This window comes from Streptomyces sp. CT34, from assembly GCF_000805335.1.
In the GTDB taxonomy this organism is placed as follows: Bacteria; Actinomycetota; Actinomycetes; order Streptomycetales; family Streptomycetaceae; genus Streptomyces.
Map to the genome: position 1 here is coordinate 1,858,109 of NZ_KN708638.1, position 43,199 is coordinate 1,901,307.

Consider the following 43,199-nt stretch of genomic DNA (forward strand, 5'->3'; position numbering starts at 1 on the left):
CTGACCGGACAGAGTGTCAGCAACCGACCAGGAGGTCCGAGGTGTCCGAGCTGAAGCGACGGCCGCTCCCGCACGATTTCCACCCGCCGGTGGCGGAGTTCACGGTGGTGAGCGAGGAGGTGGAGCCGGGCGGGAGGCTGGGTTCGGAGCAGGTCTACTCCGGCGGCAACCGCTCGCCGCAGCTGCGGTGGGAGGGCGCCCCCGCGGGGACGAAGAGCTACGCCGTCACCTGCTACGACCCGGATGCGCCGACCGGCAGCGGGTTCTGGCACTGGGTGCTGTTCGATATCCCGGCGTCGGTGACGGAGCTGCCGGCGGGGGCCGGCAGCGGTGACATGAAGGGGCTTCCCAAGGGGGCCGTGCACGTCCGCAACGACTACGGGACGCGGGACTTCGGGGGCGCGGCGCCGCCGCCCGGCGACGGGCCGCACCGCTATGTGTTCACCGTCTACGCGGTGGACCAGGAGAAGCTGGGCCCGGACGAGGACGCCTCGCCCGCGGTGGTGGGCTTCAATCTGCGGTTCCACGCGATCGGGCGGGCTCAGCTGATCGGTGAGTACGAGGTGCCCGCGTAGGGCTCGTCGGGCCGGCGGACCGCGGCCCGTAATTACGTTGCGCCCCGGCGCTTCCGGCACGCACAGTGGTACGCGTACCGCCGCCTGTTCCAGGCGTCGGGCAGCTGGTACCGCAGTGGCGGGAGCGGCGGGGCGCAGGTGTGTCGCCCACCGTTCGCCGGAGTCCGCATTCGTGTCGGGCGTCCGCGCCGGCTGTCGTACGCTCCGGGTTCCGTGCACATCACGGGGGCGGAACCCGGAGCGCACCTTTCGCGCCGGGCGTCCGGCGCTGTGCCCGGGGTGCCCGGCGCCGTTCCGGCCGGGCTGCGCAACACCTCTTCTTCATCGTGCGATCACCTTCCATTTCCCTTGTGGCATGCGGAAATTGCGTTGTCCGGGAAATACCTGCCACTGCACAGTGGAGCCACTTCGCCGCGGGGGCGAACCGGGTCCGGGAGGTGGACGGGATGCGCGAGACGCTGGTGCTGAATGCGAGCTTCGAGCCGCTGGCGACGGTGTCGCTGCGGCGTGCGGTGGTGCTGGTGATGCAGGACAAGGCGGTTGTCGAGCACGCCCACCCGGGGCTGCGGATCCGGGCCGCTTCGGTCGATGTGCCGGTGCCGCGGGTGATCAGGCTCAGCAGGTACGTACGGGTGCCGTTCCGAAGACGGGCGTCGTGGTCGCGGCGGGGGGTGCTGGTACGGGACCGGCATCGGTGCGCGTACTGCGGGAAGCGGGCGACCACCGTGGACCACGTCGTGCCGCGGTCGCACGGCGGTGGGGACACCTGGCTGAATACCGTCGCTTCGTGCGCGGAGGACAACCACCGCAAGGCGGACCGTACGCCCGAGCAGGCCGGGATGCGGCTGCTGCGCCGGCCCTTCGAGCCGACGCCGGCGGATGCGCTGGTGTCGGCTCTCGGAGTGTCCGTACGGGACATGCTGCCGATGGGGGCACCTCCTGTTGCCCTTTAGGCCATGGGGGAGGCTGCGGGCCCTGCCGGCGTAGCCCGGGGCCGGGACCGGTTCGGCCATCTGTCCGCCTCTCGCCCAACTCCCCTTATTTGACGAGGAGTTGAACGATGGCCAGCAGTCCCACGACGACGATGGCGGCGCGCAGGGCGACCGGCGGCAGCCGTCGGCCGACCTTGGCTCCTATCTGGCCGCCGAGTGCGGAGCCGACCGCGATGAGGGCGACGGCGGTCCAGTCGAAGTCGGCGACGAAGAGGAAGAAGACCGCCGCGACGCCGTTGACGACGGCGGCGAGGACGTTCTTGATGGCGTTGATGCGCTGGAGGTCGTCGCTGAGCAGCACGCCCATCAGGGAGAGGTATATGACGCCCTGGGCGGCGCCGAAGTAGCCGCCGTAGACGCTGGCCAGCAGCAGTCCGGCGAAGAGCACCGGCCCGCCGTCGTGCCGGGCGGTGGTGCCGTTGCGGGCGCGGCGGGCGCGCAGTGCGGCGGCGAGCCGGGGCTGGACGACGACCAGGACGAGGGCGACGGCGATCAGTGCGGGGACGATCATCCGGAACGCGGTGGAGGGCAGCGCGAGCAGCAGGACCGCGCCGGCCAGGCCACCGACGAGGGCGACGGACGCGAAGCGCAGCAGCCGCCGGGACTGGCCGGCCAGTTCGTGGCGGTAGCCGATGGCGCCGCTGATCGAACCGGGCACCAGGCCAAGGGTGTTGGAGACATTGGCCGTCACGGGCGGCAGGCCGATGGCGAGGAGTACGGGGAAGGTGATCAGGGTGCCGGAGCCGACGATGGTGTTGATCGTGCCGGCCCCGAGGCCGGCGACGAATACTGCGACTGCTTCCCAGATGGACACGCCGTCTCCTCACACGGTCAGGGTGCCTCCCCGCCATTGGAGGTCGAGGGGCACCCCGATCATGCACGAGTGGGTGGGCGCGTCAGTCGATGGGGGGTGACTGGCGGTTCGGGTTGCTGGGCTTGGGGATGCTGCCGCCACCGCCCCCGGGAGTGAAGTTGCCGATGGCGCCGCCGAGGCCCTTGAGGGCGTCGCCGATCTCGCTGGGCACGATCCAGAGCTTGTTGGCGTCGCCCTCGGCGATCTTCGGGAGCATCTGGAGGTACTGGTACGACAGCAGCTTCTGGTCCGGGTCTCCGGCGTGGATGGACTCGAAGACCACCCGGATCGCCTGGGCCTCGCCCTCGGCGCGCAGCGCGGCGGCCTTGGCCTCACCTTCGGCGCGGAGGATCGCGGACTGCTTCTGGCCCTCGGCGGTGAGGATCTCGGACTGCCGGACACCTTCGGCCTGGAGGATGGCGGCGCGCTTGTCACGGTCGGCGCGCATCTGCTTCTCCATCGAGTCCTGGATGGAGGTCGGCGGCTCGATGGCCTTGAGCTCGACGCGGTTGACGCGGATGCCCCACTTGCCGGTGGCCTCGTCGAGGACGCCTCGCAGCGCCGCGTTGATCTCCTCACGGGAGGTCAGGGTCCGCTCCAGGTCCATGCCGCCGATGATGTTGCGGAGGGTGGTGACGGTGAGCTGCTCGATGGCCTGGATGTAGCTGGCGACTTCGTAGGTGGCGGCGCGGGCGTCGGTGACCTGGTAATAGATCACGGTGTCGATGTTGACGACGAGGTTGTCCTGCGTGATCACCGGCTGCGGAGGGAACGGCACGACCTGCTCGCGGAGGTCGATGCGGTTGCGGATGGAGTCGATGAACGGGACGACGATGTTCAGGCCGGCGTTGAGCGTGCGGGTGTAGCGGCCGAAGCGCTCGACGATCGCGGCGCTGGCCTGCGGGATGACCTGGATCGTCTTGATGAGTGCGATGAACACGAGCACCACCAGGATGATCAGGACGATGATGATCGGTTCCACAGCGGCTCCCGTGCCCTTCGTTGCTGGTCCGTACCGGCCGGCGGCCGGCTTGACGTTGATCAGTCTTCCAGAGTCCCGGCGTGTCGCGCACCGGGTTCGGGTCAGATGACGACGGCGGTGGCGCCTTCGATCTCCACCACGTCGACCTGCTGGCCCGGTTCGTAGACCCGGTCGCTGTCGAGGGCACGTGCGGACCAGATTTCCCCGGCGAGCTTGATGCGGCCCCCCTCGCCGGAGTCGACCCGCTCCAGGACCGTGGCGCTTCTGCCCTTGAGCGCGTCGATGCCGGAGGCGAGCCGGGGGCTCTGGCCGCGGTGGCGGTTGGCGATGGGGCGCACGACGGCGACCAGCGCGACCGATACGGCGACGAACACGAGGAATTGCAGAACGGTGCCGCCACCGAGCGCTGCGGTGACGGCACCGGCGACGGCACCGACCGCGAACATCCCGAATTCGGGCAACGCGGTCACGACGAGGGGAATGCCCAGTCCTACGGCGGCGAGGAGCCACCACACCCATGGATCCACGGCTTCATGGTAGATCCGGGGCACGGTGCGGGACAGGGCGCGATCGGTCAGCGGCCCGACCGGCCGGGCCCGGCGGCTACTTGAGGGGCAGGCCCTGCGCCGTCCAGCGGTCGCTGCCGTTGCGCTCGACGATCAGCGGAAGGCCGAAGCAGTGCGAGAGGTTGCTGGAGGTCAGTTCGAGGTCGAGGGGGCCGGCGGCCAGCACCTTGCCCTGACGGATCATCAGGACGTGGGTGAAGCCCGGCGGGATCTCCTCGACGTGATGGGTGACCATGATCATCGACGGGGCGTACGGGTCGCGGGCGAGCCGGCCGAGGCGGCGCACCAGGTCCTCGCGACCGCCGAGGTCGAGGCCCGCGGCGGGCTCGTCCAGGAGCAGCAGCTCGGGGTCGGTCATCATCGCGCGGGCGATGAGGGTGCGCTTGCGCTCGCCCTCGGAGAGGGTGCCGAACTTCCGGTCGAGGTACTCGTTCATCCCGAGCCGGTCGAGGAAGGCGCGGGCGCGCTGCTCGTCGATGTCGTCGTAGTCCTCGCGCCAGCTCGCGGTCATGCCGTACGCGGCGGTGAGCACGGTCTGCAGGACGGTCTGGCCGCGCGGCAGCTTGTCGGCGAGCGCGACGCCGGCGATGCCGATGCGCGGGCGCAGGTCGAAGACGTCGACCCGGCCGAGCTGCTCGCCGAGGATGCTGGCGGTACCGGTGCTCGGGAAGAGGTAGCTGGAGGCGACGTTCAGCAGGGTGGTCTTGCCGGCGCCGTTGGGACCGAGGATCACCCAGCGCTCCCCCTCCTTGACCGACCAGGAGACCTGGTCCACCAGAGCCCGTCCTTCGCGGACCACGGATACGTCCACCAGCTCCAGCACATCGCTCATGAGCGCACTGTCTCCCATTGCTTCTCGGTCGTCGTGTGCGCCTGTAGGCGCAGCCCCCCTGCAAACCTACGCCACTCGCTGTCAGTGCTGTTCCCTAGGCTGGGGGCCATGCTCGATGAACCTCGTTCGGGACGGCTGGCCGCATGGGGAAATGCCCTTTTGGCCGGACTTGTCTCGCCTGATGACGCCGCGCACCGGATCGCGGACGACGACGCGGTGCACCGCGTGACGGACCTGCCCGGGGAGGACGCCCCGGTCGGGCTGACCCTCGCGCTCGGGCGGCTGCGGACGCTGGGCGCCGTCGGCCTGCGGGTGGCACTGCCGGTGCCCGGGCATCCGCTGGGGCTGAGCGGGCCGCCGGAGTTCAACGCACGGGCACTGGAAGCCGGGGAGGCGGTGCTGGCCCCCGGTACGGGGCTGGGCCTGGTCCCGGAGACATACGAGGCCGGTCCCGAGGGCGGCGTTGGGCCCGATGTGCATGTGGAGGTGGTCTGGCACTGCCTTCCGGCGCGGGAGGCTCCGCCGGCCGACGTACCGTCGCTGGGCGAGGCCGAGCGGGAGCTGGCGGAGGCGCTGCGGGAGGCGACGGAGGTGCTCTCGACGCTGGACGTGGCCGGGTCCGGTCCGGTCGCCGAGGCGGCGCTGGAGGCGTACCGGGCGCGGGCGGAGGCCGGCCGGCGGGTGCTGGCGCCGGGCTATCCGCCGCGGGCCGTACGGGTACTGGAGCTGGCGCAGCGGGTCGGTGCGCTGATCGACATCGCCCGGCAGGCGGGCGGGGACGGCCGGGAGCACGGCGCGGCGGTGAGCTCGTCGGAGATCGCGGCCCGCGCCGCGGCGCTGCGTCCGGTGGAGCGGACGGCCCGGCGGGCGCAGGTGGCGGCGTACAACTCCGCGGTCGAGGAGCGGGAGCGGCGCCGGGGGTGAACAGGGAAGGCCCCGCCGGCCGTGGACTGACCGGCGGGGCCTCGGGAGAACCGGGCGGAACTGCCCGGAGCGGTCCGGGGGATGCAGGCCCCGGGCCGACGGCCTCAGTTGTTGGTGCTCCCGTTGCCGAAGGCCGGGTTGAGCACGCCGCCGCCGTTGACGCTGTTGCCGGTGAGGTTCACGGGGACGTGAACCGGCGCCTGGACGACGTTGCCGGAGCCGGCGCCGGGGGAGCCGACGGCCTCGCCCTTGGCGTGCCCGCAATCGTGTGCAAACGCCGAACTGGCGGCAGCGCCGACAGCGAGACCGGTGGTGGCAAGGACAAGGGCGGCCTTTTTGGCGGTGTTCATGGTGGCGTGTTCCTCACGTGGTGGCACAGGGCCGTAACGACGATGACTGTGGAGTGCCGGACCGGCCGCTCGGCCAGGGCTTGGCGGGGCCGGTCCGGTGTGCCTCTTGCGCGCCAGGGCGCGGCGCGGTCAGGCGATCGGAGCGAATGCTCCGGCGATCAGCGGTTTGCGCAGTGGTTGCCGAAGGCCGGGTTGAGCACGCCGACGACGGAGATGGTGTTGCCGCAAACGTTCACGGGGGCGGCCACCGGGTCCTGGACGACGTTGCCCGACAGGACACCCGGGGACGCCACCGCGACACCGTCGGCCTGCGAGGCGTCGTGCGCGGAGGCGACACCGGCGCCCGCCAGGACGAGACCGGCCCCCGCCATCGTGATGGCCGCTACCCGCTTGATGTTCTTCACTTCTCTTGCTCCTCGTTGCCGATGCCGTGGCCAACCGCCACGACTGCACTGGGAAACGGCCCGGCCCGGAGCAGGGATACGCCAAACGGGCTACGTATACACGACAGTATGAATCCGGGATCTCCAGGGCGACGTTCGGTTAATAGGTTTGACGCCCCGTCCGGTCCCCGCCTCCCCCGCGTTTCAGGCCCCGATGCCGTGCCGGACGGCCCACAGCGCGGCCTGCGTGCGGTCGGCGAGGTCGAGTTTCATGAGGATGTTGGAGACGTGCGTCTTGACGGTCTTCTCGGACAGCACCAGCGTGCGGGCGATCTCGCGGTTGGAGCGGCCGTCGGCGATCAGGCCGAGCACCTCGCGCTCCCGGTCGGTGAGCGAAGTCCCGCGCCCCTGGCCGCCGTTGTTGTCCTCCTGGGAGAGCAGCGCGCCGGCCACCTCGGGCTGGAGCAGGACGTGCCCTGCGTGGATGGAGCGGATGGCACCGGCCAGCGCGTCCGGGTCGATGTCCTTGTAGACATAGCCGGCAGCGCCGGCGCGCAACGCCGGGACGACGGTGCGCTGTTCGGTGAAGCTGGTGACCACCAGCACCCTGGCCCGGTTGTCGAGTTCGCGCAGCCGGCGGAGCGCCTCGATGCCGTCCGTGCCGGGCATCTTGATGTCCATCAGGACGACGTCCGGGCGCAGTTGCTCGGTGGCGGCGACGCCCTCGTCACCGTCGGACGCCTCCCCCACCACCTCGATGTCGTCCTGGATCTCCAGGAACGTGCGCAGACCGCGGCGGACGACCTGGTGGTCGTCGACGAGCAGGACGCGGATCGGGCGGCGCTCGCCCTTGTCGCCCTCAGCCACCGGGCACCTCCATCTCGACAGCGGTGCCCCTGCCGGGCTCCGAATCCACGCTGAGCCTGCCCCCGACACCGCCGGCCCGATCATGCATCGAGACCAGGCCGAGGTGCCGGCCGGCCCGGCGGACCGCGCGGGTGTCGAAGCCGCGGCCGTCGTCGGCGACGCGCAGCAGGGCGCCCTGGCCGAAGCGGTTCAGGGTCACCTCGACGCGCCCGGCCCCCGAGTGCCGCAGGGCGTTGTGCAGCGCCTCCTGGGCGACCCGCAGCATGGCCTCCTCCTGGGCGGAGGGCAGCGCCCGTACGCCGTGGGCGGCGAAGGTGACGCGGGCGGAGTGGGCGCGGTCGAGGACCTGGACCTGGGAGCGCAGGGTGGCGACCAGGCCGTCCTCGTCCAGGGCCGCGGGGCGCAACTCGACCACGGCGGCGCGGAGTTCGTCGGCGGCCTCCGCGGCCAGCGCGGCGACCTGGTGCAGCTCGTCCTTGGCGCGGGCCGGGTCGCGGTCGACCAGCGCGGTCGCGGCCTGGGCGGTGAGCCGGAGGGAGAAGAGCTTCTGGGAGACCGCGTCGTGCAGCTCGTGGGCGAGCCGGGCGCGCTCGCCGGCGATGGTGAGCTCGCGGCTGCGCTCGTAGAGGCGGGCGTTGGTCAGGGCGATGGCGGCGTGCTGGGCGAGTATGCCGAGCAGTCGCTCGTCCTCCTCGGTGAAGCCGCAGGTGTGCTCCGGTTTGGGGCAGCGCTTGTTGGCCAGGAAGAGGGCGCCGAGGATCTCGTCGCCGTCGGCGACCGGGAGGCCGAGGAAGTCGGACATGTCCGGGTGGGCGTCGGGCCAGCCGCCGAACCGGGGGTCCTCACGGACGTCGGCGAGCCGCTCCGGGGTGGCGTTGTGCAGCATCGCGGCGAGGATGCCGTGCTGGCGGGGCAGCGGGCCGATGGCCTTCCACTGCTCGGCGCTGACGCCGTCCACCACGAACTGGGCGAAGCCTCCGTGGTCGTCGGGCACCCCGAGGGCGGCGTACTCGGCGTCCAGCAGCTCACGGGCCGAGGCGACGATCGTCTTGAGGACGTCGCGCACCTCCAGATGCCTGCTCATCGCCAGGATCGCGGTACTCACCGCGGGGATCCCGGCACCCGCTCCGTTGCTCATGGCCTCAACCGTACCGGCGGGCTGACCGGCCCGTATCGGTCCACCGGCGCCCCGCGCCTCCGACCGCGGGCCTAGGCCGAAGGCCCTGGGAGGGCCGGTTCGGCGGCCGACGCCCCGGGCGGCCGGATTCACGGTGAGGACGGGGGCGCGGGGCAGCGGGCCCGGCCCGCGGACGCGGGGACGCGATCACGCCGGTGACGATCATCACGGGAGCCTCGAAGGGGCTGGGCCGGGAGCCGCCGCGGCGCCGGCCGGGCGCGGCTGGGACCTGGTGGTGGACGCCAGGTCGGCCGGACCGCTGGAGGCGGCGGCGCGGGAGCTGCGGCGTACGGGGCGCGGGTGGTGGTGCCGCCCGGGGATGTGGCGGACGGCGGGCACCGGCGCCGCCGGTGGCCGCGGCGCGGGAGCCGGGCGGGCTGGACCTGCTGGTGAACAACGCGAGCGTGCTGGGTGTGGAGCCGCTGGTGCGGCCGGCGGAGCAGCCGCCGGACGGGCTGCGGACGGCGCTGGAGGGGAACGTGCTGGCGCCGCTGGGGCTCGTGCAGGAGGCGCTGCCGCTGTTGCGGTCCGCCACCCCTTCCCGATCGGTCGATCATTCCCTTTCGTCCCGTTCAGAACTTTCATCCCGTTCGGCAGCTCGTGAGTTGTTGTCCCCTTATACAGGGGAATGGAGCGGAGAGGTGCTGGATGGGCTTGATAGGCCGGATTGGCCGAATGATCTAGATAGGCCGGATTCCGCTGCGGAGACCTCGGGTGCCGAGGTGCCGGACGCCCATGAACCCGGTGAATCCGGCAGTCACGACTCATCCGCCAAAGAGAATGTGTCCCCTTATATAGGGACAGGTGGGGCGATCCTGGCCATCAGCTCGGATGCGGACGGATCTGTAGGCGGTGGCGGTCCCGCTCGACGACGGCTCCGGGCGCCCGCTGCCGGCCGCGGTCGTCCCGGCACTGCTGCGGCTGCGCCTGGCCGCCTTCCCGCGTTGTCGACTGCGGCGCCGTGCGCGTTTCTCACCGTTGCGGCGCTGTGCGGCCCGCGCAAGATTTCGGCTTTCCCGCCATGGCGCCCGCGGCGGGCGGTGCCGCTGCGCGGGGCCGTTCGGCTGCCGGACCGGTCCTCCGGACTCCGTCCTGCGCGGCCCGTCCCCTCCCTGGGGAGTGGAGAAGGCCGGTGAGACCGCACCTGACCCCTCTACGCGCGCGCAGCGGACGGAGCACGCACGGCCCCCACCGAGCCTTGCCATCCACCCACGGGAGAGGCCGCTCCGCAGGACGAAGTCCGGAGGAGCGGCAGCGCACCCGGCAACCCACGCCCGCCGCAGGCGCAAAGGCGAACGGCCACCACGACGGGAAAGCCGACGACCCGGGAAGGCGGCCACGCGCACCGGAACGGCTGCCGGGCGGGGCGCGGCTGGCCCTGGAGGCGCCGGTGGATCCGGCGAGCGCGCGGCTGTGGTGGGCGGAGCTGGTGCCGCGGCTGGTGAGTGCGGGGGGTGCAGTTCGCGCCGATCTCGCTGCACCCCGGCGTCGCGTCGGCGGAGGCGTTCGAGCCGCCGTGTCCGGAGCGGTTCGTGGTGCCGTCGGTCACCGCGTGGCTGGTGGACGCGGCGCGGGCGCGGCGCCGGGCGGCTCCCCGGGCGGCGGGCGGGTGGATCGTGGCGGTGGGGACCACGGCCGTACCGGCGCTGGAGCCGGCGACCGGGGCGGAGGGGCGGGTGCGGGCGGCGGCCGGCCGGCCGGATCTGGCGGTGACCCCGGAGCGCCCGCTGCGGGTGGTGGACGGCCTGCTCACCGGGCTGCACGAGCCCACCGCCGCGCATCCGCTGATGCCGGAGGCGGTGGCGAACCGGGAGGTGCTACGGCGCGCGTACGCGGCGGCGGTGGCGCGGCGCTGTCCGTGGCACGAATTCGGCGATCTGCGTCTGGTGCTGCCGGGCCGAGTTCCAGACTCGGTGCATGTCGCCTTCAACGGAATCCCCCCGGAGCTGGACGCCGATCCACGGAGAGCCCTACCGGCCGGTGCCGTACCGGCCCGCGCGGATGCCGGCGGCCGAGTCGCTGGCCCGGGCCGCCGAACTGCGGGAGCGGATGGACCGGCGGCGGACGGTGCGGCAGTTCGCCACCGACCCGGTGCCGGAGCAGGTGGTGCGGGACGCGATCGCCTGTGCGGCCACCGCGCCGTCCGGGGCGCATCAGCAGCCGTGGACGTTCGTACTGGTCAAGGACCCCGAGGTGCGCCGCCGGATCCGGGCGGCGGCGGAGGCCGAGGAGCGCCGCTCGTACGAGGGGCGGCTGGGCGAGGAGTGGCTGGCGGCGCTGCGGCCCCTGGGCACCGACGAGGTGAAGCCGCATCTGACGGACGCGCCGCAGCTGATCGTGGTCTTCCAGCAGCGGCACTGGCTGGGCCCGGACGGCAGCCGGCGCAAGCACTACTACGTGGACGAGTCGGTGGGTATCGCGGTCGGCATGCTGCTGTCCGCCCTGCATCTGTCGGGGCTGGCGGCGCTGGTGCACACGCCGAGCCCGATGCGGTTCCTCCAGGAGGTCCTGGGGCGGCCGGCGAACGAGAAGGCATTCGCGGTGATTCCCGTGGGGTACCCGGCGGCGCATTGCGAGGTGCCCGATTTGGTACGAAAGTCCCTTGACCAGGTGATGGTCGAGATCTGACACCCGAAAAATGCGCACAGGGTGTGCGTTTGCAATTACTGCTGGCGAGATAAACCCCTTCCCGGTGTGACCCCGCGCATAGGGCGCACATCACTTACGACCCCGATTAGTGGACATATAAAGACCGTGTGAACTGCGGAAATGGTATCCCGGACGCATTCCGGGCACCCCCGGTTCCACTAACCCGGATCGTACGTCACACCGTTGCCCGGGGAATTTCCGGCCGCTAAGAATGGCTCCCGTCGCTCGGCGCCGTGATCAGAACTCGGAATTCTGCGCCGCTCAAGGCCCGCGCGATGTCCCCCATTGGAAGAGGTCGTCCCGCCATGCCCAAGCACACTGTTTCCGGTCTGAATCCGACCCGCACCCACAAGCTCTCCGCCGCCGGCGTCGCCGCCGTCGGTGCCGCCGCGCTGGTCTTCGCCGTCGTTCCGGGTGCTGATGCCGGCCAGGGCAAGAGCGAGGCCGTCGCCCAGAACGTGAACGTGAAGCCGGTCGCCTTCAGCGCGGTCGACACCGCGGCTCAGGCCCAGCAGGCCACGATCGCCAAGCAGGCCGACGCGTCCGCGGCGCAGGGCAAGGCCGAGGCGGCGGCGGCCAAGGAGAAGGCCGAGGCGTCCGCCAAGGCGAAGGCCGAGCAGGACCGCAAGGACACGGAGACGGCGAGCCGTTCCGCGATACGCACCGCCATCCCGGCCGCCGCCCCGACCGCCGCCCCGAAGTCGATCAAGACCTACGGCAACACCGTGGACAGCTGGATCCGGCAGTCGCTGAACGTCATGGCCCAGCACGGCATCCCGGGCAGCTACAACGGCATCTACCGCAATCTGATGCGGGAGTCGTCCGGCAACCCGATGGCGATCAACCTCTGGGACTCCAACGCCGCGAAGGGCATCCCCTCCAAGGGCCTGCTCCAGGTCATCGACCCGACCTTCCGCCAGTACCACGTGCCCGGCACTTCCTGGAACATCTACGACCCGGTCGCCAACATCACCGCCGCCTGCAAGTACGCCGCCGCGATGTACGGCTCCATGGACAACGTCAACTCGGCCTACTGAGCCGGACGTTCCACCGGCCGCGGCCACCGCGCACACCGCCGAGGGGCGGCACCCACGACCGGGTGCCGCCCCTCGGCGCTGCAATGCGGTGACCGCGCGCGCTACTTGCGCATGACCTCCGGCTCGTGGCGGCGCAGCAGCCGCGCGACGACGAACGCGAGCCCGACACCCAGCGCGAGCAGGATGATCACGTCCATCACGTAGACGCCGGTCTGGTGCTTCCACAGCGGGTCGGGGTGGCCCACCTCCCACGGCAGCAGGGTGTTCATGTCGGCGGTCGCGCCCAGCGCGGCGACGGCCCAGCGGGACGGCATCAGCCAGGAGAACTGGGAGACGCCGGCGGTGTCGAACAGCTGGAAGAGCACGCCGGTGAAGACGACCTGGACGATGGCGAACATGACCAGCAGCGGCATGGTCTTCTCGGCGGTCTTGACCAGCGAGGAGATGATCAGGCCGACCATCATCGAGGTGAAGCCGAGGGCGATGATCGCCAGCGCCATCTCGATCGCCGGGGCCTTGGGGAAGATCAGGCCCTCGGCCGGCAGCTTGCGGGTGGAGAAGCCGATCGCCGAGATGATCACGCCCTGGACGGCGGTGACCACCCCGAGCACGATGACCTTGGACATCAGATACGCCGACCGCGACAGGCCGGTGGCCCGTTCGCGCTCGTAGATGACCCGTTCCTTGATCAGCTCACGGACCGAGTTGGCCGCGCCGGAGAAGCACATGCCGACCGCGAGGATCAGCGCGATGGTGCTCGCGTCGCGGTTGGTCTGGTGTCTGCTCGCCGGGCCGTATCCGAGGCCGTAATCGCTGGGGATCAGCAGCGAGACCACGCCGAGCACGGCCGGCAGCACCACCATCAGGGCGAGGAAGCCGCGGTCCGAGGCGAGCACCGAGACATAGCGCCGCATCAGTGTCCACAGCTGCGAGCCCCAGCTCTGCGACTTCTGGATACGGGCCGGCGGCGCCTGGACGTTGACCGACTGCGGGGCGGCCGAGTCGACGTCCGCGGCGTACATCTGGAAGTGCGGGGATCCGCGCCAGCGGCCCGCCCAGTCGTAGTCGCGGTAGTTCTCGAACGCGGAGAAGACGTCGGCCCAGGTCTCGTACTGGAAGAAGTTCAGCGCCTCCTCGGGCGGGCCGAAGTAGGCCACCGAACCGCCCGGAGCCATCACCAGCAGCCTGTCGCACAGGGCGAGTTCGGCCACCGAGTGCGTCACGACCAGGACCGTGCGGCCGTCGTCGGCCAGGCCGCGCAGCAGCTGCATGACGTCGCGGTCCATGCCCGGGTCCAGGCCCGAGGTCGGCTCGTCCAGGAAGATCAGCGAGGGCTTGGTCAGCAGCTCCAGGGCGACCGAGACGCGCTTGCGCTGGCCGCCGGAGAGCGAGGTGACCTTCTTGTCCTTGTGGATGTCGAGCTTGAGCTCGCGCAGCACCTCGTTGATCCGGGCCTCGCGCTCCGACTGCGCGGTGTCGCCGGGGAAGCGGAGCTTGGCGGCGTAGCGCAGCGCCTTCTGGACGGTCAGCTCCTTGTGGAGGATGTCGTCCTGCGGGACCAGGCCGATGCGCTGGCGCAGCTCGGCGAAGTGCTTGTAGAGGTTCCGGTGGTCGTAGAGGACGTCGCCCTGGTTGGCGGGGCGGTAGCCGGTCAGCGCCTTGAGGAGCGTCGACTTGCCCGAGCCGGAGGGGCCGATGACGGCGATCAGCGACTTCTCGGGGACGCCGAAGGAGACGTCCTTGAGGATCTGCTTGCCGCCGTCGACGGTGACGGTCAGATGGCGGGCCGAGAAGGAGACCTCGCCGGTGTCGACGAACTCCTCCAGGCGGTCGCCGACCAGCCGGAAGGTGGAGTGGCCGACGCCGACGGTGTCGTTCGGGCCGATCAGCGCGGTGCCGGACTTGGGGACCGGTTGGCCGTTGACGTAGGTGCCGTTGTGGCTGCCCAGGTCGCGGATCTCGAACCGGCCGTCGGGGGTGGCCCGGAATTCGGCGTGGTGGCGGGAGACCTGGAGGTCGGAGACGACCAGTTCGTTCTCCAGCGCACGGCCGATCCGCATCACCCGGCTCATGTCCAGGCGGTGGAAGGTGGTCGGGCTGCGGTCGCCCTGGGCCTGCGGGGCCGGACTCTCCTGGGCCCCGTCGGGCCGCTGCGGGGGAACGGCCTGCCGGGGCCCGCCCTGCGGCGGCTGCTGCGCCTGCTGGGGCGGGACGTACGGCGGCTGCCGGCCCTGCGGCGGAGCCTGCCAGCCCTGCTGGGCGGGCGGCTGCGGGGCCTGCTGCTGCGCGGGCGGCGCCTGCCAGCCCTGCTGCTGCGGCGCCATCGCGGGCTGCGCGCGGTAGGCGTCGGCGGGCGCCGCGGCGGCGGACAGGGTCAGCCGGGGGCCGTCGGTGGCGTTGCCGAGATGCACGGCGGTGCCGGGGCCGATCTCCAGCTGCTGGATGCGTCGGCCCTGGACGTAGGTGCCGTTGGTACTGCCGTGGTCTTCGACGATCCAGCTCTGTCCGGACCAGCGGACGGTGGCGTGCCGCCAGGAGACTCTGGCGTCGTCGAGCACCATATCGCCCTGCGGATCACGGCCCACGCTGTAGGACCGGGACGGATCGAGCGTCCAGGTCCTTCCGTTCAATTCGAGTACGAGTTCAGGCACTCCATGCCCCATTACATAGTCCCCCGAGTGACGCCCTGTATGGGAAGTCTAGGGATGGCGAACATCGTGAGGAACTATTTCAGGCTCGGCCCGCGGACCGGAAACCGGGACGCGACGGGGGTGCGCGGGGCTCCAGTTGGCGCCCGGCGAACCCTCCCGGAGGGCCGGAAGGGCCCGAAATGCCCGGCGATCAAGGGATTACCGGTGGTGCGTCCCGCTCCGTATGGCCCGGCGCGGCCGAAATCGCCCTATCAAAAACCGAGTTGGGACGCCGGCCCGCTCCCCCGCACCGGTACGACGCAGCGGCCCGGACACGAGTCCATAACGATCGACGGCGGACGGCGGCGGCCGGCCGCTCCGGGGGCGCTCCGGCGGGGGGCGCCCGGCGGGCGGACCCGCGGTCCGAACCCCGGACACCCGTACGGGCGCGGCCCCCCGCCGGTTACCGTAAGGGCACCATGAGCGCATCGCAGACCCCGCCTGCCACCGCCGCACCAGGCGAAGACGTACCGACCCTCCTCGTGAAGATCTTCGGGAAGGACCGGCCCGGCATCACCGCGGGCCTCTTCGACACCCTCGCCGCCTACTCCGTCGATGTCGTGGACATCGAGCAGGTGGTGACCCGGGGGCGCATCACGCTGTGCGCGCTGGTCACCGCCCCCTCCCCCGCCGAGGGCTCCTACGGTTCGACGGAGGGCGACCTCCGGGCGACCGTGCACAGCTGGGCCGAGTCGCTGAACCTCCAGGCGGAGATCATCTCCGGCCGTGGCGACAACCGTCCGCGCGGCACCGGACGGTCCCACGTCACCGTGCTGGGGCATCCGCTCACCGCCGAGTCGACGGCCGCGATTGCCGCCGCCATAACGGCCACCGGCGGCAACATCGACCGGATCTTCCGGCTTGCCAAGTATCCGGTGACGGCGGTCGAGTTCGCGGTCTCCGGTGCGGAGACCGAGGCGCTGCGCAGTGTGCTGGCGCCCGAGGCCGCGGTGCTGGGGGTGGATGTCGCGGTGGTCGCGGCCGGGCTCCAGCGCCGGGCGCAGCGGCTGGTCGTCATGGACGTCGACTCCACCCTCATCCAGGACGAGGTCATCGAACTGTTCGCGGCGCACGCCGGGTGCGAGGCGGAGGTCGCCGCGGTGACCGCCGCCGCGATGCGCGGTGAGCTGGACTTCGAGCAGTCGCTGCACGCCCGGGTCGAGCTGCTGCGCGGGCTGGACGCGTCGGTCGTCGACGCCGTGCGCAAGGAGGTGCGGCTCACCCCGGGCGCCCGCACCCTCGTGCGGACGCTCAAGCGGCTCGGCTACCAAGTCGGCGTGGTCTCGGGCGGTTTCACCCAGGTCACCGACGCGCTCAAGGAAGAGCTGGGGCTGGACTTCGCCTCCGCCAACACCCTGGAGATCGTCGACGGCAGGTTCACCGGCCGGGTCACCGGCGAGATCGTGGACCGGGCCGGCAAGGCCCGGCTGCTGCGGCGGTTCGCCCACGAGGCGGGGGTGCCGCTGGCGCAGACCGTCGCGATCGGCGACGGCGCCAATGACCTGGACATGCTCAACACGGCGGGCCTGGGGGTGGCCTTCAACGCCAAGCCCGTGGTGCGCCAGGCCGCGCACACCGCGGTCAACGTGCCGTTCCTGGACACCGTGCTCTATCTGCTGGGCGTCACCCGCGAAGAGGTCGAGGCGGCGGACACACACGTGGAGTGACCTGAGGAAACGCTCCGCAGGCGATGGCCCCGGCCCTGGCGGGCCGGACACCGGGGAGAGCATGAGGCGGGAACGGCACGCGGCCCCGGCGCCCTGTGCGCCGGGGCCGCGTGCTCAGCCAGCCGCCGTCCCGGCCGCTCGCCGTCCCGCCGGCGGCGGCCGGCGGCCTCAGCCCTGCGGCGTCCAGTACGCGACCAGACGCCCCACCCCGTGCTCGACCGACTTCCACGAGCCGTTGAAGGTGAGCACCGCCATCGCCGCCGTCGGGAAGCCGCTGCGGTGCATCCGCGGCAGCAGGTCGCCGTCGGCCTCACCGGCCAGGGCGTCGGCGAGGGCGTGCATCCCCGGATTGTGCCCGACCACCAGCAGATCGCTGACGTCGTCCGAGGTCTCGTTCAGCAGCGCGATCAGCTCGCCGAGGGAGGCTTCGTAGAGCCGCTCCTCGTAGACGGTCTTGGGGCGCTGCGGAAGCTCGTGGACGGCGAGCTTCCAGGTCTCACGGGTACGGGCGGCGGTCGAGCACAGGGTCAGCTCGGGGGTGACCCCCGCCCCGGCCAGCCAGCGGCCGGCGACCGGGGCATCCTTGCGGCCACGATCGGCGAGCGGACGGTCATGGTCGCTCACATCTGACCATTCGGCCTTGGCGTGTCGGAGCAGGACAATCCGGCGGGGTGTATCGACGCTCATGTGTCCCAGCTTCGCATGGATCCCCGCGCCCGGCTCGGGGTGTTGAAGCGCTCCCCCTGCCGGGTGACCCCGGGCGGCGCCGCCGGGTGCCTTCGGGGAGCGCACCGCCGTCACCCGCCGATCCCGACCGCGCGGGCGAGGAACTCCAGCAGCGGTGCCAGGCCCTGCGGAACGCTCCCCGCACCGGCCGCGCTCGCCTCGCCGGGATTCGCCATCAGCACCAGCAGGGCTATGAAGGAGACCACCGGCAGCGCCAGCGCCCACCAGGGCAGCGCCTTCCGCAGGCCGGTGGCCTTCGCTGCGGACGGGCGGTGGAACGCGGCGGACATGGCGGTCTCCAGAGCGGTTCGAAGGACGGCGCACCGCGGGTGCGGCGCGCCCACCGCGGTATGCGGTGTACTTCGAAGTTACGGATCTCCGGCGGCCGTTCCCATCCGGGAAGCCACCCACGTGACCCTGATACCGGCCCCCTAGGGGACGGGGGGACATCCCCACCGCCGACCCGTGTCCGGTGTCCACGGAACGGGCCGCCGCCCGCTCACGGCGCCGCGATACTCGCGACGATCGCGACGACGACGGTCACCCCGAGCATCAGGCCCAGGACGAGCAGCAGCTTCTTCTGGCTGCCCTGCGGATTCGGTTCGAGCACTGGCATGCGCCCAGTGTCGCACCCGGTGTCCGCGCCCGTTCGGCCAGGGCTCACCCCCGGGCGCTCACCGCTCGTCCTCGATACGGCGGTCCCGGCCGGCCAGCACGCCCACCGCGATCTGCGGCACCATCAGCCCGGCCATCAGCGCGATCGGCAGCCCCCAGCCGCCGCTGTGCTGGTAGAGCGTGCCGACCAGCAGCGGCCCGGGGATGGAGATCAGGTAGCCGACGCTCTGCGCGAAGGCGGAGAGCTTGACGACCCCGGCGGGGCTGGACGAGCGCATCCCGATCATCGTCAGGGCAAGCGGGAACGAGCAGTTGGCGATGCCCATCAGCAGCGCCCAGGCCCAGGAGCCGGCGGCCGGGGCCAGCGCCAGCCCGGTGTAGCCGGCCAGCCCGCAGAGCCCGAGGACCGCCACGAGCGGACCCTGGTGCCGCATCCGGGACGCCAGCGACGGCAGCACGAAGGAGAGCGGGACACCGACCGCCATGGTCACGGCGAGGAGCACGCCCGCGGTGCCCGCCGAGACCCCGGCGTCGCGGAAGATCTGCGGCATCCACCCCATCGTGATGTACGCGGCGGTCGCCTGGAGGCCGAAGAAGACGGCCAGCGCCCAGGCGGTCGGCGACGAGGTGATCCGCAGGGGCGCCTCCCCGGGAGCCCGGGCACCGCTCCGCGGCGCCTCCGGGGCGCTCCGCCGCTGCCGTACGACGGCGAGCCAGGGCAGCACGGCGAGGGCGGCGAGCAGCGCCCAGACGGTCAGGCCGGTGCGCCAACTGCCGCCCACCGCACCGGTCATGGGAACGGTGAGCGCCGCGGCGAGCGAGGTGCCCAGGGCCAGCGCCATCGAGTACAGCCCGGTCATCGGGCCGACCTTCCGCGGGAACCAGGTCTTGATGACCACCGGCAGCAGGACGTTGCTGACCGCGATGCCGGCCAGCGCCAGGGCGCTGCCGGCGAGGAATCCGGTGGTGCCGCCGGCGTACGGCCGCACCGCGACGCCCACCGCGATCGCCGCCATACCGGCGCACACGACCGCGCCGGGCCCCCAGCGCCTGGCCAGCCGGGGCGCGGCGATGCCGAAGACCGCGAAGCACAGGGCCGGTACGGAGGTCAGCAGGCCGGCGACGGTGCCGCTCATGCCGAGCCCGTCGCGGACCTCCTTCATCAGCGCGCCGAGGCTGGTGATGGCGGGGCGGAGGTTGAGCGCGGCCAGGACGAGACCGGCGATCACGATCCGCGGCAGCCAGCGGGCGGCGGGCCCGGCTTCCCGGGAGTGCTCCGGTACGGCCTCTTCGGCGGCGGGCCGCGACGGGCCGGCAGCGTCGCGCAACTCGGGCGGGGAGGTCGTCGAAGGCTCGGCGGCCGGGCCGAGGGTCGCGAGGTCGTCGTGTGCCATGCCGGCCATCATAGAATCATGGGATGAATGGTTGTCCAGCCTTTATCGGTAGCCTCAGCAGGCCCGCACGGCGGCCCGGCGCCCGGCAGCCCGTCCGCGCCCGCGCCGCCCCCGTCCTGCCGGCCCACCGGCCCCAGCACCCCGGAGCCCAGCCATGCCCCTGACCTCGCCCCGCCGGTCCGCCCTGGCCGACCAGGTGATCGCGCAGCTGCGCGCCCAGATCACGTCCGGCGACTGGCCGGTGGGGTCCCGCATCCCGACCGAGCCGGAGCTCGTGGAGCAGCTCGGGGTGGCCCGCAACACCGTCCGCGAGGCCGTCCGGGCACTGGCGCACAACGGGCTGCTCGACATCCGGCAGGGATCCGGCACCTACGTGGTCGCGACCAGCGAGCTCGCCGGGGTGATGAACCGCCGGTTCGCCGAGGCCGACCCCGGGCACGTCGCCGAACTGCGCAGCGCCCTGGAGGCGGCAGCCGCCCGGCTGGCCGCCGACCGCCGCACGGAAGGGGACCTGCGGCAGCTCGACGCGCTGCTGGAACGACGCGAGCGCGCCTGGCGATCCGGTGCCGCCGAGGCGTTCGTCGAGGCGGACGCGACCTTGCACATGGCGGTGGTGGCGGCCTCGCACAACGACGTACTGGCCGAGATCTACGCCGATCTCGGGGGCGTGCTGCGGGAGTTCCTGCGGGCCGACGTCGGCGAGGTGCTGCGGCCCGAGGCGCACATGGACCATGCCCGCCTGGTTGCGGCGATCCGCGCGGGCGACGGCGACCTGGCCGCCTCCGAGGCGAGCACCCATTCCTTCGGGTGCCGCGGCACCGTCGTGGACCGCGGCTGATCCGCGGGCCCCGGACCCCGGAACGCGTACTGCCCGCCCCGGGCGGACCGGGACGGGCAGTACGGAAACGCGACGGGTATCAGGCGCCCATCATGTGCACGCCGCCGTCGACGTGGATGATCTCGCCGGTGGTCTTCGGGAAGAAGTCCGACAGCAGGGCGACGATGCCGCGGCCCGCGGGCTCCGGGTCGGCCATGTCCCACTCCAGCGGGGAGCGGGTGTTCCACACGTTGGCCAGGTCCGAGAAGCCCGGGATGGACTTGGCGGCCATCGAGCCGATCGGGCCCGCCGAGATGAGGTTGCAGCGGATGTTCCGCTTGCCGAGGTCACGCGCCATGTAGCGGTTGGTGGCCTCAAGGGCGGCCTTGGCCGGGCCCATCCAGTCGTACTGCGGCCAGGCGAACTGGGCGTCGAAGGTCAGGCCGACCACCGAGCCGCCCTCGTCCGGCATCAGCGGGAGGCAGGCCATGGTCAGCGACTTCAGGGAGAACGCCGAGACGTGCATGGCCGTGGCGACCGACTCGTAGGGCGTGTTGAGGAAGTTGCCGCCCAGGGCGTCCTGCGGGGCGAAGCCGATGGAGTGGACGACGCCGTCCAGGCCGCCCAGCTCCTCGCGGACCACGCCCTCCAGCCGGTCCAGGTGCTCCTGGTTGGTCACGTCCAGCTCGACGACCTTGGCCGGCTTGGGCAGCTTCTTGGCGATGCGCTCGGTGAGCGTCGGTCGCGGGAACGCGGTCAGGATGACCTCGGCGCCCTGCTCCTGCGCGACCTTGGCCGCGTGGAAGGCGATCGAGGACTCCATCAGCACACCCGTGATCAGAATGCGCTTGCCGGCGAGAATTCCGCTCGTGTTCGTCATCGTGCTCAGTGCCCCATGCCCAATCCGCCGTCGACGGGAATGACGGCTCCAGTGATGTACGCGGCGTCGTCGGAAGCCAGGAAACGGACCGAGGCGGCGACCTCCTCGGGCTGCGCGTAACGCGCCAGCGGCACCTGCTTCACGATGTTCTCCCGCTGCTCGTCGCTGAGCACCCGGGTCATGTCCGTGTCGACGAAACCGGGCGCGACGACGTTGACGGTGATGTTGCGGCTGCCCAGCTCACGCGCGAGCGAGCGGGCGAAGCCGACCAGACCGGCCTTCGAGGCGGCGTAGTTCGCCTGGCCCGGGGCGCCCATCAGGCCGACCACCGACGAGATCAGGACGATCCGCCCCTTGCGGGCCCGCAGCATCGCGCGGTTGGCGCGCTTGACCACCCGGAACGTGCCGGTGAGGTTGGTCTCCAGAACCGAGCTGAAGTCCTCCTCGGACATCCGCATGAGCAGCTGGTCGCGGGTGACGCCGGCGTTGGCCACCAGCACCTCGACCGCGCCCTGCTTCTCCTCGATCTCCTTGTACGCCTGCTCGACCTGCTCGGGGTCCGTGATGTCGCATTTCACGGCCAAAAATCCCGCTGGCGGCTCGCCCGAGCGGTAGGTGATGGCGACCTTGTCGCCTGCCTCGGCGAAGGCACGGGCAATGGCCAGGCCGATGCCGCGGTTGCCTCCGGTGACCAGAACCGAGCGGCTCAAGAGATCACCCTTTCCGTGTCCTGTCGTCTTGCGTTCGGTACGAAACTAGCGGTCACGGCACCGATACGGGGAATCGGGCCCGAACAGGGGCGCGCCCCGGTCACTGTCGGGTCTCCACAGATCCAGGGCATGATGCATCCGCCGACTACGGGAGGACGCCGTGCCTGCTGCACCCCACGACCTTGACGAGACCTTTCTCGCGCTGCCGCTGCACGCGCTGGCCGACGCCGCGCTGGCGCGGGCCCGCGCACTGGGCGCCGAGCACGCCGACTTCCGCCTGGAGCGGGTGCGCAGCGCCTCCTGGCGGCTGCGGGACGCCCGGACGTCGGGCACCTCGGACACCACCGATCTCGGGTACGCGGTCCGCGTGGTGCACGGCGGCGCCTGGGGGTTCGCGTCCGGGGTGGACCTGACCATGGACGCCGCGGCGCGGGTGGCCGGCCAGGCGGTGGCGATGGCCAGGCTGTCGGCGAAGGTGATCGAGGCCGCGGGGTCCGGCGGGCGGGTCGAACTGGCGGCGGAGCCCGCCTACCCCGACCGCACCTGGGTCTCCGCGTACGAGATCGACCCCTTCGCGGTGCCGGACGCGGAGAAGTCCGGGCTGCTGGCGGAGTGGAGCGCGCGGCTGCTGGCGGCGCCGGGCGTGGCACACGCCGACGCGTCCCTGCTGGCCGTACAGGAGAACAAGTTCTACGCGGACACCGCGGGCACCAGCACCACCCAGCAGCGGGTCCGGCTGCATCCGCAGCTGACCGCCGTCGCGGTGGACCCGGCCGGCGGCGACTTCGAGTCGATGCGCACCCTCGCCCCGCCCGTCGGGCGCGGCTGGGAGTACCTGACCGACGGCGGCTACGACTGGGACGGCGAACTGGCCCGCCTCCCCGAGCACCTCGCCGAGAAGATGCGCGCCCCCGGCGTCGAGCCCGGCATGTACGACCTGGTCGTGGACCCGTCCAACCTGTGGCTGACGATCCACGAGTCGATCGGCCACGCCACCGAACTCGACCGGGCGCTGGGCTACGAGGCGGCCTACGCGGGGACCTCGTTCGCCACCCTCGACCAGCTGGGGAAGCTGGCCTACGGCTCGCCGATCATGCACGTGACCGGCGACCGCACCGCCGAGCACGGGCTCGCCACGATCGGCTACGACGACGAGGGCGTGGCCGCCCAGTCCTGGGACCTGGTCCGGGAGGGCACCCTGGTCGGCTACCAACTCGACCGCAGAATGGCCAGGTTGACGGGCTTCCCGCGCTCCAACGGCTGCGCGTACGCGGACTCCCCCGGCCATGTGCCGGTGCAGCGGATGGCCAACGTCTCGCTCCGTCCGGCGCCGGACGGCCCCGCAACGGAGGAGCTGATCGCGGGCGTGGAGCGCGGCATCTACGTGGTCGGCGACCGCTCGTGGTCCATCGACATGCAGCGCTACAACTTTCAATTCACGCAGCAGAGGGCGTACGCGATCCGGAACGGGCGACTGGCCGGCCAGCTGCGCGATGTCGCGTACCAGGCCACCACCACGGACTTCTGGGGGTCGATGACCGCGCTCGGCGGCCCGCAGACGTACGTCCTGGGCGGTGCGTTCAACTGCGGCAAGGCACAGCCGGGCCAGGTCGCGGCGGTCTCGCACGGCTGCCCCTCGGCGGTCTTCGAGGGCGTCAACATCCTCAACACGGCGCGGGAGGCGGGGCGATGAGCAGCCGCCACCACCGAATCGGCCGGGGGTCCGGGGATCGCCACCCGGGCAAGCACAGTCTCAACACGACGCAGGAGGCGGGGCGATGAGTCCGCGCAGCATCCGCAGCAACCGACCGCACGAGATCGTCGAGCGGGCGCTGGAGCTGTCCCGCGCCGACGGCTGCGTGGTCATCGCCGACGAGCACTCCAGCGCCAATCTGCGCTGGGCGGGCAATGCCCTCACCACCAACGGCGTCACCCGCGGCCGGACGCTGACCGTCGTGGCGACCGTGGACGGCGCACAGGGCACCGCGGCCGGGGTGGTCTCGCGGTCCGCGGTGACCGCGGACGACCTGGAACCGCTGGTACGGGCCGCGGAGGCGGCGGCCCGGGACGCCGGGCCCGCCGAGGACGCACAGCCGCTGGTCGCCGGCGAGAAGGTGTCCGACGACTTCACCGACGCGCCCGCCGAGACCTCCTCGGAGGTCTTCGCGGCCTTCGCGCCGGCCCTCGGGGAGTCCTTCCGGCAGGCCGGCGCCGGCGGCCGGGAGCTGTACGGCTTCGCCCAGCACGGGGTCGTGTCCTCGTATCTGGGCACCTCCGCCGGGCTGCGGCTGCGGCACGACCAGCCCACCGGGGTGCTGGAGCTGAACGCCAAGTCGCCGGACCGCAGCCGCTCCGCGTGGGCCGGCCGGGCCACCCGCGACTTCACCGAGGTCGACCCCCGGGAGCTGGATGCCGAGCTGGCTCGGCGGCTGGGCTGGGCCGAGCGGCGGATCGAACTGCCCGCCGGCCGCTACGAGACGCTGCTGCCACCGACCGCCGTCGCCGACCTGCTGATCTACCAGCTGTGGTCGTCCGGGGCCCGGGACGCCGCGGAGGGCCGTACGGTCTTCTCCAAGGCGGGCGAGGGGGAGGGTGCCGCGCGCACCCGGGTCGGCGAACGGCTCTCCGCGCTGCCGCTGACGCTGCGCAGCGACCCGCTGGCCGCCGGACTGGAGTGCGCGCCGTTCGTCCTGGCACACGCCTCCGGCGACGACGCCTCGGTCTTCGACAACGGGCTGCCGCTGACCGCCACCGACTGGATGCGCGACGGGGTCCTCGACCGGCTGCCGACCACCCGGCACAGCGCCGCGCTCACCGGGCTGCCGGTGGCGCCGGCCATCGACAACCTCCTTCTGGAGGGCGGTGGTTCGCGCTCGCTGGACGAGATGGTGGCCGGCGCGGGCCACGAAGGGCCGGCGCTGCTGCTGACCTGCCTCTGGTACATCCGCGAGGTCGACCCGGCCTCACTGCTGCTGACCGGGCTGACCCGGGACGGCGTCTACCTCGTCGAGAACGGCGAGGTCGTCGGCGAGGTCAACAACTTCCGGTTCAACGAGTCGCCGGTCGACCTGCTGTCCCGGGCGGTGGAGGCGGGACGTACCGAGCGGACGCTGTCCCGGGAGTGGAGCGACTACTTCCCGCGGACGGCGATGCCGGCGCTGCGGGTGCCGGACTTCAACATGAGCTCGGTCAGCCGGGGGGTGTGAGCGACGGGTGCACGGCGGGCCGCCGCCCCGCCCGCAGGGGGCCGCGGCACCCGGCGCCCGGCAGGCCCGCCCACGGGGCGGGTGTACGGCCGGGTGGCCGGGACCGGGGCCTAATAGACTGTCGGCCTGTCCTCCCCTCGGGGAACCCCGATCGATCAGGAACGCCATGACACGCCTCGGCGAATCCGTCGCCCGCGCCAGCACGCTGCTCTCCGCCGACCTCTCCTCCGACGACACCGTCAAGGAGCTGCTCAAGGAGACCGGCGCGCGGCGCTATCTCGACCTGACGGACCTGCCCGCCAAGGAGCAGGCGGAGCTGATCGCGGCCCGTACGGTCGAGGTCCTGCCGGGCGTGGAGCAGCTGGCCGAGCGCATCGAGGAGCGCCGGGCGGCCGGCAAGGGCCTGCACATCAAGCTGGGCATCGACCCGACGGCGACCGATGTGCACCTGGGGCACGCCGTACCGCTGATCGTCCTGAGCCGCTTCCAGCGCCTCGGCCACGACGTCACGCTGATCATCGGCGACTTCACCGCGAAGATCGGCGACCCGTCGGGCCGTACGGCCGAACGGCCGCCGCTGACCGACGCGGACATCGCGCACAACCTCGCCACGTACCGCGAACAGGTGCGCCCCTTCTTCGACTTCGAGAAGGTCAGCTTCCGGCAGAACAGCGAGTGGCTGGCGCCGTACACCTTCCCGGAGCTGCTGGCGCTGCTCGCGCAGGTGCCGGCCTCGCAGCTGCTCCAGCGCGAGGACTTCCGCAACCGCCTCGCGGCCGGCTCCGGTCTGACCATGACCGAGCTGCTCTACCCCATCGCCCAGGGCCTGGACTCGGTGGCGCTGGCGTGCGATGTGGAGCTGGGCGGCTCCGACCAGCTGCTCAACCTCCAGATGGGCCGCAAGCTGATGGAGCTGCGCGGGCAGCGACCGCAGCTGGTGGTGACCATGCCGCTGATCGAGGGCACGGACGGCACCGGCGCCAAGATGTCCAAGTCCAAGGGGAATTACGTCGGGCTGAGCGCGCCGGCCGACGACGTCTTCGGCAAGATCATGTCGGTGCCGGACCGGCTGATGGAGCCGTACCTCAAGGCGTGGACGGAGTGGACCGACACGGAGATCGCGCTCGCCCTGGGCCGCGTCTCGGAGCGGTCGCTGCACCCGATGGACCTCAAGAAGATCCTCGCCGGCGAGGTCGTGACGGCGCTGTACGGGCTGGACGCGGCGATGGCGGCGCGGGCCGGGTTCGTGGCGCAGTTCTCCAAGAAGTCGTTCGCGGATGTGGAGTCGCTGCCGGTCGTGGACGCCGCCGAGCACGGTGCGTCGACGGTGGCCGCGGTGCTGACGACCGTCCTGGAGTTCACGCCGAGCGCCTCGGCGGCGCGCCGGCTGGCGAAGCAGAACGCGCTGCGGCTGGTGGTGGAGGGCGAGGACGGCCAGTCGACGGTGGTCCTCGCCGAGGCGGACGCGGTGCGTCCGTTGTCCGAGGTCCTGACGGAGAAGCTGCCCGACGCCGAGGGCACCGCGTACCTGAAGGCCGGCCGCAAACTGGCCCAAATCGCCGGCCGCTAGGGCTTCGCGCCGATGGGGCGGGCCCGCTTCGCCCTCCACCGGTGGGTGGGGGGGCGGAGGGGCTGCACCGGAACCCGTCCTCGGCGCGGGCGCATCTGCTCAGTCAAGTGACGAATACCCCGGCGTTCGCTCCAGGTCCTGCGGGCGGGTCCCGGTACATCCCCTCCGCCCCTGCCCGTCACGCGGCTGACCCGCCGTACCCATGCACGTCGGCTTCTCCAGGCGGTCCGCACGCGTAGCAAGCCGGGTGCGGCCGGAGGGGGTCGAATTCCCCGTCGCGCATTGGCTCGCACCGGACCACTGACGGACAGCCGCCCGCGGGCCAAAGGCGCGGACCGGTATCCGCGACGGTCGGAGCCACCGTCCGCCGGTCGGCAACGGCGCAGGGCCGGAGGGATGTACCGGAGTGCGCCCGCAGGACCTGGAGCGAACGCCGGGGCATTCCTCATCTGACTGAGCAGATGCGCCCGCGCCGAGGACGTACTCCGGTGCAGCCCTCCGGCCCCCACTCACCGAGCAGAACCCGCAAGGCGGCCCGCCCCCACGGCCGGGGCGTCGGCGACGTGGGCCAACCAGCTGGCGCTACGGCATACGCAGGACACCCCCGTACGCCAACGACGCGACCCCGTCTCGTAGGGCGGGAAGCAGCGGCGTACCGTGGGAACTGACCGGAAAGTGGGGAGAATCCGGCGCGACCGAGCAGGTGGTGGAACGTGATGCGGAAGCACAGCGACGTCGAGGCCTTCCGGATCACGGGGGCTCGTCAGGGGCTGTCCGAGGATGTGCGGGGGCGGCAGCGGCGGTATGTGATCTCGATGGCCGTGCGGACGGTGGCCGTCGTGCTCACCGCCGTGCTGTGGAACATCGAGCGGCCCGTTGCCATTGCGACGCTCGTGCTCGGTATAGGGCTCCCGTACATCGCGGTCGTGATCGCCAACGCCGGGCGGGAGAACGCCCCTTCGCTGCCGTCGACGTTCGTGAAGCCGGCCCGGCGGATGCTGCCCTCCGCGCCGGCGGAATCGGTTGCGGAACGGCCGGCGCGCGAGCCCTCGGAACCCGGTGGTGAGCGCGGCTGAGACCCGCCGCGTCTGCAAAGCTCAAGAAAAGCTCAGATCAATCATGTGGTTCCGGTGCACCGCATGCCATCCCCCGTGACATACTGCGTACGCGCTCCGCATCCCCCGTCGGAGCGACGGACCGACGCCGGGCGGCTCCCCCCGTGGCTGCCCGGCGTCGCCATGTCCGAAGGGGTATGAACGCGGGACGTAGGGTTGAGGGCGTGAACTCCCCGAACGCTTCCGAGAATGTCACCATCTGTTCCGCCAAGGGCTGCCGCGCGGACGCGGTGTGGGTGCTGGCGTGGAACAACCCGAAGCTGCACACACCGGACCGGCGCAAGACCTGGCTGGCCTGCGACGAGCACCGGGAGCATCTGTCGCAGTTTCTGGCCCTGCGCGGGTTCTTGAAGGACGTGGTGGCGCTGGAGGAGTGGGAGCGGTCAGCCGCCGATGGCTGACATCGGGCGCTCGGGCTGGAGGAAGGCGGGGTCGTCGAGGCCGGAGCCGGCCTTCTTGCCCCACATCGCCAGCTTCCAGATGCGGGCGATCTCCGCGTCGGGGGCGCCGGAGCGCAGGGCCTCGCGCAGGTCCGTCTCCTCGGTGGCGAAGAGGCAGGTGCGGATCTGGCCGTCGGCGGTCAGCCGGGTGCGGTCGCAGGCGCGGCAGAACGGGCGGGTCACCGAGGCGATGACGCCGACGCGGTGCGGGCCGCCGTCGACGATCCAGCGCTCGGCGGGGGCGGAGCCGCGCTCGTCCTGACCCTCGGGGGTGAGGGTGAAACGCGTACGCAGCGAGGCGAGGATGTCACCGGCGGTGATCATGCCGTCGCGCTTCCAGCCGTGCTGGGCGTCCAGCGGCATCTGCTCGATGAAGCGGAGCTCGTAGCCGCCCGCGATGGCCCAGGCCAGGAGGTCGGGGGCCTCGTCGTCGTTGAGGCCGGGCATCAGGACGGTGTTGACCTTCACCGGGGTGAGGCCGGCGGCGCGGGCCGCCTCCAGGCCGTTCAGCACGTCGGCGTGGCGCTTGCGGCGCGTCATGGCCTGGAAGACGTCGGGCCGGAGGGTGTCCAGGGAGACGTTGACGCGGTCCAGGCCGGCGTCGCGCAGGGCGGTGGCGGTGCGCTGGAGGCCAATGCCGTTGGTGGTCAGCGACATCTGGGGCCGGGGGGTGAGCGCGGCGACCCGCTCGACGATGCCGACCAGGCCGGGGCGGAGCAGCGGCTCGCCCCCGGTGAAGCGGACCTCGTCGATGCCGAGGTCGCGCACCGCGATGCCGATGAGGCGGACGATCTCGTCGTCGGTCAGCAGATCGGGCTTGGCGAGCCACTGCAGGCCCTCTTCGGGCATGCAGTACGTGCACCGCAGATTGCACCGGTCGGTGAGCGAGACGCGCAGGTCGGTGGCCACGCGGCCGTATGTGTCGATGAGCACTGGGCCCCCTCCCCGAGAGTGTGGATCGGCATGTGGATCAGTACGCCTTCGAGACTACGCGATGGGTCCGACACTGAGGAGGCGTGAGAAGCACGAGGTGGGCGGGGTGGCGTCGTAGATGTCTACGACGCCACCCCGCCCGGGGCCTGTAGGGACGGCTCAGTGGGCTCCGGTGCCGGTCAGCGAGCGGACCTCCAGTTCGGCGTATTTGGCGGCGTCCGGCTCCTCCCGGGAGAGGAGGGAGCCCAGCCAGCCGAGGGCGAAGCCCAGCGGGATGGAGATCAGGCCGGGGTTCTCCAGCGGGAAGAACGCGAAGTCGGCGGTGGGGAACATGGACGTCTCCTTGCCGGAGACGACCGGTGAGAAGAGGACGAGGAGGACGGACGAGAGCAGGCCGCCGTAGATCGACCAGAGAGCGCCCTGGGTGGTGAAGCGCTTCCAGAAGAGGCTGTAGAGGAGGGTCGGGAGGTTGGCGGAGGCGGCGACCGCGAAGGCGAGCGCCACCAGGCCGGCGACGTTCAGGCCGCGGGCGAAGACGCCGAGGACGATGGCGACGGCGCCGATGCCGACGGTCGCCCAGCGGGCCGCGGCGACCTCTTCCTCCTCGGTGGCCTGCCCTTTGCGGAGGACGTTGACGTAGAGGTCGTGGGCGAAGGAGGAGGACGAGGCGAGGGTGAGGCCGGCGACCACGGCGAGGATGGTGGCGAAGGCGACGGCGGAGATGACGGCGAGCAGGATCGCGCCGCCGGTGGAGCCCGCGCCGCCGCCGATCTCCTGGGCGAGCAGCGGGGCAGCGGTGTTGCCCGCCTTGTTGGAGGCGGTGATGGTGGCGGGCTTGATGAGGGCGGCGGCGCCGAAGCCGAGCGCGATGGTCATCAGGTAGAAGACGCCGATGATGCCGATCGCCCAGTTCACCGACGTACGGGCGGCCTTGGCGGTGGGGACCGTGTAGAAGCGGATGAGGATGTGCGGCAGGCCCGCGGTGCCCAGGACGAGCGCGAGGCCCAGGGAGATGAAGTCGATCTTCGAGGTGGCGGTGGCGCCGTACTTGAGGCCGGGCTCCAGGAAGGCGGAGCCCTTGCCGCTGTTCTCGGCGGCGGCGCCGAGCAGGGCGGAGAGGTCGAAGTGGAACTTCAGCGCCACCAGGAAGGTGATCAGCAGGGTGCCGGCGATCAGCAGGACGGCCTTGACCATCTGGACCCAGGTGGTGCCCTTCATACCGCCGATGCCGACGTAGAGGATCATCACGATGCCGACGAGGACGACGACCAGGATCTTGCCGGCCTCGCTGGTGATGCCCAGGAGCAGGGTCACCAGGGCGCCGGCGCCGGCCATCTGGGCGAGCAGGTAGAAGATCGAGACGACGATGGTGGAGGTGCCGGCGGCGGTCCGGACCGGGCGTTGGCGCATCCGGTAGGCGAGGACGTCGCCCATGGTGAACCGGCCGGAGTTGCGCAGCGGTTCGGCGACCAGGAGGAGCGCGACGAGCCAGGCGACGAGGAAGCCGATGGAGTAGAGGAAGCCGTCGTAGCCGAAGAGGGCGATGGCGCCGGCGATGCCGAGGAAGGACGCGGCGGACATGTAGTCGCCGGAGATGGCCAGGCCGTTCTGGAATCCGCTGAACTGCCGCCCGCCGGCGTAGAAGTCCTCCGCCCCCTTGGTCTGCCGGCCGGCCCGGACGGTGATGCCCAGGGTGGCGGCGACGAAGACCGCGAAGAGGGTGACGATCAGCGTGCGGTGCTCGCCGGCGCCACCGGCCGCGAGCGGGAGCTGCTGGGCGAGGGTCATGCGCCGGCCTCCTGCACATCGGCGTCCCGGTGGGGCGCGGGGCTCTGCAGACCCGACTTGATGGCCTCGGCCCGGGGGTCGAGGTGGGCGGCGGCGCGCCGGGAGTACCACCAGGCGATCAGGAAGGTGGTGGCGAACTGGGCGATGCCGAGGACGAAGGCGACGTTGAGGTGGCCCAGGACCCTGGTGGCCATGAGGTCGCCCGCGTAGCTCGACAGCAGTACGTAGACCAGGTACCAGAGGACGAAGGCGAGGGTGAGCGGGAAGGCGAACGAGCGGTGTGCGCGCCGGAGTTCGGTGAACTCGGGGCTCGACTGCACCTGGAGGTAGTCGGGCGGGTCGTGCTGTCCGGGGCCGGCGGACGGGGTGGTGATCACGGAGTCTCCTGACGCTCGGTGAGCTGGCGCGACGGGCGGCAATAAGGCCCGCGTAAGCGAGATAGATCACGCATCGTAGAGGTGGTGACTACGGAGCGACAGGGGATGGATGGTTGAATTCCCGAAGAAATCGGGGGAATGGGCGCACCGGCCGCCACCGCACGGGTGGCGCTTCGTTGAGCCGGGCATGACTCCGCCGCCCCTGCAGCCCCCGCCGCCGACCGGCCCCCGCCGGCGCCCCTACGGCAGCGTCCGGCTGTCCGCGCCGATCACTCTCGCGCCGTCGCTGCCGCGCCCGGAGGTCGACACCAGGCGCTGGTACGGCCGGCGGATCACCCTGCCGCCGCTGAGCCTGGGCACCCTGCGCCACCCCGAACCGCCTTCCTGGCGAGATGCCTGACGGGGAGTCAATTCCGCTGCCCTGGTGACGGATTCCGTGCTCCCTCGCCGGTCGCCAGTGGGGCGATGACGTCGCCTCTCCGGCGTCCGGCGGTGCGCGGCTCCGCGTACGGACGTACGGGCGTACGGGCGGTTTTCGCGGACGGGGTGGAGCGCCCATGGCAAAGGCGTGGTCGACGTGCACTGCAAGGGCGACGCCGGCCGGGCCGCCGTCGTGGACGCGGTCGACCGCGCGGTGGAGCAGACGCAGGGCGAGGGTGTGGACGTCGATGTGCCGCGGGCGGTGGCGGCGCAGTCAGGCCGGGGACCGGCCCAGGTACGCGGCCAGGCGGTCCGCGGCGGTGGCGCCGGGCGGGGCGGCGCGCTCCGGGGCGAACGAGCTGCCCTCGGTGCGCGGCGCCGACCCGTAGATCAGGCGGGCCGCCTCCAGGACCTCCCCGGCGGCCTCCGGCGCCAGATCGGTCGGGGCGCCGAGCGACCGCGCCAAGTCCCAGCCGTGCGCGAGGAGTTCGACGGTGACCTGCTGGACGAGCAGCCCGCCCGGCGCCTCGTACGGGCCGAAGGTGCGGTGCAGCATCCCGCTGTCGGTGAAGACGGCGCGGGCGGTGCGCGCGGACTCCTCGAAGGCCGCGATGTGGTCGAAGGGGCCGTCGCCGAGGTGGTCGGCGGTGTGGTCGCCGCGCGGCGACCCGGCGGCGATCGAGGCGGCCATCAGGTTCTCCCACACCATGTGGTCCAGCAGCTCCCGTACGGTCCAGTCCGCGCACGGAGTCGGCCGCCGGAGGTCGGCCGGACGGACGGTGGCGACCAGGGCACCGACGTCACGGACCACCTGCGCGTACGCGGCGAGCACCCGTTCCGGGTCGGTGTCCGCGAGGCGCGCGAACGCGGAGCGGTCCAGCTCCCCCGGGGTTCGATGGGCGCGCAGAGCGGCGGCGGTCCAGGTGCCGGCGGTGCCCCAACGGGGCGGTGCGGGACGGCCGGTGGCCGTGCAGAGCAGCTGCCAGTAGCGCTCGACGAGGGGTTCGGCGACGGTCTCCAGCTGCTCCAGCAGGCGGGTGCGGGCGGCCGGGCCGTCCTCGGCCGGCGGGTCGGCGGTGGCGGCCTGGGTGGGGATCCAGGCGGCGATCAGCTCGGCGAGGACCGGCTCGGCGGCCGGGGAGTCCGGGGCGATGCCGGCGGCGACGGCGGCTTCGGCGCGGGTGCGCATCAGCTCGGCGACCCGTATGGCGGCCTCGGTCGCCGCGGCCGGATCCGCCGCGTGGGCCGCGTCGGCCGCGTCGGCCGGCTGCCCGGGGGCGGTACGGGCGCTGAACTCGGCCAGCCGGCGCAGTGCGGCGCCCAGTTCCGGGTCGCCGACCAAGGTGGCCAACTCCACCCAGGCGTCGAGCTGTTCGGGCGTGGGGTCGTCGGGCGGATCGGGGGTGGCGGCCAGCAGGCCGCCACGGTAGGCAGGGGCGGCCACCCCGTCCAGGGCGTCCTCGACGACGTCGGCGACGATCCGGCGGCGCTCCTCGGCCGACAGGCGGGCGAGTCGGGTCATCTGCGGCAGCTCCTCTGCTGCGGTGCCCCGCGCGGCCACCGTACGCAGGACGGAGCGTTGCAGCCGCAGGGTGCGGAGCTGCGCGTCCAGGGCGTCCGCCCAGCGCTCCGCCGTGTCGCCGAGCGACCTCTCACGGTGCAGGACGGCGCGGATCGCCGCGGTGCCGATGCCCAGTTCGCGCAGGGTGCGCACGATCTCCAGGCGGGCCGGGGCGTCCGGTCCGTACAGCCGGTAGCCCGCGGGGGTGCGGGCGGCGGGCGACAGCAGGTCCTGGTCCGACCACTTCCTGATGGTCTTGACCGATACGCCGGTCAGGCGCGAGAGCGCGCCGATGGAGAGCAGGCCGGTGCCGTCGTTGTTCATACCCACCACTTTCGGGTCTCCCCCGGGGGGAGACGCAAACGGCGCCGCCGGCCGGGGCGGTTCACGCCTCCTGGACGGCCGCGCGGTACGCCGGCGACGGGGGCTCGCCCGCGGCCGGATGGTCCGGTCCGCCGGCCGCCGCCAGCACGCCGGCGGCCAGGGCGAACTGGGCCGCCGTGTAGGTGGCCATGATCCAGAACTGCGGGGCGGGCAGCTGCGGCCAGTGGGCGACACCGCTCGCGATCAGGGTGTCGGAGAGCAGGAAGAGCAGTCCGCCGGCCGCGGCCAGCGGGCCAGCCCGGAGCGCGCCGCAGGCCATCGCGGTGAGCAGCAGGCTGTATCCGGCGACCGGGACGCGGAGGCCGGCCGGCAGGTCGGGCCACAGCAGTGCGACGGTGGCGATCAGGGCGACCGCGTAGGCCGCCGCTGCCGCCCGGAAGGAGCGGCGCCGCGCCGCCGAGCCGCTGCCGTGCCGGGCGAACAGCAGCAGGTAGCAGACGTGTCCGGCGGCGAACGAGCCCATGCCCACCAGGAAGGCGGTGCCGCCGCCGATCTGGAGGAAGGTGTCGCCGCCGCAGCCGAGCAGCAGCGCGCCGGCCAGCAGCGGCGGCCCGCCGCGGAGCAGCACGTGGGCGGCGAGCAGCGGCATCAGGGCGGGCTTGGTGAGGTGCACGGCGGTGCCGGCGAGGGCGACGGCGGTGCTGCCGGGCGCGGCGCCGGCATGCGCCACGAGGGCGAGGAGGTGGGCGGCGGCCAGGACGGCGAAGACGGCGAGCAGGATCCGCGCGGCCCGCGGCCGGGGCGCGGGTGCCCTCACGCGGCGGGCTCCCCGACAGAGCGCTCCCCCACGGTGGGCCGGTCGCCGGCGTCCCGCGTGCCGGGCCGCCGCTCGCCCGGCGAACTCCGGCCTTCCTCAAGGGCGTTGAGGACCGCGGCCGGCTGCCAGCCCGGCCCCCGGAACACCCGTCCGGCGCGCTCGCTCCAGCTGTCCGCGGCCCGGAGGTCGCGGGCGATGGCGGCGTACTCGTGGGTGGCCACCCGCAGCGGGTTGTAGGTGTTGATGTTCTTGGTGAGGCCGTAGACCGGCCGCTCGGTCTCGGGGACGAACGAGCCGAACAGCCGGTCCCAGATGATCAGGATCCCGCCGAAGTTGCGGTCCAGGTAGCCGCCTTGCGAGGCGTGGTGGACGCGGTGGTGCGAGGGCGTGTTGAAGACGAACTCGACGGGCCGGGGCAGGGTGCCGATGCGCTCGGTGTGCACCCAGAACTGGTAGACGAGGTTGGCGCCGGAGGTGAAGGCGATCGCGGCCGGGTGCACGCCGAGCGCGACCATCGGCACGTAGAACGGCCAGACGGTCCAGGTCGTCCAGGGCTGCCGCAGGGCGGTGGTGAGGTTGAACTTCTCGCTGGAGTGGTGCACCACGTGGCAGGCCCACAGGATGCGGATGACGTGGTGGCCGCGGTGCGACCAGTAGTAGAAGAAGTCCTGGACGAGCAGCATCAGGGGCAGCGTCCACCACAGGACCGGTATCCGCAGCGGGGTGAGTTCGTAGACGGCGGAGTAGATCGCCACGATCGGGATCTTCCACAGCGCGTCGAAGACCAGACTGCCCAGCCCCATGCCGACGCTGGTGGCGGCGTCCTTCGCCGCGTACCCCTCGGCGTCCTCGTCGGGGTGCAGGCGGTAGCTCACCATCTCGACGACGGTGAGCAGGACGAAGGCGGGCACGGACCACAACACGACATCGGGCAGGTGCGGCATGCCCCGCACCATAAGTGCGGTAACGGGGCTACCGCTAGGGGTTGTTACCGAGAAGTATGTAAGACGCGCTGTCAGCTGCCCGGCGGGGGCGTACCGCCGGTAGCCCCCGCCGGGCGACGGGTGCGCTCACCACACCCGCAGTGCGGCCCCCTCCGCGAAGGCCGGGCTGGTCGCGTCGGCCGGCGGCTCCTTGAGGGGCTCGGCGATCTCCTCGACGGTGGGTCCGACGCGGGCCGCCACGGGGGCCAGGGCGGCGAGGTCGAAGCCGTAGACCCGGGCCGCGTTCCCACCGGTCATGGCGGCGACCTCGGCGGGCGGCAGACCGGCATAGGCGGCGCGCAGCGCCTGCCGGGAGTACGGGTGGGTGCCCTCGTCGTGGGGGAAGTCGCTGCCCCACATGATCTTGTCCAGGCCGATGCGGTCGCGCAGCGGGACTTCGTGGGGGCGCATGAAGCTGGCGCCCACATAGCAGTTGGCCTGCCACACCTCGCCGGGACTCGCGCCCATCGCGTCGGCCAGCCCCGCCCCGAACCGGGACTCCGCGGTGGTGGCGCGGGCCGCGGAGGCGACCAGCCGGCCGTGGTAGTAGTCCAGCATGTCCAGGACGCCCGGGATCCAGCCGGAGCCCTGCTCGGTGAGGACGAGGGTGAGGTCCGGATGGCGCCGGAAGGCACCGCCGAAGATGAGGTGCCACAGGGCGCGGTGGGAGAACCAGGTGGTCTCCACCATGAAGACCGCGCGGGCGGCGGGTTCGTCGCCCAGGGGCGGGGAGGCCGAGCCGCCGTGGTGGTTGACCGGGACGCCGAGTTCCGCGCAGACGGCCCAGAGGGGGTCGTAGACCGGGGAGTGGAGCTCGGGGAGGCCGGAGCCGGGTGGCGTGCCGGGCAGCAGGATGCCGCCGGTGAGGCCGGCTTCCCTGGTCCGGCGGACCTCTCGCACCGCCTCGTCGACGTCGTTGAGGAGGATCTGGGCGACGCCCGCCCGGCGCCCCGGGGCCTGTGCGCAGAAGTCCGCGAGCCAGCGGTTGTGGGCGCGCAGGCCCGCCCGGCGCAGCGCGAGTTCCTCGCCGGTGGGCGCCGGCGCCATCAGGGAGGCGCTGGGGAAGAACGGCGGGATGGTGTTGGGGAAGACGACCTCGCCGACGATGCCGTCGGCCTCCAGCTCGGCCAGCCGCCGGGCGGAGTTCCAGTTGCGGTCGGCGGTGTCGGCGAGCAGGTCCTCGTGCGGGTTGACGTAGGTGGCGGCCCAGGCGTCGAACTCCTCGTGGTACCGGGACGGAAGGTAGGGCCGGTAGTCGAGGAGGTCGGCACCCGCGTGGCAGTCGGCGGAGATGACGGTGTAGCGGGCGCCGGGCGCCGCCAGGGGGTCGCTCGTGGGGGATGCCGTGCTGCGGTCTCCGTTGTGTGCTGCCGTCATGAGGTCACTCCTGTGTACGGGAAGTCGTGGCCGGTCAGCCAGTGGCGGCCGGTCTCGCGGGCGCGCCGCCAGGACGCCGTCACCGGTCCCTGGTCGGCGGGCTGGCCCAGGTCCGCCGGGGTGGGGCCGATCCGCCGCGCCAGGGGGGCGAGCGCGGTGCGGTCGAAGCCGAAGATCTCGGCGGCGGACTCGCCGAGCATCCGGCGGGTCTCGGCGACCGGGATGTCGTGGAAGGTGTTCGCCAGCCACTCCCGGGTCCGCGGCCAGGTGCCCTCGGGGTGCGGGAAGTCGCTGCCCCAGAGGATGTTGTCGACGCCGATCTCGTAGCGCTGGGCCAGTTCGCGGCGCTTGGTGTTGGTGGCGCAGACGAAGACGTTGCGGTCCAGGTACGCGTGCGGCGGGCGCTTCAGTTCGGCGAAGGGGGAGAGCTTCTTGCCGCCGTGCGCGCCCAGGTACAGCCGGTCCATGAACCACAGGAGGTTCGGCAGCCACCAGCAGCCGGACTCGGCGATGCCGAAGCGGAGGCCGGGATGGCGTTCGAAGACGCCCGACCAGAGCAGGAACCACAGCGGGCGGGCCGGCCACCAGGTGACCTCGCTGACGAAGATGCCCAGGTGGTCGCCGTATTCCTCGCGCGGCGCGGCGCCGGAATGGGTGAGGACCGGCATCCCGGTCTCGGCCGCGGCGGCCCACACCGGGTCGTAACGCCGGTCGTGGTACGGGGCGTTGTCGCCCCACATGGCGGGGATCATCAGCGCGCCGAGGCCGGCGTCGCGGGCCCGGTGGATCTCGTCGACCGCCGCGCCGATGTCGCCGGTGACGGGCAGCAGGGCGACGCCGCAGTGCCGTTCCGGGTCGGTGGCGCAGAACTCCGCGAGCCACCGGTTGTGGGCCCGGGCGCCGGCCATGCCGAGCTCCGGGTCCTGGTCGCCGGAGAGGCCGAGGCCGACGCCGAAGGGGGCGGCGGTCGAGCTGTCCACGGCGTCGGCGTCCGGGAAGACGACCTCGGCCGCGACCCCGTCGCCGTCCAGCTCCTTCACCCGCTGCGCCGGGTCCCAACCGCCGCGCAATCCTTCCTCGTTGTCCTCGAACCACTTGGCGGCGAAGGTCTCGTTGCGGACGCCGAGCCGGGTCATCGCGGCCCGCCGGGCGTCCCGGCCGGCCAGGAACTCGTCGAAGGCGCGGCGGAAGCGGGGGTCCAGATAGGGGCGGTACTCCTCGGTGGGCAGTCCGGCGTGGCAGTCGGAGGAGACGATCAGGTACGGGTCCTGGTGGTGTTGGTACGGGTCCTGGTGGTGCCGGTGTTGGTCCTGATGGTGTCGGTGCGGGTCGGTGTCGTGGGTCAGGTCGGTCATGCCGTTCCCTCACTCGTCGGTCGCGTCGGTCGCGTCGGTCCCATGAGTCGATGCCGGTCCCGTCAGCCGCATCGGTCGTGTCAGCCGCGTCGGTCCCATCAACCCCATCGGTCGCGTCGGTCGCGTCGCTCACATCAATCGCGTCGGTCGCGTCAGTCGCGTCAGTCGAGGATGAAGCGTTCGAGATACGACGGGTCGGCGCGGTCGAGCATCGACCGCGCCCGCGCCCGGATCTGTGCGTCGGTGTGCTCGGCGGCCGGCAGCATCCAGAAGCGGCCGGCCCGGATGCCGTCCACGACCTGCTCGGCGACGTCCTCGACGGGCGTGAACGCCACCTCCTGGCCGGCCTCCTTCATGGCCGCCTCCCACTCCGCGAGGCTGCGGTAAGGCGTCCTGCGCGGACGGGTCTTGGCGTAGCGCGCGGGCCGGTTGCGGTGCGACTCCCACAGCCCGGTGCGGAGCATGTGCGGGCCCGGGAAGAGCACCGAGGCGCCGATGGGGGCGCCCTCGGCCTTCAGGTGCGCGTACAGCGACTCGGTGAGCGTCACCACGGCCGCCTTGGTGACGGCGTAGACGGAGGCGGTGGGCAGCGGCGCGACACCGCCGTCCGTGGAGGAGGTGTTGACGACGTGGCCGGGTTCGCCGGACGTCAGCATCCGCGGCAGGAAGCACTGGACGCCGTGGAAGACGCCCCAGACGTTCACCGCGAACGCCCAGTGCCAGTCGGCGGGGTCGTGCTGCCACATCCGGCCCTCGGCGCCGGAGCCCACCCCCGCGTTGTTGCACAGCACATGGACGGCACCGAAGGTGTCGTACGCGGCGGCGGCCAGCGCCTCGACGTCCTCCCGCAGGCCGACGTCCACGGTACGCGCCAGGAGTTCGGCGCCGTCCGCGGTCAGCTCGTCGGCGGTGGCGCGCAGCGGCGCCTCCTCGACGTCGGCGAGGACGACCTTGAGGCCCTCGGCGGCGAAGCGGCGGGCCATGGCCCGGCCGACTCCGCTCGCGGCGCCGGTGACCACCGCGACCTGTCCGGTCCGCAGCTCCATCAGGCACCCCCCTTCACCGGACGCTGCCTTCCGGCGGCCCGTCGAGGGTCTGCATCGGGTCGTCGTAGCGCTGGTGGATGTACGGCAACAGGGCTCGGCCGTCGACCCGTTCGGCGACGGTGCCGCGCTGGTCGGTGGTCTTCTCGCCGAGGGTGATCCCGACGAGGGCGTGCACCGGCAGGTCGGCGACCGGGTCGTACATCGACTCCCGCAGGACGACGTCGCCGGTGACCCGCTCCAGCCTGCGGACCTTCTCGTGGCGCCGGCAGTGCACCAGTACCGGGTCGGCGTCGAAGCCCGAACCGTCCACGGCCGGCAGGAACTTGAAGTAGAAGTCGGTGCGGTGCTCCGGCTCCGGGAGCTGCAGCGGGCCGCCGACCGCGCCGCGCACCTCGACGAAGGCGATGCCGTGCCGGGCCAGGGCGGCGCGGACGACCGGGCCGTCGCGCTCCACGGTGACCTCGCCGAGCTTCTTGGGTTCGCCGAAGACCTCACGGCCGCCGGTCAGGGCCCGTTCGTGGGTCATCGGCATGACCAGCGGGTACCAGCCCTCGGTGCCGTGGTGGAGGGCCGCGACGGCGACCGAGCCGGCGCCCAGCGGATAGCCGGGCAGGTCGACGGTGCTGATGGTGGCCCGGACCAGGGGGCGGGCGGTGGGCTGGAGCGGGGGCGGCAGCACCGCCGCGACCGCGTCCGGGTCGGTCTCCCAGAGGGCCACCACGCCGGTGGACCAGATGTCGGGGAGCTTGGCGCCGGCGGCGCGGGTCGCGGCGATCTCCGCCTCGGTGCGCGCTCCGTAGCGTATGCGTGCCATGTCGTACCGCCCTTCGTCATCCGGGACTCGCGGGGGTCGTTCGAGGCTCCTGTAACACAGTTACATGACGTCCGATGAAGGGTAAAGGGCCGTGCGGCACCCGGAGTTGGGAGATAGTGGGGGGCTATGACACGTACCGCGCTGACCGGTGAGGAAATCCTGCACACCGCCGCCCGGCTGATCCGGGCACACGGGCCCGAGGCCCTGACGATGCGCCGGCTCGCCACGGAACTGGGCACCGCCGTCACCTCCATCTACTGGCACGTCGGCAACCGCGAGTCCCTGCTGGACGCCCTGGTGGAGCGCACCATCCAGGAGATGGGCGAGATCCGGCCGACCGGGAGCACGCCCCGGGCGCGCGTCGTCTCGGTCGCCCGCGCGCTGCACACCGCGCTGCGCGAGCGCCCCCAGCTGATCGCGATGGTGCACGAACGCGGCCTGACGGAGCGGATGTTCCTGCCCGCGCAGCAGGCGCTGGTCCATGAGATGCACGCCGCCGGGCTGCGCGGCGAGCGGGCCGCCGAGGCGGTGCGCGCCGTCCAGTTCCAGGTCGTCGGCTTCGTACTGGTCGAGCGCAACCGCGAGCGGTCGCCCGCGCAGCACCCGAGCGAGGGCGAGCTGTGGGACTCCCCCACCGCCGGTGACGATCCGGCGCTGGCCCGCGCGCTGGCGGCGCCGGCCGACGCCGAACACCTCTTCCGGGTGTCCCTGGAGGCGCTGGTGGCATCCCTGCTCGGCCCGGTGTAACGGCGTTCCCCGGCCGCGTGCGGCCGGTGCGCGCCCGACGGCGGTTCGGTGGCTGTCGGTGGCGGCCCGTATCCTCAGTGACCATGCTCGAAGACCGCATGGCAGCAGCTCCCCCGATCGCGCCGAAGATCGGGCAGCAGCCGGGCCCGCAGACGCCGCCGGCCGACTGGCCGTCCGGGTATCCCCAGGGATACGCGGTGGTCGACGTCGAGACCACCGGCCTGGCCCGCGACGACCGCATCATCTCCGCCGCCGTGTACCAACTCGACGCACAGGGCGCGTTCCAGGACTCCTGGTACACGCTGGTCAACCCGCAGCGCGACCCCGGCCCGGTCTGGATCCACGGTCTGACGAGCGAAGTGCTGGACGGCGCGCCGCTGTTCCCGGACGTCGTCCCCGAGCTGTCCCGCCGCCTGGCCGACCGGGTGCTGGTCGCGCACAACGCCATGTTCGACTGGTCGATGATCGCCCGGGAGTACGCCCGCGCCGCGGCGACCGCACCGGTGCGCCAGCGGCTGTGCACCATCGCCCTGTCCAAGGAGCTGGGCCTGCCGCTGCCCAACCACAAACTGGAGTCCCTCGCCGCCCATTACGGCGTGGTGCAGGAGCGCGCCCACCATGCCCTGGACGACGCCCGGGTGCTGGCCGAGGCGTTCCGCCCCAGCCTGCGCCGGGCCGCCCGGCAGAACCTGCGGCTCCCGCTGCTGACCTGCCAGCCGCTGACGGAGTGGTCGGACTCCCCCGCGCCCCGGCCGCGGGCCGCCGGGTCCGCGTACCGCCCCACTTCCTGGCGGCCGTCCCGCAAGCGGCCGGCCTGCCCGTATCCCAACCCGGGGCGCTACGAGCCGGGCGGCCGGCTCGTCCAGGGGATGCGGGTCGCGTTCTCCGGCGACACGTCGGTGGACCGCGAGCTGCTGGAGGACCGCGCCATCGAGGCCGGGCTGCACGTGGCGACGAGCGTGTCCCGGCTGACCAGCCTGCTGGTGACCAACGACCCGGACGCGCAGACCTCCAAGACCGCCAAGGCCGCCGCGTACGGCACGGCCGTCGTCGACGAGGCGGCCTTCATGCAGCTGCTCCAGGACGTCGAGCCGGCGGGCGGGGCGCCTGCGTCCGGGTGAAGCCCGGCCAACACACCCGCTGGCGCCTCGCCCCGTGCGGGCCCCCGCCGCACGCTGTGGCGCATGGCACGTTGTGAGGTCTGCGGAAACGACTACGGCATGACGTTCGAGGTGCACGCGCAGGGCGCGGTGCACGTCTTCGACTGCTTCGCCTGCGCGATCCACCGCATGGCGCCGATCTGCGAGCACTGCCGGGTGCAGATCATCGGGCAGGGCGTGGAGGCCGAGGGGCAGTGGTACTGCGGTGCGCACTGCGCCCGCTCGGCGGGGCGGGTGGGCATCGTCGACCGGGTCTGACCGGGGCCCGGCGGCTCCTCACCGCGCCGCGGTGAGGGACCCCCGGCCCTGGTGTCCCGAGGTCCGCGCGGTACCGTCGCAGCCGTGTACCGCTTCCTGTTGACCCGGCAGTGGGTGATCCTCACCCTCGTGGGCCTCGTCCTGATCCCGGTCATGATCAAGCTGGGTTTCTGGCAGCTCCACCGCCATCAGCACAAGGTCGCGCAGAACACCCTGATCGCCGACAACCTGGCGGCCACGCCGGTCCCGGTCACCGACCTGGCCGCCGTCGGCCGGGACCTGCCGCACGACGACATGTGGCGCCGGGTCACCGCCAGCGGCAGCTACGACACCGCGCACGAGGTCGTCGTCCGCCACCGCACCGCCGCCGACGAGCAGACCATCGGCTACTACGTCCTGACCCCGCTGGTCCTCGGCAACGGCGACGCCGTCCTGGTCAACCGCGGTTGGATCCCGGCCGCGGGCGACCTCACCACGTTCCCGAAGGCCCCGCCCGCCCCCAAGGGCACGGTCACCGTCACCGGCCGGATGATGGCCGACGAGACCACCGCCGTCAGCGGAATCAAGGACACCAAGGGCCTGCCGCCCCGCCAGGTCATGCTGATCAACAGCAAGCAGCAGGCGCAGCGGGTGGGCCGCCCGATGCTCGGCGGCTACATCGAGCAGACCGCGCCCAGGTCACCGGGCAACACCCCCGAGCTGGTGCCGGAACCGGACCATGACTCCATCGGCCCGCACATGGCCTACGCGATCCAGTGGTGGCTGTTCGCGGCGGCGGTACCGGTCGGCTGGACCGTCCTGGTGCGCCGGGAGCGCCGCGACCGGCGAGATGCCGCGGCCAAGGCGGCGCAGCAGGCCGCGGAGCCCGCGGAGGGTGCGCCGGCGGCCGGCGACGCGGAGGCCGCGGCGGGCCCCAGGCGGTCTGCGGAATCCGCCGGATCCGGAGAGACTGAGGCAGCCGGCGACGCTGCACCGCCGGCCCCGGCAGAACCCGTAGCCCGGACGGCCGCCACCCCCGAGTAGCGCTCCCGCCGGGCGGAAAAGGGGCGCGGAGTGCACCCACACATCGAGGACTATGCGCTCATCGGCGATCTCCAGACCGCCGCCCTCGTCGGCCGCGACGGCTCCATCGACTGGCTGTGCCTGCCCCGCTTCGACTCCCCCGCCTGCTTCGCCGCGCTCCTCGGCGGCCTGGACAACGGCCACTGGCGGCTCCCCCCCC

The 43,199-nt window shown here is 72.4% G+C and carries 43 protein-coding genes and 2 pseudogenes; 20 read left to right on the top strand and 25 right to left on the bottom strand.

Translation table 11 applies throughout. The annotated features are described in order from the left end of the window. The first annotated feature begins 41 nt into the window (after nt 1-41). Together RZ84_RS08290 and RZ84_RS08295 are read left to right on the top strand one after the other, a co-directional pair. Complete coding sequence (locus tag RZ84_RS08290; protein ID WP_043263748.1) at nt 42-575, top strand: YbhB/YbcL family Raf kinase inhibitor-like protein; 534 nt, start codon at nt 42-44, stop codon at nt 573-575. Between the two features lie 446 nt (nt 576-1,021). Continuing rightward, the gene (locus tag RZ84_RS08295) at nt 1,022-1,528 is read left to right on the top strand and encodes an HNH endonuclease (protein WP_043263749.1); all 507 of its coding nucleotides are present in this window, start codon (nt 1,022-1,024) and stop codon (nt 1,526-1,528) included. An 85-nt stretch (nt 1,529-1,613) separates the two neighbouring features. On the opposite strand, the gene RZ84_RS08300 is transcribed toward RZ84_RS08295, so the two are convergent. The 4 genes from RZ84_RS08300 to RZ84_RS08315 form a co-directional block, all read right to left on the bottom strand. Continuing rightward, nucleotides 1,614-2,381 (bottom strand): sulfite exporter TauE/SafE family protein, encoded by a 768-nt coding sequence (locus RZ84_RS08300; RefSeq protein ID WP_043263750.1) that lies wholly within the window; start codon nt 2,379-2,381, stop codon nt 1,614-1,616. 82 nt (nt 2,382-2,463) lie between these two features. Continuing rightward, a complete protein-coding gene (locus tag RZ84_RS08305) occupies nt 2,464-3,402 on the bottom strand; it encodes an SPFH domain-containing protein (protein ID WP_043263751.1) in 939 nt (312 codons plus the stop codon). A gap of 101 nt (nt 3,403-3,503) precedes the next feature. Further along, nucleotides 3,504-3,917 (bottom strand): NfeD family protein, encoded by a 414-nt coding sequence (locus RZ84_RS08310; RefSeq protein ID WP_043263752.1) that lies wholly within the window; start codon nt 3,915-3,917, stop codon nt 3,504-3,506. Nucleotides 3,918-4,005: 88 nt separating this feature from the next. Beyond that, nucleotides 4,006-4,818, bottom strand: coding sequence for an ABC transporter ATP-binding protein (locus RZ84_RS08315; RefSeq protein WP_043263753.1), 813 nt, complete (start codon nt 4,816-4,818; stop codon nt 4,006-4,008). A 90-nt stretch (nt 4,819-4,908) separates the two neighbouring features. Between RZ84_RS08315 and RZ84_RS08320 the strand changes: the two genes are divergently transcribed. Continuing rightward, nucleotides 4,909-5,724 (top strand): hypothetical protein, encoded by an 816-nt coding sequence (locus tag RZ84_RS08320; RefSeq protein ID WP_043263754.1) that lies wholly within the window; start codon nt 4,909-4,911, stop codon nt 5,722-5,724. A 104-nt stretch (nt 5,725-5,828) separates the two neighbouring features. On the opposite strand, the gene RZ84_RS08325 is transcribed toward RZ84_RS08320, so the two are convergent. The 4 genes from RZ84_RS08325 to RZ84_RS08340 all read right to left on the bottom strand — a co-directional run bounded on the left by RZ84_RS08325 (nt 5,829) and on the right by RZ84_RS08340 (nt 8,462). Next, nucleotides 5,829-6,074, bottom strand: a complete 246-nt coding sequence (locus RZ84_RS08325; RefSeq protein ID WP_043263755.1) for a chaplin — start codon at nt 6,072-6,074, stop codon at nt 5,829-5,831. Between the two features lie 158 nt (nt 6,075-6,232). Further along, complete coding sequence (locus RZ84_RS08330) at nt 6,233-6,478, bottom strand: chaplin (protein ID WP_043263756.1); 246 nt, start codon at nt 6,476-6,478, stop codon at nt 6,233-6,235. A 183-nt stretch (nt 6,479-6,661) separates the two neighbouring features. After that, nucleotides 6,662-7,324 carry a response regulator gene (locus RZ84_RS08335; RefSeq protein WP_043263757.1) on the bottom strand — a complete coding sequence of 221 codons (663 nt, stop codon included), beginning with the start codon at nt 7,322-7,324 and terminating at the stop codon, nt 6,662-6,664. Then, nucleotides 7,317-8,462, bottom strand: coding sequence for a GAF domain-containing sensor histidine kinase (locus RZ84_RS08340; protein ID WP_043263758.1), 1,146 nt, complete (start codon nt 8,460-8,462; stop codon nt 7,317-7,319). Before RZ84_RS08340 ends, RZ84_RS08335 begins: the two co-directional genes overlap by 8 nt. Before the next feature lie 185 nt (nt 8,463-8,647). Here RZ84_RS08340 and RZ84_RS40785 point away from each other — a divergent pair. The 4 genes and pseudogenes from RZ84_RS40785 to RZ84_RS08350 form a co-directional block, all read left to right on the top strand. After that, nucleotides 8,648-9,034 (top strand): annotated as a pseudogene (locus RZ84_RS40785) (SDR family NAD(P)-dependent oxidoreductase); the annotation flags it as partial. An 818-nt stretch (nt 9,035-9,852) separates the two neighbouring features. Further along, nucleotides 9,853-10,396: pseudogene (locus RZ84_RS40790) on the top strand (S-adenosylmethionine:tRNA ribosyltransferase-isomerase); the annotation flags it as partial. 22 nt (nt 10,397-10,418) lie between these two features. Continuing rightward, entirely contained in the window at nt 10,419-11,129 is a 711-nt protein-coding gene (locus tag RZ84_RS08345) for a nitroreductase family protein (protein ID WP_198539955.1), read from the top strand. Nucleotides 11,130-11,455: 326 nt separating this feature from the next. Next, a complete protein-coding gene (locus RZ84_RS08350) occupies nt 11,456-12,187 on the top strand; it encodes a transglycosylase SLT domain-containing protein (protein ID WP_043263760.1) in 732 nt (243 codons plus the stop codon). A 101-nt stretch (nt 12,188-12,288) separates the two neighbouring features. Here the strand turns inward: RZ84_RS08350 and RZ84_RS08355 are convergent, their stop codons facing one another. After that, nucleotides 12,289-14,850, bottom strand: a complete 2,562-nt coding sequence (locus tag RZ84_RS08355) for an ABC transporter ATP-binding protein/permease (protein ID WP_078893635.1) — start codon at nt 14,848-14,850, stop codon at nt 12,289-12,291. 446 nt (nt 14,851-15,296) lie between these two features. Here RZ84_RS08355 and serB point away from each other — a divergent pair, with 446 nt between their 5' ends. Further along, nucleotides 15,297-16,544, top strand: coding sequence for a phosphoserine phosphatase SerB (serB, locus tag RZ84_RS08360; protein ID WP_043263762.1), 1,248 nt, complete (start codon nt 15,297-15,299; stop codon nt 16,542-16,544). Nucleotides 16,545-16,712: 168 nt separating this feature from the next. Here serB and RZ84_RS08365 read toward each other — a convergent pair whose 3' ends face one another. From RZ84_RS08365 to RZ84_RS08375, 4 genes are all read right to left on the bottom strand, one after another. Beyond that, nucleotides 16,713-17,231, bottom strand: a complete 519-nt coding sequence (locus tag RZ84_RS08365) for a SixA phosphatase family protein (protein WP_043263763.1) — start codon at nt 17,229-17,231, stop codon at nt 16,713-16,715. Nucleotides 17,232-17,341: 110 nt separating this feature from the next. After that, a complete protein-coding gene (locus RZ84_RS08370) occupies nt 17,342-17,560 on the bottom strand; it encodes a hypothetical protein (RefSeq protein ID WP_043263764.1) in 219 nt (72 codons plus the stop codon). 209 nt (nt 17,561-17,769) lie between these two features. Further along, nucleotides 17,770-17,886: an SGM_5486 family transporter-associated protein gene (locus tag RZ84_RS42270; RefSeq protein ID WP_258017738.1), complete on the bottom strand. Its 117-nt coding sequence runs from the start codon at nt 17,884-17,886 to the stop codon at nt 17,770-17,772. 58 nt (nt 17,887-17,944) lie between these two features. Next, the gene (locus tag RZ84_RS08375; protein ID WP_043269401.1) at nt 17,945-19,279 is read right to left on the bottom strand and encodes a CynX/NimT family MFS transporter; all 1,335 of its coding nucleotides are present in this window, start codon (nt 19,277-19,279) and stop codon (nt 17,945-17,947) included. Nucleotides 19,280-19,433: 154 nt separating this feature from the next. Here RZ84_RS08375 and RZ84_RS08380 point away from each other — a divergent pair, with 154 nt between their 5' ends. Beyond that, nucleotides 19,434-20,117, top strand: coding sequence for a FadR/GntR family transcriptional regulator (locus RZ84_RS08380; RefSeq protein ID WP_043263765.1), 684 nt, complete (start codon nt 19,434-19,436; stop codon nt 20,115-20,117). A gap of 79 nt (nt 20,118-20,196) precedes the next feature. On the opposite strand, the gene fabI is transcribed toward RZ84_RS08380, so the two are convergent. Together fabI and fabG are read right to left on the bottom strand one after the other, a co-directional pair. After that, on the bottom strand, nt 20,197-20,976 hold the full coding sequence (fabI, locus tag RZ84_RS08385; protein ID WP_043263766.1) for an enoyl-ACP reductase FabI: 780 nt from the start codon (nt 20,974-20,976) through the stop codon (nt 20,197-20,199). A 5-nt stretch (nt 20,977-20,981) separates the two neighbouring features. Beyond that, nucleotides 20,982-21,686, bottom strand: a complete 705-nt coding sequence (fabG, locus tag RZ84_RS08390) for a 3-oxoacyl-[acyl-carrier-protein] reductase (protein WP_043263767.1) — start codon at nt 21,684-21,686, stop codon at nt 20,982-20,984. Between the two features lie 160 nt (nt 21,687-21,846). On the opposite strand from fabG, the gene RZ84_RS08395 reads away from it, so the two are divergent. The 5 genes from RZ84_RS08395 to RZ84_RS08415 all read left to right on the top strand — a co-directional run bounded on the left by RZ84_RS08395 (nt 21,847) and on the right by RZ84_RS08415 (nt 27,978). Then, entirely contained in the window at nt 21,847-23,379 is a 1,533-nt protein-coding gene (locus RZ84_RS08395; protein WP_043263768.1) for a TldD/PmbA family protein, read from the top strand. Nucleotides 23,380-23,464: 85 nt separating this feature from the next. Beyond that, nucleotides 23,465-24,892, top strand: a complete 1,428-nt coding sequence (locus RZ84_RS08400; protein ID WP_043263769.1) for a metallopeptidase TldD-related protein — start codon at nt 23,465-23,467, stop codon at nt 24,890-24,892. A 166-nt stretch (nt 24,893-25,058) separates the two neighbouring features. Further along, nucleotides 25,059-26,462: a tyrosine--tRNA ligase gene (gene tyrS, locus RZ84_RS08405; protein WP_043263770.1), complete on the top strand. Its 1,404-nt coding sequence runs from the start codon at nt 25,059-25,061 to the stop codon at nt 26,460-26,462. Nucleotides 26,463-27,178: 716 nt separating this feature from the next. Further along, a complete protein-coding gene (locus tag RZ84_RS08410) occupies nt 27,179-27,538 on the top strand; it encodes a DUF3099 domain-containing protein (protein ID WP_043263771.1) in 360 nt (119 codons plus the stop codon). 176 nt (nt 27,539-27,714) lie between these two features. Further along, the gene (locus RZ84_RS08415) at nt 27,715-27,978 is read left to right on the top strand and encodes a hypothetical protein (protein WP_052229833.1); all 264 of its coding nucleotides are present in this window, start codon (nt 27,715-27,717) and stop codon (nt 27,976-27,978) included. Here RZ84_RS08415 and moaA read toward each other — a convergent pair. The 3 genes from moaA to RZ84_RS08430 all read right to left on the bottom strand — a co-directional run bounded on the left by moaA (nt 27,961) and on the right by RZ84_RS08430 (nt 31,115). Further along, nucleotides 27,961-28,950, bottom strand: coding sequence for a GTP 3',8-cyclase MoaA (gene moaA, locus RZ84_RS08420; RefSeq protein WP_043263773.1), 990 nt, complete (start codon nt 28,948-28,950; stop codon nt 27,961-27,963). The genes RZ84_RS08415 and moaA overlap by 18 nt on opposite strands. Before the next feature lie 159 nt (nt 28,951-29,109). Beyond that, nucleotides 29,110-30,738, bottom strand: coding sequence for a solute symporter family protein (locus tag RZ84_RS08425; protein ID WP_043263774.1), 1,629 nt, complete (start codon nt 30,736-30,738; stop codon nt 29,110-29,112). Beyond that, nucleotides 30,735-31,115 carry a DUF485 domain-containing protein gene (locus RZ84_RS08430; protein ID WP_052229834.1) on the bottom strand — a complete coding sequence of 127 codons (381 nt, stop codon included), beginning with the start codon at nt 31,113-31,115 and terminating at the stop codon, nt 30,735-30,737. Before RZ84_RS08430 ends, RZ84_RS08425 begins: the two co-directional genes overlap by 4 nt. Before the next feature lie 187 nt (nt 31,116-31,302). On the opposite strand from RZ84_RS08430, the gene RZ84_RS08435 reads away from it, so the two are divergent. Further along, nucleotides 31,303-31,515 (top strand): hypothetical protein, encoded by a 213-nt coding sequence (locus RZ84_RS08435; RefSeq protein WP_043263775.1) that lies wholly within the window; start codon nt 31,303-31,305, stop codon nt 31,513-31,515. Between the two features lie 294 nt (nt 31,516-31,809). Here RZ84_RS08435 and RZ84_RS08440 read toward each other — a convergent pair whose 3' ends face one another. The 7 genes from RZ84_RS08440 to RZ84_RS08470 all read right to left on the bottom strand — a co-directional run bounded on the left by RZ84_RS08440 (nt 31,810) and on the right by RZ84_RS08470 (nt 39,812). After that, nucleotides 31,810-33,420 (bottom strand): TIGR03086 family metal-binding protein, encoded by a 1,611-nt coding sequence (locus RZ84_RS08440; RefSeq protein WP_043263776.1) that lies wholly within the window; start codon nt 33,418-33,420, stop codon nt 31,810-31,812. Nucleotides 33,421-33,481: 61 nt separating this feature from the next. After that, nucleotides 33,482-34,237, bottom strand: a complete 756-nt coding sequence (locus tag RZ84_RS08445) for a lysoplasmalogenase family protein (RefSeq protein ID WP_043263777.1) — start codon at nt 34,235-34,237, stop codon at nt 33,482-33,484. Next, a complete protein-coding gene (locus RZ84_RS08450) occupies nt 34,234-35,181 on the bottom strand; it encodes a sterol desaturase family protein (RefSeq protein ID WP_043263778.1) in 948 nt (315 codons plus the stop codon). Before RZ84_RS08450 ends, RZ84_RS08445 begins: the two co-directional genes overlap by 4 nt. A 126-nt stretch (nt 35,182-35,307) precedes the next feature. Beyond that, nucleotides 35,308-36,597 (bottom strand): amidohydrolase family protein, encoded by a 1,290-nt coding sequence (locus RZ84_RS08455; RefSeq protein WP_078893636.1) that lies wholly within the window; start codon nt 36,595-36,597, stop codon nt 35,308-35,310. Further along, nucleotides 36,594-37,952 (bottom strand): amidohydrolase family protein, encoded by a 1,359-nt coding sequence (locus RZ84_RS08460; protein WP_078893637.1) that lies wholly within the window; start codon nt 37,950-37,952, stop codon nt 36,594-36,596. The genes RZ84_RS08455 and RZ84_RS08460 overlap by 4 nt, the downstream gene beginning before the upstream one ends. 161 nt (nt 37,953-38,113) lie before the next feature. Then, entirely contained in the window at nt 38,114-38,998 is an 885-nt protein-coding gene (locus tag RZ84_RS08465; RefSeq protein WP_043263779.1) for an SDR family NAD(P)-dependent oxidoreductase, read from the bottom strand. A 13-nt stretch (nt 38,999-39,011) separates the two neighbouring features. Beyond that, the gene (locus tag RZ84_RS08470; RefSeq protein WP_043263780.1) at nt 39,012-39,812 is read right to left on the bottom strand and encodes an acetoacetate decarboxylase family protein; all 801 of its coding nucleotides are present in this window, start codon (nt 39,810-39,812) and stop codon (nt 39,012-39,014) included. A 126-nt stretch (nt 39,813-39,938) separates the two neighbouring features. Between RZ84_RS08470 and RZ84_RS08475 the strand changes: the two genes are divergently transcribed. The 5 genes from RZ84_RS08475 to RZ84_RS40795 all read left to right on the top strand — a co-directional run. Then, complete coding sequence (locus RZ84_RS08475; protein ID WP_043263781.1) at nt 39,939-40,559, top strand: TetR/AcrR family transcriptional regulator; 621 nt, start codon at nt 39,939-39,941, stop codon at nt 40,557-40,559. Between the two features lie 83 nt (nt 40,560-40,642). Next, complete coding sequence (locus RZ84_RS08480) at nt 40,643-41,680, top strand: DEDDh family exonuclease (RefSeq protein ID WP_043269408.1); 1,038 nt, start codon at nt 40,643-40,645, stop codon at nt 41,678-41,680. A 63-nt stretch (nt 41,681-41,743) separates the two neighbouring features. Next, entirely contained in the window at nt 41,744-41,977 is a 234-nt protein-coding gene (locus tag RZ84_RS08485) for a hypothetical protein (protein ID WP_039637610.1), read from the top strand. Between the two features lie 84 nt (nt 41,978-42,061). Further along, entirely contained in the window at nt 42,062-43,000 is a 939-nt protein-coding gene (locus tag RZ84_RS08490; RefSeq protein WP_043263782.1) for an SURF1 family cytochrome oxidase biogenesis protein, read from the top strand. Nucleotides 43,001-43,030: 30 nt separating this feature from the next. Beyond that, nucleotides 43,031-43,199 (top strand): trehalase-like domain-containing protein (locus RZ84_RS40795; protein WP_241778026.1); only part of this gene is annotated, 169 nt, incomplete at its 3' end.

What these genes read in the sequence shown, in the direction of transcription:
- RZ84_RS08295 (WP_043263749.1), top strand. Translation starts at nt 1,022, where the DNA reads ATGCGCGAGACGCTGGTGCTGAATGCGAGCTTCGAGCCGCTGGCGACG.
- RZ84_RS08315 (WP_043263753.1), bottom strand. Translation starts at nt 4,818, where the DNA reads ATGGGAGACAGTGCGCTCATGAGCGATGTGCTGGAGCTGGTGGACGTA.
- RZ84_RS08320 (WP_043263754.1), top strand. Translation starts at nt 4,909, where the DNA reads ATGCTCGATGAACCTCGTTCGGGACGGCTGGCCGCATGGGGAAATGCC.
- RZ84_RS08325 (WP_043263755.1), bottom strand. Translation starts at nt 6,074, where the DNA reads ATGAACACCGCCAAAAAGGCCGCCCTTGTCCTTGCCACCACCGGTCTC.
- RZ84_RS08340 (WP_043263758.1), bottom strand. Translation starts at nt 8,462, where the DNA reads ATGAGCAACGGAGCGGGTGCCGGGATCCCCGCGGTGAGTACCGCGATC.
- RZ84_RS08345 (WP_198539955.1), top strand. Translation starts at nt 10,419, where the DNA reads ATGTCGCCTTCAACGGAATCCCCCCGGAGCTGGACGCCGATCCACGGA.
- RZ84_RS08350 (WP_043263760.1), top strand. Translation starts at nt 11,456, where the DNA reads ATGCCCAAGCACACTGTTTCCGGTCTGAATCCGACCCGCACCCACAAG.
- RZ84_RS08355 (WP_078893635.1), bottom strand. Translation starts at nt 14,850, where the DNA reads ATGGGGCATGGAGTGCCTGAACTCGTACTCGAATTGAACGGAAGGACC.
- serB (WP_043263762.1), top strand. Translation starts at nt 15,297, where the DNA reads ATGAGCGCATCGCAGACCCCGCCTGCCACCGCCGCACCAGGCGAAGAC.
- RZ84_RS08365 (WP_043263763.1), bottom strand. Translation starts at nt 17,231, where the DNA reads ATGAGCGTCGATACACCCCGCCGGATTGTCCTGCTCCGACACGCCAAG.
- RZ84_RS08370 (WP_043263764.1), bottom strand. Translation starts at nt 17,560, where the DNA reads ATGTCCGCCGCGTTCCACCGCCCGTCCGCAGCGAAGGCCACCGGCCTG.
- RZ84_RS42270 (WP_258017738.1), bottom strand. Translation starts at nt 17,886, where the DNA reads ATGCCAGTGCTCGAACCGAATCCGCAGGGCAGCCAGAAGAAGCTGCTG.
- RZ84_RS08375 (WP_043269401.1), bottom strand. Translation starts at nt 19,279, where the DNA reads ATGGCACACGACGACCTCGCGACCCTCGGCCCGGCCGCCGAGCCTTCG.
- RZ84_RS08380 (WP_043263765.1), top strand. Translation starts at nt 19,434, where the DNA reads ATGCCCCTGACCTCGCCCCGCCGGTCCGCCCTGGCCGACCAGGTGATC.
- fabI (WP_043263766.1), bottom strand. Translation starts at nt 20,976, where the DNA reads ATGACGAACACGAGCGGAATTCTCGCCGGCAAGCGCATTCTGATCACG.
- RZ84_RS08400 (WP_043263769.1), top strand. Translation starts at nt 23,465, where the DNA reads ATGAGTCCGCGCAGCATCCGCAGCAACCGACCGCACGAGATCGTCGAG.
- tyrS (WP_043263770.1), top strand. Translation starts at nt 25,059, where the DNA reads ATGACACGCCTCGGCGAATCCGTCGCCCGCGCCAGCACGCTGCTCTCC.
- RZ84_RS08410 (WP_043263771.1), top strand. Translation starts at nt 27,179, where the DNA reads ATGCGGAAGCACAGCGACGTCGAGGCCTTCCGGATCACGGGGGCTCGT.
- RZ84_RS08415 (WP_052229833.1), top strand. Translation starts at nt 27,715, where the DNA reads ATGAACGCGGGACGTAGGGTTGAGGGCGTGAACTCCCCGAACGCTTCC.
- RZ84_RS08425 (WP_043263774.1), bottom strand. Translation starts at nt 30,738, where the DNA reads ATGACCCTCGCCCAGCAGCTCCCGCTCGCGGCCGGTGGCGCCGGCGAG.
- RZ84_RS08435 (WP_043263775.1), top strand. Translation starts at nt 31,303, where the DNA reads ATGACTCCGCCGCCCCTGCAGCCCCCGCCGCCGACCGGCCCCCGCCGG.
- RZ84_RS08440 (WP_043263776.1), bottom strand. Translation starts at nt 33,420, where the DNA reads ATGAACAACGACGGCACCGGCCTGCTCTCCATCGGCGCGCTCTCGCGC.
- RZ84_RS08450 (WP_043263778.1), bottom strand. Translation starts at nt 35,181, where the DNA reads ATGCCGCACCTGCCCGATGTCGTGTTGTGGTCCGTGCCCGCCTTCGTC.
- RZ84_RS08455 (WP_078893636.1), bottom strand. Translation starts at nt 36,597, where the DNA reads ATGACGGCAGCACACAACGGAGACCGCAGCACGGCATCCCCCACGAGC.
- RZ84_RS08460 (WP_078893637.1), bottom strand. Translation starts at nt 37,952, where the DNA reads ATGACCGACCTGACCCACGACACCGACCCGCACCGACACCATCAGGAC.
- RZ84_RS08465 (WP_043263779.1), bottom strand. Translation starts at nt 38,998, where the DNA reads ATGGAGCTGCGGACCGGACAGGTCGCGGTGGTCACCGGCGCCGCGAGC.
- RZ84_RS08470 (WP_043263780.1), bottom strand. Translation starts at nt 39,812, where the DNA reads ATGGCACGCATACGCTACGGAGCGCGCACCGAGGCGGAGATCGCCGCG.
- RZ84_RS08475 (WP_043263781.1), top strand. Translation starts at nt 39,939, where the DNA reads ATGACACGTACCGCGCTGACCGGTGAGGAAATCCTGCACACCGCCGCC.
- RZ84_RS08480 (WP_043269408.1), top strand. Translation starts at nt 40,643, where the DNA reads ATGCTCGAAGACCGCATGGCAGCAGCTCCCCCGATCGCGCCGAAGATC.
- RZ84_RS08485 (WP_039637610.1), top strand. Translation starts at nt 41,744, where the DNA reads ATGGCACGTTGTGAGGTCTGCGGAAACGACTACGGCATGACGTTCGAG.